This window comes from Roseovarius litoreus, assembly GCF_900142765.1.
In the GTDB taxonomy this organism is placed as follows: Bacteria; Pseudomonadota; Alphaproteobacteria; order Rhodobacterales; family Rhodobacteraceae; genus Roseovarius; species Roseovarius litoreus.
Window position 1 is genome coordinate 1 of the sequence record NZ_FRCB01000005.1, and the last position, 55,541, is coordinate 55,541.

Below are 55,541 nucleotides of genomic sequence, written 5' to 3' on the forward strand. Positions count from 1 at the left end.
CCGGTGCATACCAAGAAGCTGAGCGACATGCTGCTCGAGGGCTATGGCATCTATGTCCAGCCGATCAACTTCCCCACCGTGCCGCGCGGCACCGAACGTCTGCGCTTCACCCCCTCACCGGTCCACGGCCCGCGCGAAATGGATGCGCTCGTGGGCGCCATGGACGCCCTCTGGAGCCACTGCGCGCTGAATCGTGCCGAAATGGCGGGCTAAAGCCTGCGCAGGTGCAATACCCCTTGTAATGTGCTAGTAACGATTGAAGAAAAGCGGGGCATCCGAATCGGGACATTCGGCTGCAACCCATACGGTACGAGGGGCAGGGCACATGATAGGTCGCCGGTTTTCACGCAGGACCGCACAGGAAGAGGCTGAGCCCAGAGGGTTCGACGATTTCGATATCCGACTCGGCGACCTGATGCGCGGCGAGCGCGCGACCCTTGGAAAATCACTGCTCGATGTGGAACGCGAATTGCGGATCAAGGCGGCCTATGTGGCCGCAATCGAGAATGCCGATCCCGATGCCTTCGACACGCCCGGTTTCATCCCGGGCTATGTCCGGTCCTATGCACGCTATCTTGGCATGGACCCGGACCGCGCTTTTGACGCCTTCTGCAAGGAAAGCAAATTCTCCATCGCGCATGGCATGTCCGCCGAAGCCTCGTCGATCCGCAAGCAGAAATCGAGCTTCAAGACCGCAGCCCCGAACCGCAGGTCGGACCCCCTGATGTCGCCGGGCACGCCCTTCGCGCCCGCCTCCGAGGGAATTCTGGCGCGCGTGGAACCCGGTGCGATCGGGTCGGTCATGGTGCTGGTCGCGCTCATCAGTGCGATCGGATATGGCGGTTGGGCCGTGCTGAACGAGGTGCAGCGCGTGCAATTCGCTCCGGTCGAGAACACGCCCGACGTGCTGGCCGATCTTGACCCGCTCGAGGGTGCGATCACCCCGGCCCCCGATGGCGACAGCGATCCGGTCCGGACCGCTGGTGGTTTCCTGCCGCCCGAGAGCGACAGCATCGACCGGCTCTACCGGCCCGAGGCGCTGGATGTGCCTGTCATGGTGGCGCGCGACGCCCCGATCTCGACGCTGGATCCGGCGCAGGTGGGCACGCTGCGCCCCGAATTGCCGCAAACCGACCGCTCGAGCAGCTTTGCTGTCGCGGGCAATCAGCCAGGCGCGGTTCCTGGCACGCCGCAAGTGGTGGAAGATCCTCTGCCCGGCGTGCGCGTCGTGGCGGTGCGCCCGGCATGGGTGCGGGTGCGCGCGGGCGATGGCAGCGTGATCTTCGAAGGCGTGATGAACGCCGGCGACACCTATGACGTGCCCACCACCGAAGAGCCGCCGACGATCCGCGTGGGCGAATCCGGCGCGGTCTATTTCACGGTGAACGGCCAGCACTACGGCCCGGCCGGCGAGAGTGGCTCCGTCACCTCGGGGCTTGCGCTCGATGCTCAGGCGCTCACGGCGGCCTATGAGGTGGCGGACCTGACCCAGGACGAGGATCTTCTGCGCTACGTGGCCGAACTGCAGCCGGCGGTGGCCCCGCAGCAGTGATCGCAGCCAGTGATTGCAGCGGGGCGCTTTGGCGCTTATCCTGCGGCTGTCACCAATCCACCCGCTCCGACGCGAACACCCCGGGGAACATGCGATGTCGCTGAACCATATCCGCCCTTGGCGCAATATCTACCGCCGCAAAAGCCGCCAGATCATGGTCGGCAGCGTCCCGGTGGGGGGCGATGCGCCGATCAGCGTGCAGACCATGACCAACACGGCCACCACCGATGTCGCGGCAACCGTGGCGCAGGTGCAGGCCGCCGCCGATGCAGGGGCCGATATCGTGCGCATCTCGGTGCCCGACGAGGCGAGCGCCAAGGCTCTGAAAGAGATCGTCGCCGAAAGCCCGGTGCCGATCGTGGCCGACATCCATTTCCACTACAAGCGCGGGATCGAGGCCGCCGAGGCGGGGGCGGCCTGTCTGCGGATCAACCCCGGCAATATCGGTTCCGAGGACCGGGTGCGCGAGGTCATCGCCGCCGCGCGCGATCACGGCTGTTCGATGCGGATCGGCGTCAACGCGGGCAGTCTTGAAAAGCACCTTTTGGAAAAATACGGCGAGCCGTGCCCCGAGGCGATGGTTGAATCTGGTCTCGAGCATATCCGCATCCTGCAGGACAATGACTTTCACGAGTTCAAGATCAGCGTGAAGGCCAGCGACGTGTTCCTTGCCGCGGCCGCCTATCAGGGCATCGCCGACGCCACCGACGCGCCCATTCACCTCGGGATAACCGAGGCGGGTGGGCTGACCAGCGGCACGATCAAATCGGCGATCGGGCTTGGCAATCTCTTGTGGATGGGCATCGGCGACACGATCCGCGTGAGCCTCAGCGCCGATCCGGTGGAAGAGGTCAAGGTCGGCTATGAGATCCTCAAATCGCTCGGTCTGCGGCACCGGGGCGTCAATATCATCTCCTGCCCAAGCTGTGCGCGGCAGGGCTTTGACGTGATCCGCACGGTCGAGGCGCTGGAGGCGCGGCTGGAGCATATCAAGACCCCGATGAGCCTGTCGATCATCGGCTGCGTCGTGAACGGCCCCGGTGAGGCGCTGATGACCGATGTGGGCTTTACCGGGGGCGGTGCCGGCAGCGGCATGGTCTATCTTGCGGGCAAGGCCAGCCACAAGATGTCTAATGACCAGATGATCGAGCATATCGTCGAACAGGTCGAAAAGCGCGCCGCCGAGATCGAGGCCGAAACAGCCGAAGAGGCCGATCGCCCGGCCGCGGAATAAAGCGTTCCGCCTTTACCCTGAGGGATCAGCCAAAGGCGGAACCTGTCCCACGATTGAACGAAGCACCGTGTTGCGCGACACTCCGTAGGTCAGGTTTTTCGCGACACGCTTCAGGCTCGGATCGGGCTGCGCGAGGGTGGCGCGGCCCTCTTGCTGTCACAGCGGCAGGTACTCGATCAGGTCCCCGGCCTTGCGCGGGGCATCGTCCACGGGGCGGATCATCAGCGCATTGGCTCCAGCCAGCACCGAAAGAAGCGAGCTGTCCTGCCGGGTGTCCGGCGCGATCACTCCGTCGTCGAGCCGCGCGCGCATGTAATGCTCGCGCGGGCCGCCCTGGGGCAGGTCATGGGCAAGACGCGCCGTCAGGAGCGGCGCGCGCTCGGCCCCAAGGCCCAGCATGGCGCGGATCATCGGCGCCACGAACACCTTGCCGCAGACCATCGCCGAGACCGGGTTGCCCGGCAGGCCGATCATGGCAGCCTCACCCATCCGGCCCGCCATCAGGGGCTTGCCCGGGCGCATCCGCACCTTGTAGAACGCGCGCTCCATCCCAAGCTCGGCGGCGACATCGCCCACCAGATCATGATCGCCCACCGACGCGCCGCCGATGGTGATGACCAGATCGGACCCGGTGGCAAGATCGAACGCCGCGATCAGCGAGGCGCGGGTGTCGCGGGCAATGGGCAGGATGCGCGCCTCGGCGCCGATCCCGTCCAGCATCGCCTTGAGCCCGAACGTGTTCGACGCGATGATCTGGTCGGGGCCGGGCTTGTCACCGGGCATCACCAGCTCGTCCCCGGTCGAAATCAGCGCCACACGCGGCTTGCGCCGCACGGTCACGGCGGGAATGTTCATCGACGCCAGCAAGGCGATATCGGCAGGGCCGAGGATGCGAGGGGCCTCCATCCGATCCCCGACACGGAAATCGCCACCAGCGGGGCGCACATAGGCGTTGTCGTCAAGCGCATCGGCCAGGGTGATGCTGTCGCCGTCGCGGATCACATCCTCCTGGATCACCACGCGATCCGTGCCGGCGGGCACCGGCGCGCCGGTGAAGATGCGCACCGCCTGATCCTTGCCGACCTCCCCGCCAAAGCCATGGCCTGCGGCGGCCTCTCCTATGACGGTGAAACGGGCACCGGGGCGCACGGCATCCGACGCCACCGCATAGCCATCCATGGCCGAGGCCGCAAAGGGCGGCTGATCGCGCCGCGCTACCGCATCGGCGGACATGACGCGGCCCGATGCCTGCTGCAGCGGCACCTCTTCGGTGTCCAGTGGCGCCACAAGCGAGAACAGATGCGCCAGCGCCTCGTCGACGGAGATCATCGCGCCTCGAAGCGGCCCGATTTGCCGCCATCCTTCAGAATAACCCGGATGCCGCCGATCTCCATCGCCTTGTCCACCGCCTTGACCATGTCATAGACGGTCAGCGCCGCGGTCGAGACGCCGGTCAGCGCCTCCATCTCGACGCCGGTCTGACCCGTGGTCTTGACCGTGGCCTCGATTCGCACACCGGGCAGATCGGGATCGAGCGTCAACTCGACCGCCACCTTGGTGATCGGCAGCGGGTGGCAGAGCGGGATCAACTCGGGCGTCTTCTTGGCGCCCATGATGCCCGCCAGCCGTGCGACCGACAGGACATCGCCCTTCTTTGCGCGACCTTCTGAAACGATATCAAAGGTTTGCGCGGCCATCTTCACGTAACCTGCGGCTACGGCAATCCGCGAGGTGACCGCCTTGTCCGAGACATCGACCATATGCGCATCGCCCTTGCCGTCGAAATGCGTGAGGCCCGTCATGCTACATCCCCCCCGGCGTCAGCGGATTGGCAAGGATCGCGCGGGTCGCGGCCTCGACATCGTCCTCGCGCATCAGCGATTCACCGATCAAAAAGGCGCGCGCGCCGTATTTCGCCATCTCGGCAAGGTCCGATGGCGTGGAAAGCCCGCTTTCACAGACGATCATCCGGCCTTCGGGCACAAACTTGGCCAGGCTGCGCGTGGTGTCGAGCGTGGTCTCGAAGGTGTTGAGGTTGCGGTTGTTGATGCCGATCATCGTGGATTTCAGATATGCCGCGCGGTCCAGTTCGGCCCGGTCATGCACCTCGATCAGGGCGTCCATGCCCCAGTCTTTTGCCGCGGCCTCAAGCTCGGCGGCCTGGGCGTCACTGACCGACGCCATGATGATCAGGATGCAGTCCGCACCCCAGGCGCGGGCCTCGACGACCTGATAGGGGTCATACATGAAATCCTTGCGCAGCACCGGCAGATCGCAGGCAGCGCGCGCCTGCCGAAGATACTCGGGCGCGCCCTGAAAGCTGGGCGTATCGGTCAGCACCGACAGACAGGCCGCGCCACCGGCCGCATAGGCCCGCGCCAGCTCGGGCGGGTCGAACTCGGGGCGGATCAACCCCTTGGACGGGCTGGCCTTCTTGATTTCGGCAATCAGCCCATAGCCCTGTTTCGAGGCCTGCAGCAGCGCAGTGGCGAAGGGGCGCACGGCGCTGGCCTCTTTCGCGGCGGCCTCGATCTCTTCAAGCGGTCGCGCGGCCTTGGCCTCGGCGATTTCGTCGAGCTTGTAGGCCTTGATCTTTTCGAGAATGGTTGGGGTCGTCATGTCGCCTCCGATGTCACTTTGGCGAGGGCCTCGATCTTGCCGCGCGCGGCCCCGCAATCGATGCTTTCGGCGGCCTGTGCAACCCCTTCATGGGGATCGCCTGCATGGCCCGCCACCACGAGGGCAGCCGCCGCATTGAGCAGCACCGCATCGCGATACGCGCCATGCTGGCCGTCCAGCAGCGCGCGGAAGGCTGCCGCGTTATGCTCGGGCGTACCGCCGAGAATGTCCTCGAACGGATGCACCGGCAGGCCGAACGCTTCGGGATGCAGTTCGGTGTCGGTCACAGCGCCGGTCTCGTCGAGTTGGGCGACCCATGTGACGCCGGAAATCGACATCTCGTCGGTGCCGTCAGCCCCATGCACGAGCCAGGCGCGTTCCGATCCAAGCTGTCCGAGCGTCTCGGCCATGGGCCGGATCAGATCGCGCGAGAACGCGCCGGTCAATTGCCGCTTCACCCCCGCCGGGTTGGTCAGCGGTCCCAGGATGTTGAAGATGGTCCTTGTTCCCAATTCGGCCCGCACAGGGCCGACATGGGCCATCGCGGGGTGATGCATCGGCGCCATCATGAAGGCGATCCCCACCTCGCGCAGCGCGCGCTCCACCGTCTCGACGCCGACCATCACGTTGATGCCCATCTGCGTCAGCGCATCGGCCGCCCCGGATTTGGAACTCAGGTTGCGGTTGCCGTGCTTGGCCACCGGCACCCCTGCGCCCGCCACCACGAAGGCGGTCGCGGTCGAGATGTTGAGCGTGCCCTTGCCATCGCCCCCGGTGCCGACGATGTCCATCGCGCCTGCAGGGGCGGTGACCTTGTTGCACTTGGCGCGCATCACGGCGGCGGCTGCGGCGTATTCGTCCACCGTCTCGCCCCGCGTGCGCAGCGCCATCAGAAACCCGCCCATCTGCGCCGGGGTGGCCTCGCCCTCGAACAGGCAGGTGAACGCCTCTTCGGCCTCGGCGCGGGTCAGGGCGCGCTCGGCGGCAGTACCGATCAGCGGCTTGAGACGGTCGCTCATGCCGGCACCTTCATCAGATCGAGGAAATTCTTCAGAAGCGCATGACCATGCTGCGAGGCAATCGATTCGGGGTGGAACTGTACGCCATGGATCGGCAAGTCGCGGTGCTGCAGGCCCATGATCGTGCCATCCTCCAGCTCGGCGGTGATCTGCAGCACATCGGGGCAGCTGTCGCGCTCGACCACCAGCGAATGATAGCGCGTCGCCTCGAAGGGCGAGGGCAGGCCGGCAAACACGCCCTGACCGTGATGATGCATCTGGCCCATCTTGCCATGCACGATCTCGGAATGGCGCACCACCTTGCCGCCAAAGGCCTGTCCGATGGTCTGATGGCCAAGGCACACCCCCAGAAGCGGCGTGCGCGTCTCGGCGGCGGCTTGCGTCAGCGCAAGGCAGATGCCCGCCTGATCGGGATCGCACGGGCCGGGCGAGAGCAGGATGCCCGCCGGGTTCATGCCCATCGCCTCCTGCACGTCCAGCGCATCATTGCGCCGCACGACGACATCGGCACCAAGTTCGCCGACATAATGCACAAGGTTGTAGGTGAAACTGTCGTAGTTATCGATCAAGAGCAGCATTTTGCCTGTCCTCGCGGCATTGGGGTCTGGAGGCGCGGGTCGCGGTCGGGCTATACATGTTCAGGGTTGCGCGGCACCGTCAAGGGGCGCATAGGTGAGAAAAACCTGTAACAGGGGGCATTCAGTGGCACGCGGGGCGTTTTCGGGCTTTCTTGTGGGGACGGTTCTATCGGGTCTGGCTGTGGGCACCGTATCGGTTCTCAGTTTTCCGCCGGCATCCGCACCGCCCGATGCGGCGGCGCTGGACATGCCTGCAGGGTCCGAATTCAACCAGTCGCGAGAAGACCGGCAGGCCGAATTGCCGACGGTCGAAGAGCCGCCGGCGCCCGATGCCGCCCCCAAGGCCCCGCCGCCCGAACCGGATGATCTGGCCTCGCTCGAAGGGGCGGACACACGCCCCGCCGCTCAGCCCAACGCCGTAACCGCAGACAAGAGCCTTGCGCCGCCCGCCACCGGAGACTCTGCCTCGGGGGTCGCGGTGGAAAGCGAAAGCCCGGTGCTGCCCAGTCCGCAATCCATGGCGCCCGAAGCCCCTCCGAGCGAGGGGGCGCTGTCGATCTCGACCGAGCCTGCGCAACCCGCGCCGCCCGAGATCGAAGACAATAGCGGCGTGTTCCCCGGCGTCGGCACATCCCCTGCGGAGGCGCCAGCAGATGCCGCGCCCGAGCCTGAGACCGCCGCGCCTGAGACCGCCGCGCCCGAGCCAGCCGCGCCCGAGCCAGCCGAACCGGAAACACCCGCGCCCGAACCTGCTGTGCCCGAGACCGCGCAGACGGAACAGCCCGCGCCACGGACCATCGGCACTGGCGAACCTTCGGGCACGATCGACAATCTGGCGCAGGGCGTGACGACCGATCGTCTGCCCTCGCTGCGGGAAACCCCGGAAGAGCCCGCGCCGGATGCCGAGCAGGAGGCCGGGCAGGGTGCCGACAGCGCCCAGACCCCCGAGACAGCCGACGACACGTCCCGTCCCGCGATCGAGCGTTTCGCGGTGGAGTTCGCCAATCCCGACAACAAGCCGATCATGTCCATCGTTCTGATCGACGATGGCAGCAGCCCGATCGGCCCGGATGCGGTTCTGGATTTCCCCTACCCGATCAGCATGGCGGTCGATGCGTCCTGGCCCGGCGCGCTGCAGCGCTCAGGCGCCTATCGCGCGGCCGGATTCGAGGTTCTGGCCATCGCCGATCTGCCCGATGGCGCCAGTGCCACCGATACGGAGGTGGCGATGGAGGCGTTTCTCAAGGCTGTGCCCGAAGCGGTGGCCGTGATGGAAGCGCCCGGTGACGCGTTGCAGGCCAATCGTGACGCCAGCGAACAGATGGCGGCGATCCTGTTGGAAACCGGGCATGGTCTGGTGATGTTCCCCGATGGGCTCGACACCGCGCAAAAGCTGGCGGCGAAAGCCGGCGTGCCCTCGGCCACGGTGTTTCGGGATTTCGACAGCGCCGGGCAGGATGACGCGGCGATCCGGCGTTTTCTCGATCAGGCGGCCTTCCGCGCCGGTCAGGAAGAGGTGGGGGTGATCATGGTGGGCCGCTTGCGCCCCGACACGATCAGCGCCTTGCTTTTGTGGGGCTTGCAGGACCGTGCCAGCCGGGTGGCGCTTGCGCCGGTATCGGCTCTATTGACGGGGCAATGATCCTTTGAGGCCAAAAACAAAACTGTCACTGGACGGGCCGGGATTAGTCTGGTTCCCTAAAGCGGCACGATCCGTGCGCCGGTGAATGAGTTTTGGAAAGGTCTTGGTCATGAAAATCTGTATCACAGCCGCATTTGGGCTTCTCTTGTCCGCAGGAGTTGCTTCGGCTGAAATGTCCGCGCAGCTGATGGGCGGATGGACTGGCGGCAAGATCCCCGCAGGACAGCATTGCCAGCTTCAGGGCGGCAAGGGGGGCACACCGCCGATGCGCGTCTCGGGCGTGCCGGCAGGGGCCACATGGATCGTCGCGCAATTCAACGACAAGAGTTATCAGCCACTGTCGCGCAATGGCGGGCATGGGACCATCGCCTTTCCGGTGCGCGGTGCCGTGACCGATCTGCCGGCGGTGCCCGGCATGACCAAGACCCTGCCGGGCGGCGCGCAGGTGATGGCGGCTGCGAAATCGACCGGAGCCTACGCCAGCCCCGGCTATTTGCCGCCCTGTTCGGGGGGGCGCAACAATCGCTATTCGGTGGACCTCAAGGCGGTGGACAAAGCGGGCAAGGTTCTCGCCGAGATCAAGGATTTCACCATCGGACGGTATTGATCCTCGGCGCCGATACCGCACCGACGGAATACCGACGCGATACCGACGTGTTACCGACCCCGGTTTTTGATCGGTTTGCCGGGGGTCTCGGGCGGCGCGTCGCGCCATGCGCCGGGCGCCAGCCCGTCAAGTGACCAAGCCCCGATCCGCCAGCGCACCAGCCTGAGCGTGGGGTGCCCCACATGCGCCGTCATGCGCCGCACCTGCCGGTTGCGGCCCTCGGATATGGTGATGCTGAGCCAGCAATCGGGCACCGATTTGCGAAAGCGGACGGGGGGATCGCGCTCCCACAGATCGGGGGGCGCGATACGGCTGACACGGGCCGGGCGCGTCGGCCCGTCCTTGAGGGTGACGCCCTGGCACAGCGCCTCGATGGCGGCGTCGTCCGGGATGCGCTCGACCTGCACAAGATAGGTTTTTTCCGTTTTGAAACGTGGGCTTGCGATGCGTTCTTGAAGCTTCCCGTCATCGGTCAGAAGCAACAGCCCCTCGCTGTCGCGATCCAGCCGTCCGGCGGGGTAGACCCCCGGCAGATCGATGTGATCCGACAGCGTCGCCCGCTTGCTGTCGGCCATGCCCTTGTCGGTGAATTGCGACAGGACACCGTAGGGTTTGTTGAACAGGATCAGCCGTGCCATGACGCCCTCATGCCCGAGCGCGCCATGGCTGGCAAGCGATCAGTTGGTGGCAGCACCTTGCGGCATCAGGTCGGCGCGGATCTTGTAGGTCCAGTCTCCGCCGGCATTTTTCCAGCCATTGACGCTGCGCGCCCCGCTCTCGGCCTTGTCGCCCTCGAACCCGTCGACCACCGTATAAAGCGGCGCGGTCACCCCGGCCTCGACCAGCGCATCGACAGCCGCCGCGCTGCGCGATCCCGACCGGCACATGATGAGCACCGCCGCCGGGTCCTTGTCTGCAAGAAAGGCCTTCATTTGCGGGACGAAATCGGGGTTGTCCATCATTCCGAAGATTTGCTTTTTCGCATTGTAGGGATGGTCCGGGTTCACCAGCTTGAAGGGCAGAAGGATATCCGTAGGCGTCGCATAGCCCACGAACATCGCCTCTTCGGGGCTGCGGACATCCACCAGCAGAACATCGTCGCGGGCGGCGACAGCGGCGATGGAATCGGCGGCTGTGACATAAAGCCCGGTCTTGTTGATCTTCTTTTCAGGCAGTTCTGCCACGGCAACGGAACTGGCGATGGCGGCAGCCGGGCTGTCGGCCCAAACGGGCAGGGCCGGGGTGGACAGCGCCACCGCCACTGCAAGGGCGGGAATGGTGAGGAAACGGGAAAAAACGGTCATTTGGCCTCCGATAAGATACATTCCTGGATGGGAATGTGAGGCCTGTCTAAAGGTGATCCGGCAGTGTAGCTTTGATCTGTGTCAAGCGCTGTTCAAAGATTGCCATCGCCGCTGAAGCGCGCGGCATCCGCCGCCGCCCGCCGGATGGCCCCGGATTTATGCACCGTTTCCATATATTCCGCCTCGGGGTCGCTGTCATAGACGACACCGCCACCGGCCTGAATATAAAGCTTTTCATCCTTGACCACCGCGGTGCGCAGCGCGATGCAGACATCCATATCACCTCCCGCACTGAAATAGCCCACGCCGCCGCCATAGACGCCGCGCTTTTCCGGCTCCAGCTCGTCGATGATCTGCATGGCGCGGACCTTGGGCGCGCCCGATACCGTACCTGCAGGCAACCCGGCCAGCAACGCCGACAGGGCATCCTGATCCTCGGCCAGCTCGCCCACCACGTTCGAGACGATATGCATCACGTGGCTGTAGCGTTCCATGATGAATTCTTCGGTCGGATGCACGGTGCCGATCCGTGCGACCCGGCCCACATCGTTGCGGCCCAGATCGAGCAGCATCAGGTGTTCGGCAAGTTCCTTGGGATCGGACAGAAGATCCGCCTCGTTGGCGCGGTCCTCTTCGGGGGTGGCCCCGCGGGGGCGGGTGCCTGCGATCGGGCGGACGGTGACCTCGCCATCCATCACCCGTACGAGGATTTCCGGGCTGGCGCCCACCACCTGAAAGCCGCCGAAGTTGAAATAGAACATGAAGGGCGACGGGTTGGTGCGCCGCAGCGAGCGGTAGAGCGAGAAGGGGGGCTGGCGGAATTCCTGTGTCCAGCGCTGGCTGGGGACCACCTGAAAGATATCGCCTGCGCGGATGTAGTCCTTGGCCTTCTCCACCGCCTGCTTGTAGCCCTCATGGGTGAAGTTCGACTCGGGCGCGCTTTCTTCGGCGGCCGCTTTACCCAGATCGCGGGCTTGCTGGGGCAGGGCGCGATCCAGATCGCGCACCGCATCCATCACCCGTTCGGCCGCCTGTGCATAAGCCGCGCGCGCCGATTGCCCGTCTGCCGCCCATGCGGGCGCCACGACGATCACATCGCCCTTGACGCCATCGAGCACCGCCACCACCGAGGGACGGATCATCACGGCGTCGGGCAGGCCCAGTGGATCGGGGTTCACATCCGGCAAATGCTCGACCAGCCGGATCATGTCATAGCCAAGATAACCGAAGAGCCCCGCGCTGGCCGCTGGCAGGTCCTCGGGCAGGTCGATCCGGCTTTCGGCGATCAGCGCCCGAAGATTTGTCAGAGGATCGCCCTGCTGATCCTGGAAACTGTCGGTGTCGTAGCGTGCCTGTCGGTTGATGCGGCTGGTGGTGCCATGGCATTGCCAGATCAGATCGGGTTTCATGCCGATGATCGAATAGCGCCCGCGCACCTCGCCGCCGGTCACCGATTCCAGCATGAAGGCATCGCGCGCGGCCCCCGTCAGCTTGAGCATCAACGACACGGGCGTGTCAAGATCGGCCGCAAGACGGGCATAGACCACCTGATTGCGCCCGGCTTCGAACCCCGTGGCGAATTCCTCGAAACTTGGTGTCAGCTCCACGAACCGCGCCCCTTACTGGAAAGTGCCATGTACGGCGTTGATCGCCTGCTGATCGATTTCGATCTCGGCGCGGGTCCGGATGTCGGTTGCGAGCAGCTGGTAGAAATCCTGCGCCATGCTGGAGGCGGACTGGTCGCGAAGCGCGGTCCGAAGCCGGGCCAGTTCTTCGTTGTCGGAGGAAGGCGGGCGGACGGCGTCGAGCCGCAGGATGAACACGCGCGTATTGCCTTCGATCAGGGCGACGCCGCCTTGTTCCATGCCGAAGACGGTTTCGATGAATTCACGCGGGGTATCTGGTTGAAAGCCTTGCCGCGTCAGGTTTTGCGCATCCAGAGTGTCGAGCCCCAGATCGGTAAAATCGCTGCCATTGCGGAGGCTGGCGACCAGCGGTTCGGCTTTTTCGGTCAGCGCCGCAACGGTGGCCTGCTGGCGCCAACCGGCAAGAACCGCATCGCGCACCTCGTCGAGCGGCTGGATTTCGGGTTCGACCACGCGGTCGAGGCGCATGGCGAAGATGCCGCCATCGCCAAGCTGTTCGACATCGGGAAAATCATCCTCGGTGATCGCCTGCGCGGCCTGCCGGAAGGCGTCATATGCGCCGATCCCTTCGGTCACGCCGGAATGCCAGTCGATCTGGCCCTGTTCCATGTCGGTCTCGGCGGCCAGATCCTCGATCGTGGCGCCACCGGCCAGCAGATCCGCGATGCGGTCGATGCGGCTGTCGATGACGCGGCGGGCGCGGTCGGCGGCAAGCGTGTCGCGCAGAAGCGGCTCGGCCTCTTCGAAGGTGGTTTCCTGCGCGGAAAGAATGGCGTTGACCCGGAAGAGTGCAGGCCCGAGATCGGTTTCGACCGGGCCGACCACGTCACCGGCCTGGGCTGCGAAGACAACCTCTGCGGCGGTGCCCAGATCCTCGCGGGCGACATCGCCCAGATCCACATCGACTAGATCCAGACCGCGTTGCGCCACGAGGGTTTCGAAGTCAGTGCTGCCATCGTTGATTCCGGCAATCGCGGTTTGGGCCGCGCCCATGTCCGCAAAGGCCAGACGCTCGACAAGTCGGCGCTCGGGCTGGTTGAATTCGTCTATGCGCTCTTCATAGGCGTCGCGCAGGGATTGTTCATCCACCTCGACCGTGTCGATGATCATCTCGGGCGTGAGCCACGCATAGGTGATCCGCTTGGTTTCCGGTGTCGTGAAGCTGGGCAGGTTACCTTGATGATAGCTGCGCAGGTCTTCCTCGGTCGGGGTGGGCAATCCGGTGTCGAGATCGGCGCGCTCGAGCACGGCCCAGGTGACATCGCGCTCCTCGCCCAGATAGGTCAGCAGGGTCTCGAGATAGGCGTCGGGCACGGTGACACCGGCCATAACGGCGCTTTGCACGAGGGCGCGGGCGGTTTCCGCGCGCATGTCGTCTTCGAACTCGCCTTCGGTCAGCCCGATCCGGTCCAGCGTGAAGGCATAAGCCTCGCGGTCGAAATTGCCGTCGATCCCCTGGAATGCCGGGATGCCGAGGATCTGTTGGCGCAGATTGTCGTCACCGATCGAGACGCCCAGCCGGGTCGCCTCGTGATCGAAGGAGGCGGTGGTGACAAGCTGTGCCAGCACCTGATCGGGGATGCCCATCTCGCGGGCCTGCTGGAACGAAATGGCCCCGCCACGTTCGGCTTCGCGGGCGCGGATTTCGTTCTGCAGGGCGCGGGCATAGTCATTCGTGCGGATTTCTGCGGTGCCGACGCGGGCGACAGTGCCGAATGCGCCGCCCAGATTGGTCGCGCCAAAGCCCGCCAGACCGATGATGAGCAGACCCATCAGGATCCAGACAAACGTTCTCGATATGCCCTTGGCTGCCATGCGGCCCCCTCGTGAAATGGCTTGATACTCGTGGTTTGGACCTGTCTACGCGCTGTCCGTGGCAGGGGCAAGAGGCCAGCCCAGTGACGCCAGGCGGTCGAACAGAACCCCGATACGGGGCCGATCCACATTGGCGAAGGCCACGCGCATCTGCCGCGCGCCTGCGGTGGACCCTTCGGGCTGGAACATCGTGCCGGGCAGGAGCAGAATGCCCGCCTCGCGCACGAGTTTCGGGGCCAGCTCATGTGAGGGCAGCGCGAAAGGGTGCTCCAGATAGGCGAAATACGCGCCACACCCCATCAAGCGCCACCCGGCCTCGCGCAGCTTGGGCATGTTGTCATGGATCGCGGCGCGGCGGTCCAGGATCTCGGCCCGTTCCCCCGCCAGCCATTGCGACAGGTTGCGCATCCCCCAAAGCGCCGCGATCTGGCCCAACTGGTTGGGGCAGATGGTGGCTGCATCGAGGAATTTCTCGACCTCGGCCAGTCGTGCAGCGCCGGTGACCATCGCGCCGACCCGGTGTCCGGTCAGCCGGTAGGCCTTGGAAAAGGAATAGAGATGGATCAGCGTGTCGCCCCAGTCGGGATCGGCAAACAGATCATGCGGCGCACCGGGGCGCGCATCGAAATCGCGGTAGGTTTCGTCGATGATGAGCGCGATGCCGCGCGATCGGGCCAGATTGAAGAAGGCGCGCACCAGATCGGCGGGATATTCCACGCCGCCGGGATTGTTCGGTGTGACCAGCACGATGGCGCGGGTGCGATCGGTGATCAGATGCGCGGCCTCGTCGGGATCGGGCAGCAGTTCGGCATCGGTGGCCAGCGGGACCGTCCGCACGCCGCTGATATCCAGCCACATCTTGTGATTGAAGTACCATGGCGTCGGCAGGATCACTTCGTCGCCATCGGTGCAGAGCGTCGCGATGCTGGCGCAGAACGCCTCATTGCACCCCGAGGTGATTGCGACCTGTCGCGAGCTGACATCGCCGCCATAGGTGGCGGACCACTGCGCGGCCAGTTCGGCGCGCAACTCGGGATTGCCCAGAACCGGCCCGTAAAGATGCGCCTGAGGGTCTGACATCGCGGCTTCGGCAATCACCTGGCGCAAGGCTTCGGGGGGCACATCCACGGGTGCGGCCTGACTGACATTGATCAGCGGACGATCCTCGGGGAATGTGACGCCGTCCAGCCAACGGCGCGCTTCCATCACCGGAGGGGCAAAGGTGGTAGCGGTACGGGGCAGGCGCATCATCCGGGTCTCCGATAGGGGGTCAGGCGCCGCGATAGGGCTCAACGTATTGAAGGGCCATGTCCCAGGGGAAGAAGATCCAGGTGTCCTGGCTGACTTCGGTCACGAAGGTATCGACCATGTCGCGCCCCATGGGTTTGGCATAGACGGTCGCCACATGGGCCTTGGGCATCCGCTCGCGCACCACCTTGAGGGTGCGCCCGGTATCGACCAGATCATCGACGATCAGCACGCCCTCACCGTCGCCGACAAGATCCATGTCGGGCGATTTGATGACTTGGGCTTCGGACTGGGTCTGATGGTTGTAGGATTTCACGCTGATCGTATCGACGGTGCGAATGTCCAGCTCACGGGCGACGATCATCGCCGGGGCCATGCCGCCGCGGGTGATGGCGATCACGGCGCGCCATTCCCCGCCCGCCGGTGCGACATCCTGCAGCCGCCACGCCAGTGCGCGGGCATCACGGTGCAATTGATCCCAGCTGACGTGGAAGCCTTTTTCATGGGGCAGGCGGTCTGTCATGGGGTGGTCCTTGGTGTCTTGCGGCAGGGGGCGCCGTGATCCGCAGGCTGGCAAGGTCACGGCAGGCCCATGCGTGCCGGTGTCAGGTCTTGTCGATATCTGGCGCGTCCACGGCCTTCATGCCGACGACATGGTAGCCCGCGTCGACATGCAGGACTTCGCCGGTGGTGCCGCTGCCCAGATCGCTGAGCAGGTAGAGCGCGGATTTGCCCACATCCTCGATGGTCACGTTGCGCCGCAGTGGCGAGTTCAGCTCGTTCCATTTCAGGATATAGCGGAAATCGCCGATGCCGCTGGCGGCAAGCGTCTTGATCGGGCCAGCGCTGATCGCGTTGACGCGGATGCCGTCCTTGCCCAGATCCTCGGCCAGATACATCACGCTGGCCTCGAGTGCGGCCTTGGCGACGCCCATCACGTTGTAATGCGGCATCACCTGCTCGGCGCCGTAATAGGTGAGCGTCAGCATCGAGCCGCCTTCGTTCATCATCTTTTCGGCGCGCTGCGCGATGGCGGTGAAGGAATAGACCGAAATGTCCATCGTGTTCAGGAAATTGGCCCGGCTGGTATCGACATAGCGCCCGCGCAATTCGGTCTTGTCGGAAAAGCCGATGGCATGCACGACGAAATCCAGCTTGCCCCATTGGGCTTCGAGATCCGAGAAGAGCGCATCGACCGTGTCCATGTCGCCGACATCGCAGGGCAGAACGATGGATGAGCCAAGCTGTTCGGCCAAGGGGCCCACGCGCTTCTTGAGCGCCTCACCCTGATAGGAGAAGGCAAGCTCGGCGCCGGCATCGGCGCAGGCCTTGGCGATTCCCCAGGCGATGGACTTGTCGTTCGCAAGACCCATGATGAGACCGCGCTTGCCCGCCATCAGTTGATTTGACATTTCTTGCCCCCGGCCCAGCTTTCGTTCTGCTGTTCCCTTTAGGCGATCACCGATGGGGCATCAAGCGAAACGCGCCCGCGTCGCGTGCGCTCCACGACCACGCAACGCTTGCCTGAGGGTGGCCGACCCGCTAGGCGCTGCCATGAGACACGCAAATGGAAAAACAGGACATGACCGACAGAACAGGCATTTTCGCCGGGGATGATCCCTTCGTCATCGCACAGCGTTGGCTGGAAGAGGCCGAACAGAGCGAGATCAACGACCCCAATGCCGTGGCGCTGGCCACGGTGGACGCGACCGGGCTTCCCAATGTGCGCATGGTGCTGCTCAAGGAGATCAGCCCCGACAGCTTCTGGTTCTACACCAACTACAACAGCGCCAAGGGGCGCGAGCTTGAGCAATCCGGCAAGGCCGCCATGGTGCTGCACTGGAAATCCCTGCGCCGGCAGTTGCGCATTCGCGGCACCGTGACCCGCGAGGATGGGCCGGAGGCGGATGCCTATTACGCGTCGCGATCGCTCAAGAGCCGGTTGGGGGCCTGGGCCTCGCGGCAGTCCGAGCCTTTGGAATCGCGCACGGCACTGATGGCGAAGGTCGCCAAAATCACCGCGCAGAAGGGACCGAATCCCGAGCGGCCGCCGTTTTGGGGCGGTTTTCGTCTGTCACCGGTAGAAATAGAATTCTGGGCAGATGGTGCATTTCGACTGCATGACAGGTTCGTCTGGCGACGCGAACACCCTGAAAATGAATGGGAAATTCACCGTCTTAACCCTTGACATTCACGTTACGCAAAATGCAAGGCGCTGATAAAAATGGATTTTCTGCTTGAATCTCAGTGCTGATGTATCGCAAGACTCTAGACAGTCTTGGGGGATTAAGACTGTTTGGGTAGGAAAGAAGTGACCAAAGAAAATGAATTCACTCGTAGGATAAAAGGACGTGTTAAGTGGTTTGACCCTGTAAAGGGATTTGGTTTTGTTGTCGCCGATGAAGGCGGTCCTGATATTCTGTTACATGCCAATGTGTTGCGTAATTTCGGCCAGAGTTCTGTCGCCGACCGCGCAGGCGTTGAAATCGACGTACAAGATACGGAAAGAGGAATTCAGGCGGTTGAGGTTTATTCAATCGAGCCGCCTGATGACACGGAAGGCACCGGTCTGGCCGATCTCGATGAGATCGATCCCGAGGTGATCCGCTCGGCCCCATTGGAGCCGGCGAGAGTGAAATGGTTCGATAAGGGTAAGGGCTTCGGTTTTGCCAATACGTTCGGCCGTGACGAGGATGTCTTCGTGCATGTCGAGGTTCTGCGTCGCTCGGGTCTGGCAGATTTGCAACCGGGTGAAGCGCTTGCCATGCGTGTGATCGAAGGCAAACGTGGCCGTATGGCCACCGAGGTGTGTGGATGGGAAATGGCCGTAAGGGAACCGCGCTAGGCGCTTTGGTTCTGATTGTCTGCCTGGGCCTGCCGGCCTGGGCGTCCGAGTGTCGGCAAGACCAGGTCAATCTCAGGGGGTCCTGGGGCGAGGCGCGTTTCTCCGTCGAAGTGGCGGATGACGATGCCGAACGTGCACAGGGCCTCATGAATCGCGAAAGCATGCCTCGCAGTGCGGGCATGCTTTTCGTGTATCCTGCGCCCAAACGGGTGGGGTTCTGGATGAAAAACACCCTGATCCCGTTGGATATCATCTTCATGGATAATACCGGCACGGTGCAACATGTGCATCACCAGGCACAGCCGGGGGATCTTCGCCCGAAATTCGGCGGCGATAACATCCAGTATGTGCTCGAGATCAATGGGGGCCTTTCGAGGCAGATGGGGATCGCGCGCGGTACCCAGTTGCGGCATCCCGCAATCGCCCAAGATCGCGCGGCATGGTCCTGTTAGGCCTTTTCAATCCCGATCCGGCAGAGTAGACACGCCCACGGTCCGGGGCGTAGCGCAGTCTGGTAGCGCACCTGTTTTGGGTACAGGGGGTCGTGAGTTCGAATCTCGCCGCCCCGACCACTTCTCCACATTGATGATTGCCGCCGTGATGGCCCGCCGATTCTGTGCGGGCCGTGGCATTTTTGCCCCGTGATGCGCTTCCTATGGTGGGGTGCCTAGGGAATGACCACTATATGTAGTGGAGGGGCGGGCGCGGTGTTTTTGCTCGCCCGACGCGCTGAAGAGCGTTCGTTTGTCGCGTGGGTGGTTGGGGCAACACCTCAAATCCGGGCCATAACCCCCTAAAAACACGCTGCTTTCGACGATGCAGGGGCACCACCGCGCCTGCGTCGCAAAGCGGCATCGCGGCGCGGGTGAATCACATTGCGCGGCCCGGACCGAATTGCTGCTTGCAGGTCAATGAAATTTTTAGGTCCAAACTGGTAAAAATTACGTTGACCGCGCCCCTCTGCATACGTCACTTTGTATGGGCCGACGCTGAAGCCACAAGATATAGTGTGCGGCGGTCGGTCAGGGACAGAACCCCATCAGATACCCGACGTGATCGGGACCACAGACCTGTACGGTGTTGCGCCGTGCCGGAGCGGGGGACGTTTCTGCCGAATGACACGGCCCGACGGGGCTGCGGGATCGGACGACCTTGACGTGAAACGCTGAATTATGGGGCAGCAAGAACATGAAGATAGAAAGAAAGTTCACCAAAGCAGGGCAGGACGCTTACGCAGAGCTGGATTTCGTTACCACCAGCTCGGAAATCCGCAATCCGGATGGCACGACCGTTTTCAAACTGGACAACGTCGAGGTGCCTTCGCGCTGGAGCCAGGTGGCCAGCGACGTCATCGCACAGAAATATTTCCGCAAGGCCGGCGTTCCTGTCAAAGTGAAGCGCGTCAAGGAAAAGGGCGTTCCCAAGTTCCTGTGGCGTTCGGTTCCGGCGGATGACAACACCGGCTTCGAAGGCGAAACCAGCGCCAAGCAAGTGTTCGACCGTTTGGCCGGCGCTTGGGCCTATTGGGGCTGGAAAGGTGGGTATTTCACCACCGAGGAAGATGCGCGCTCCTATTTCGACGAGATGCGTTACATGCTGGCCCGCCAGATGGCGGCGCCCAACAGCCCGCAATGGTTCAACACCGGCCTGCATTGGGCCTATGGCATCGACGGCCCCAGCCAGGGCCATTACTACGTGGATTACCAGACGGGCGAACTGACCAAATCGAGCAGCGCCTATGAGCACCCGCAGCCTCATGCGTGTTTCATCCAGTCGGTCGCCGATGATCTGGTGGGCGATGGCGGCATCATGGATCTGTGGGTGCGCGAGGCGCGCCTGTTCAAATACGGCTCGGGCACTGGGACCAACTTCTCGAGCCTGCGGGCCGAGGGCGAAAAACTTTCGGGCGGTGGCAAGTCGTCGGGTCTAATGGGCTTTCTGAAGATCGGCGACCGTGCGGCGGGCGCGATCAAGTCGGGCGGCACCACGCGCCGGGCGGCCAAGATGGTGATCTGCGACGCGGACCACCCAGACATCGAAGAGTTCATCAACTGGAAGGTGCGCGAAGAGCAGAAAGTGGCATCGATCGTCGCTGGCTCCAAGATGCACGAGCAGAAGCTGAACGAGATCTTCGCGGCGATTCGCGAATGGGACGGCAGCAGCGAAGACGCTGTGGACCCCAAGAAGAACCCAAGCCTGAAGGCTGCGATCCGCAGCGCCAAGCAGGTGCAGATCCCGGAAACCTATGTCAAGCGCGTGCTGGATTACGCCAAGCAGGGCTATGTCAGCATCGAATTCCCGACCTATGACACCGATTGGGACAGCGAGGCCTATGCGAGCGTATCGGGCCAGAACTCGAACAACTCGATCCGGGTGACCGATGCGTTCCTCGAAGCGGTGCGCAAGGACGAGGACTGGGCGCTGATCAACCGCACAGATGGCGGCGTCGCCAAGACCATCAAGGCGCGCGATCTGTGGGAGCAGGTGGGCCATGCGGCATGGGCCTGTGCCGACCCGGGCATCCAGTATCACGACACCGTCAATGCGTGGCATACCTGCCCCGAGGATGGCGCGATCCGTGGCTCGAACCCGTGTTCCGAATACATGTTCCTTGACGACACGGCCTGCAACCTTGCGTCGATGAACCTGCTGCAGTTCTTCCACAACGGCGCGTTCGATGCGGAAAGCTATGTTCACGCCACCCGCCTGTGGACCGTGACGCTGGAAATCTCGGTGATGATGGCGCAATTCCCGTCCAAGGAAATCGCGCAACTGAGCTATGAGTTCCGGACACTCGGCCTTGGCTATGCCAATATCGGCGGCCTGTTGATGAATATGGGCCTTGGTTATGACAGCGACGAAGGCCGCGCGATGTGCGGTGCGCTGACCGCGATCATGACGGGCGTGTCCTATGCCACCTCGGCCGAGATGGCGGGCGAGCTTGGCGCCTTTGCGGGCTATGAGCGCAACCGCGAACATATGCTCCGGGTCATCCGCAACCACCGCAACGCGGCCTATGGCAATTCGGACGGGTACGAGGCGCTGGCGATCAAACCGCTGCCTCTCGACCAGAAGAACTGCCCGGATGCGCGGCTGGTGGATCTGGCGATGGCCAGCTGGGACGAGGCGCTGCGCCTGGGTGAAAAGCACGGCTATCGCAACGCGCAAGCCACCGTCATCGCACCCACCGGGACGATCGGTCTGGTCATGGATTGCGACACCACCGGGATCGAGCCGGACTTCGCGCTGGTCAAGTTCAAGAAGCTGGCCGGGGGTGGTTATTTCAAGATCATCAACCGCTCGGTGCCTGCCGCGCTTGAAAAGCTGGGCTATGGGTCGGCGCAGATCGAAGAGATCGTGAGCTACGCCGTTGGTCATGGCACGATCGGCAATGCGCCGGGTATCAACCATACCTCACTGGTGGGGCATGGGTTCGGCCCGAACGAGCTTCAGAAGATCGACGCAGCGCTCGGCAGCGCCTTCGATATCCGCTTCGTGTTCAACCAGTGGACGCTTGGCGCGGAATTCTGCACCAATGTTCTGGGCATTCCGGCGGAGAAGCTCAACGATCCGACCTTCGACATGCTGGCGCATCTGGGCTATTCGAAAGCCGATATCGACGCGGCCAACGATCACGTCTGCGGGACGATGACCCTGGAAGGTGCCCCGCATCTGAAAGAAGAGCATCTGAGCGTCTTCGACTGCGCCAATCCCTGCGGCAAGAAGGGCAAGCGTTATCTGAGCGTGGACAGCCACATCTACATGATGGCTGCGGCACAGAGCTTCATCTCGGGGGCGATCTCGAAGACGATCAACATGCCCAACGACGCCACGATCGAGGATTGCCAGAAGGCCTATGAGTTGAGCTGGTCGCTCGGGGTGAAAGCCAATGCGCTTTACCGTGACGGCTCGAAACTCAGCCAGCCGCTCGCCGCAAGCCTTGTCGAGGATGACGAGGACGCCGCCGAGATCCTGGAAAACGGCTCGGCACAGGAAAAGGCCGCCGTTCTGGCCGAGAAGATCGTCGAGAAGGTCATCGTCAAGGAGATCATCAAATCGCATCGCCAGAAGATGCCCGAACGCCGCAAGGGCTATACCCAGAAGGCGATCGTGGGCGGGCACAAGGTGTATCTGCGCACCGGCGAATACGAGGATGGCAACCTTGGCGAAATCTTCATCGACATGCACAAGGAAGGGGCCGGCTTCCGCGCGATGATGAACAACTTCGCCATCGCGGTGTCGGTTGGCCTGCAATATGGTGTGCCGCTGGAAGAGTTCGTCGATGCCTTCACCTTCACCAAGTTCGAGCCGGCAGGCATGGTGCAGGGCAATGACAGCATCAAGAATGCGACGTCCATCCTCGACTACATCTTCCGGGAACTGGCGGTCAGCTATCTGGACCGTACGGACCTGGCGCATGTGAAGCCGCAGGGCGCGTCCTTCGACGATCTGGGACGCGGCGAGGAAGAGGGCGTGTCCAATGTCAGCGAGATGAGCGATGCCGCCGCCTCGCGGTCGCTGGAGGTGCTCAAGCAGATCAGCTCGACAGGCTATCTGCGAAAGCGTCTGCCTCAGGAGTTGGTGGTGCTGAACGGCGGACAGGCCGGCGCCACGGCCTATCAGACATCGGGCGATCCGGTGCAGACCTTGCAGACCCTGGTTCCCGAAACCGCCACGGCGCGGGCCGCGATGGCGGCCACCACGACCACCATGACCGCGACCTATGCGACAGGGTCGGTGTCGATGGATGCGGCGTCCAAGGCACGGATGCAGGGCTATGAGGGCGAAGCCTGCGGGGAATGCGGCAACTACACGCTGGTGCGCAACGGCACCTGCATGAAGTGCAACACCTGCGGCTCCACCTCGGGCTGTAGCTAAGGAGATCGCGCCCTCGACGGGGGGCGCGTGGACAGCACGGGGCCGGATGGTTTCGTGAGGTCACAGAAACAGGGTGGGGGCGAACCGGCTTCGACTCATCGTGTTCCGGGGCGAGTGCGCTCGCCCCCGACGCGGATCAGGCCGCAGGCAGAAACCGGGCGGTACAAAGAGTGAGCCTGATCTCGTGAACCTCAGGGGCGCCATGATGGCGCCCCTTTTTTCTTGCGCGCAACGGCCCGCAGACGCTTTTCTGCGCGCGATCCCTGTGACAGACAGGATCGCGCACCATGCAAAGGACCATCACCATGACGCTTGCCGCTTTCTCGTTCCTGTCGCCGGGGGAAATCCTGTTTGGGCGGGGCATGGCGCAACAGGCAGTGTCGCGGATCGCGCAACGGGCCGATCGCGTCTTGCTTGTACATGGGGCCGCTGCCGGCCGTGTCGCGTGGTTGCGCGATGATCTGGCCGCAGCTGGCGTTCAGGTCGAGGGGTTTGCCGTTCCCCAAGAGCCCGATGTCGCGCTGATCGAGGCGGGGGTGGCGGCAGCGCGCACATGCGGCGCGCGCGTGATCGTCGCCTGCGGCGGTGGATCGGTGATCGATGCGGGCAAGGCAATCGCTGCGTTGGTGCCTGCGACACGCCCCATGCTGGAGCATCTCGAGGTGGTCGGGCAGGGTCTTCCGCTGGATCATGCGCCTATGCCGTTCATCGCAATCCCCACGACCGCCGGAACCGGGGCCGAGGTGACGAAGAACGCGGTGATTGCCGTGCCCGAGGCGCGGCGCAAGGTGTCGCTGCGTGATCCGCGCATGATCGCGGATGTGGCGATTGTCGATCCGGCTCTGACAGATGGCACGCCATGGGCCGTAACCCTTGCCAGTGGGCTGGACGCCGTAACGCAGGTGATCGAGCCCTATGTCAGCCCCAAGGCCAATGCCCTGACCGATGCGCTCTGCCGGGATGCCATTCCACGTGGTCTGAAGGCGCTCTGCCGTCTGCGGGAGGGGGAGTCCTCGGAGGCGCGTGACGCGATGGCATTGGTCAGTCTTTACGGCGGCTTGGCGCTGGCGAACGCGGCGCTTGGGGCGGTGCATGGGCTGGCCGGTCCGATCGGTGGGATGTCCGGGGCGCCGCATGGTGCGGTCTGCGGGCGATTGCTGCCCTTCGTTCTGGCGTGCAACGCCGAACGCGCGACGGGTGACGCAAGCGGGCGTCTGGCGCGGGTGTCGGAATGGATCGCCGATGCCTTGGGCGGCACCGCCGATCAGGCCCCCGATAGGCTTGTCGACTGGGCCGAGGCTGCGGGTCTTCCCGGCCTTGCGGCAATGGGCGTTCGGACAGCGGATCACGAGGATCTGGCGCAGGCGGCGGTTGGGTCCTCGTCGATGAAGGGCAATCCGGTGCCTTTGGAGTTGGCGGATCTGGTGGCGCTGATGAGGGATGCGGCCTGAAGCTTTCCGCCTTTGATCTGAGCACAAGCGAAACGCGTTCAGGGGGCCGCGCGCTGCAGCATCCCGAACAGATCACGCGGATCATCGGGGTCGGCCAGAAGATCCAGCTCCATGTAAAGATCGGTCCCCTTGATCGCGTCGCGCAGATAGCGCAGGGCGCTGAAATCCTCGATGGCGAAGCCGACGCTGTCGAAAAGCGTGATCTGCCCGGTGCTGGTGCGCCCCGGTTTGCGGCCCGCGATGACCTCCCAGATCTGCGTGACAGGGTGATCGGAGGGCAATTGCTGGATTTCGCCCTCGATCCGGGTCTGGTCAGGATATTCCACGAAGATGTCGCTGCGTAGAAGGACGGCGGGGGCCAGTTCCGTCTTGCCGGGACAGTCGCCGCCGATCGCGTTGATATGGACACCGGCGCCGACCATGTTGTCGGTCAGGATCGTCGCATATTGCTTGTCGGCGGTGCAGGTGGTGATGATCTGCGCGCCTTCTATCGCGGCCTCGGCGCTGTTGCATACATGAACATCCAGCCCCAAGCCTCTGAGATTATTGGCTGCTTTGCGTGTCGCGGCGGGGTCGATATCCCACAGGCGCACTGATCTGAGGCCGCAGATCGCCTTCATGGCAAGGCTTTGGAATTCCGACTGCGCCCCGTTGCCGATCATCGCCATCGTGTCCGCGCCTTTCGGCGCAAGGTGCCGCGCCACCATCGCCGAGGTGGCGGCCGTGCGCAGCGCGGTCAGGATCGTCATCTCGCTCAAAAGCACCGGGTAGCCATTGCCGACATCCGCCAGAAGACCGAAGGCGGTGACGGTCTGAAGCCCCTGACGGGTGTTGCCGGGGTGGCCGTTGACATATTTGAACCCGTAGACCTCGCCGTCGGATGTGGGCATCAGTTCGATCACGCCTTTGGCGGAATGGCTGGCGACACGGGGGGTCTTGTCGAAAAGCTCCCATCGGCGGAAATCCTGTTCGATATAGTCGGCCAGACCGCGCAGCATCGGCTCGATGCCGATGTGATGAACAAGCTTCATCATCGTTTCGACCGAGACGAAAGGCACCAAGGCTTTTGCTGAAGGTGCAGAGTGTTTCATGGTTTTATCCCTTTTATCCAAAGGCTTGTGTCTGGCGGTCAAAGACACGGCGACCAAGGGCCGAGGCCACGAGATCGACCATCACCTGTGCCGTGCGGCCGCGCTCGTCGAGAAACGGATTGAGCTCAACAAGGTCCAGAGAGCTCATCAACCCGCTGTCGCAGATCATCTCCATGACGAGATGCGCTTCGCGGATGGTGGCGCCGCCGGGGACGGTCGTGCCGACGGCGGGGGCGAAACCGGGGTCCAGAAAATCCACGTCGAACGAGACATGCAGCGCGCCATTTGCCTGGGCGACCGTGTCGAGGAAGGCGGCGAGGGGGCGGGCGATGCCGGTCTCATCGATGTCGCGCATATCGTGGCGGCGGATGCCGGAGGCCTGCAGCATGTCGCGTTCGGCCGCATCCACGGAGCGCAGGCCGAGGATGCAGATATGGTCCTCGGGGATCGGGTTCGGGACCGGTGGAAAACCGGAAAATCCAAATTTCCCAGTGGCATAGGCGAGGGGGGTGCCATGCAGGTTTCCGGAGGTCGAGCTTGACGGCGTGTGAAAATCGCTATGGGCGTCGAGCCAGAGCACGAATTGGGGTTTGCCCTGTGCGGCGGCGTGGCTGGCCATGCCGGTGACGGACCCCAAAGACAGGCTGTGGTCGCCGCCCAGAAAGATCGGCAGATCACCCACGGCAATGGATTGTGCCGTGTTTGCAATGGCTTGCGTCCAGCCGACCGTCTGGGCCGGGGCATGGATATGGGCCGGCATGTCGCAGCGGTCAGCGACAGGCAGGGGGGAGAGGTTGCCGAGGTCGGTGACGTGGTGACCAAGGCCGGTCAGGGCATCGTGCAACCCGGCGACGCGGAGGGCGTCGGGGCCCATGAGGCAGCCCTCGCGGCGTTTGCCGCTATCGACCGGGGCGCCGATCAGAACGCAGTTTCGAGGCATGGTGCGAAAAATCCCGTATAAAGACTTGGGAAATATTTCGCCGATATGGGTTGATTTACAGCGGTCAAATTGCACATTTAGATGGTATAATCTCCGAAATGACAGCCGGAACGGACGATATGGACGAAACGGATCGCAAGTTGATTTCGGCGCTGCGGCACGACGCGAGGGCATCCTTATCGGATCTGGCGATGATGCTGGGGGTGTCGCGGACCACGGTGCGGGGGCGGATCGAGCGGTTGAAAGCCTCGGGGGAGATCCTTGGTTTTTCAGTCGTCCTGAAGGCGGATACCGCCAGAGATCCGGTGCGAGGGCTGATGATGATCGGAATCGAAGGTCGCGGCACGGATAGAATAATACGTCAGATCAATGGGTTGAGCGCGGTTCGGGCGGTGCATACCACGAATGGGCGGTGGGATCTGATCGTGGAGATCGGGACCGGGACGCTGGAAGAGTTCGACGCGATTTTGGGGCAAATCCGGAGATTCGACGGGATTGCCAGCTCGGAAACCAGCCTTTTGCTCAACACTCGCAAATCCGGCAACTGACCGGTGGGCGATGTGTAGGATTTGTACGAAACCTACACGCGATTGGGACGAACCGGGATCCGTTTGGCGCAATTTGTGTCCATGTTGTACACAACGCGGCCCGCCAGACCCAAATCAGGCCCGGCGGAAGGCCATGATCCAGAAGGCGACGAGCACCAGCGAGGCGAGCATGTTCCAGCTGGCCATCGAGAGGCCGAACATCTGCCAGGGCACCTCGTCGCAGCGCACGAGGGGGGCGGCCATGATCTGCGCGAAGAGGTCATCGGCACTCATCCCCGAGGCGCCACCGGCAGAGCAGGAGGCCGGGCCTTCCCACCAGTCCCGCTCGACCCCGGTGTGATAGAAACCGATGGCGGCGGTGGTGAGGGCGGCGAGCGCGCCAAGCAGCGTCAGCGCCGCAATCGGCACCAGCAGGGCCACCGCGCCGATGCCGATGGCGGCCCAATGCGGATACCGTTGCCAGTAGCACAGTTTGCAGGGGGGCATGTCGCCGAGATACTGAAAGCCGAGGGCGCCCAGCATCAGCGCTGCCGACCCGCCCGCCGCGAGCAGGATCCATATGCGGCGCGACGGCATCACAGGTGCCGCACCAGATAGAAGCCGCCGAAGAGCAGCGCGACGAAAAGGATGGCCATCAGGCCCAGACGGCGCTCGATGAAATCGCGGATCGGCGCGCCGTATTTCCACAGCAGGGCGGCGACGAGAAAGAACCGAAAGCCCCGCGCGAGAATCGAGGTGGCGATGAAGGTGACCAGCGGCATCCCGGTCCAGCCCGACATGATGGTGATGACCTTGTAGGGAAACGGCGTGATCCCGGCGGTCAGCACCGCCCAGAAGCCGAAATCGTTGAAGCGGGTGTTGAACTCGGTCATGGCGTCGCCCTTGCCGAGCGATTCGAGGATCGGCTGGCCCACCTGTTCATAGGCCAGCGCGCCGATCGCATAGCCCAGGATCCCGCCGAGCACGGAACTGACAAGGGCGACCAGAGCGATCAGCCATGCCCGCGAGGGCCGCGCCAGGATCATCGGGATCATCAGCACATCCGGCGGGATCGGGAAGACCGAGCTTTCCACGAAAGACACCGCCGCCAGCACCCAAAGTGCGCGGGGGTGGTCGGACATGCGGATCGTCCAGTCATAAAGCCGTCTGAGCATGATGGGGCATCCTGTTGCCGGGGTGAGGGCGTCTGAGCATGCAAGGGCCGGGCGGTCAAGCACGAGTTGTGCAAATTTCCGTCAGTGGCTCTGGACGAGGGCGCAAGGCTTGGATAGACGATAAGCTGTGCCCAAGTGGCGGAACGGTAGACGCAGGGGATTCAAAATCCCCCGCCGCAAGGCGTGTGGGTTCGAATCCCACCTTGGGCACCATCCGAAATCCGCAGAAATATGAGTGGTCGTGCTGAACCCGAATAGGCGGGAAGGCCGCGCGCTGCCGATCCGGGTCATCCTTGCCAAGGTTTCAGAGCGACTCGGCTCGTCGGGGCACAGGTGACGGGCCTCACGCCCGGGCGATGTGTCTGCGGTCGCGGCTGTGTCACCCTGCAGGGGGTGCCGCGCGTTTCTCAGAGCTTTGGGCCTCCATCCGCTGTCGATAGGCGAGAATGCGATCCTTGAGCCCGGGCCGTCCGGCGGTTCGGACCACTGCCGCGAGGTCGAGATCATCGGTGTCGGGGTTTGTGAGCCGGAGCATGTCGCGGGTGGCGCGGTCAGGCAGGCTGCGGGCGCGGGCGGCGAGGCGGTCGATCAGCGCGGGCCAGTCGGCGGGCTCGGCGATCTCCGTGGCCAGACCGAGCGAGACGGCTTCCGGGGCGGCGACGGTGCGGGTGTCGATCAGCATGTCGCGCGCGCCGTCCATACCGATCAGCTGCGCCAGCCGCCTTGTGCCGAGCGCCAGCTCGAAATTCCAGCCGGGCATCCGGAACCTGGTGTCCTGGGTCGCGACGCGCTTCCAGCAGGCGGCGAAGAGGTCCGCGCCTGCGCCGACCACCTGGCCCTGGGCCAGGGCGACGATGGGGAAGGGCGCCTTGTGCACCTTCTGCAACAGCATCTCGATCCGCACGAAGCGCCACAGAAGATCCCCGTCGCTCATGTCTTCGAGACCGGAGAGATCGAAGCCCGCGCAGAAATGCCTGCCATTGCCCCGGAGGATGGCGAGGCGCACGCCTTGCGCGGTGTCGAGCGTGTCGATCATCCGCTCGACCATATCGGGCGCCAGCGCGTTTGCCTTGGCCGGAGTGTCGAGCGTGAGGGTGAGTACATCCTCGTGCTGATCGACCAGAAGGTTGGGGGCGGGAGCGGTCATCGGCTGTCCTATGCCTCGCCGCTGGCTGTCAGTTGGGCCAGTATTTCGTCGGTATGCTCGCCAAGGGCCGGGGGCCTGCGGGTGACCGACTGCGCCGTGTCGTTGATGCGCAAGACCGGGCCGAAGGTCTGGGTGGTCACGCCGTTGGGCAGCGCGATCTGCTGCACCCAGCCCATATGCGCCACTTGCGGGTCCTGCAGAACCTCGGGATAGGTGTTGATCGGGCTGCAGGGCACGCCCGCTTCGTGGAAGGCGGCGATCCAATGCGCGATGGGTTTCGTGCGGAAGATCGCCTCGAGCAGATCGCGCAGCGTGTCCTGGTTCTGTGCCCGGGTTGTGGGGTCGATGAACCTTGGGTCTTTTTCGAGGTCTTCGCGGCCCACGACGCGGCAGACCGAGGCCCAGAGACCGTTATTGCCCGCCGCCATGCCGAAATGGCCATCCTCGGCTTCGAACGCCTGATAGGGGGCGTTGCGCGGATGGGCCGATCCCAGCTTGCGGGGGGCTTTGCCGGTGCCGAAGAATTCGCTGGTCTGGAGGGCCGAGACCCCAAGCGTCGCCCCCAGCATGGAGACGTCGATATGCTGGCCCTTGCCGGTGCTTGCGCGGGCATTGAGGGCTGCGGCGATCCCATAGGCCCCGTAAAGCCCGGAGACGAAATCGCACAGGGGCACGCCGCATTTGACCGGCGCGCCGCCCGGTTCGCCGGTGACGCTCATCACGCCGCTCATGGCCTGCATGGTGAGATCGAAGCCGCCTTCGCCGGAGCGGGGGCCGGTCTGACCGAAGGCGGAGATCGAGCAATAGATGAGGCCGGGATTCAGCGCGGACATGGTGGCGTAGTCGAGTCCGTTTCGTTGCATCACGCCGGGGCGGAAATTCTCGAGCACGACATCCGCACCAAGGATCAACCGGCGTGCATGGGCGATGTCGCCGGGATCCTTCAGGTTCAGGCAGATCGACCGTTTGCCGCGATTGACCGAGGCGAAATTTTCGCTGTAGCCGTCGGTGAGCGGGGGCCATGTGCGCATCGCATCGCCGTTCGGACGCTCGACCTTGATCACATCGGCGCCCATGTCAGCCAGCAGCATCCCGCAAAAGGGGCCGGCCGCGATTTCGCAAAACTCGATGACTTTGATGCCATTCAGTGAGGACATGGTCTGGTTCAATCCTTGATATTCGAGGGATCTGTCGGGGGTCGGCGCGTCTTATGTTTTTTGGCCGTCGCCAAGCCTGATGCCGACATCGAGGAACTCGTCCATGAAAAGGCTCATCAGCTCCATGCGCGATGCGACGCCCGTCTTGCGGAAGATGTTCGATGTCTGCGCCTTGACGGTGCCTTCGGCGGTGGACCGTGCGGCAGCGATATCGGCGATGCTCAAGCCTTTCAGCATATACATCGCGACATCACGCTCGGCCGAGGTGAGGTTCCATTCTTCGAATTTGCCGCGCACGAAACTGTCCATTTCGCCGCGCAGGAAACTCAGCGACTCGGATTGTTCTCTGTTGCGCGCTTCAAGCCAGCGCAGCTGCTGGACAAGAATGCGGATCGCCAGAACCAGCGCCACGGCGGAGAACACTTCGAAACACAGGTGGATCGCGTCGAGAAAGCCCGGCGCGCTGTTCGCAATCACACGTTCATAAATATCGCTGGCCACGTCGAACACGAAAAAGACGACGCTGCCGATCAGGAACAGTGTCACGTATTTCAGGGTGCTGGCCTGCATGGCGCCTATGTGCTGAATGGGACATATCCTTGCGGGTTACGGTGCCCATAAGAGAACAAGTGCGATCCAAAGGCAATGCCAACCTGAGGGCGGCGACGCCGCGCAAAGGCCCCCTTGATCGGGAGCCTGAGAGGTGGTGCCGGGGGGCCGCATCCAGACGCGGATGCGGCGTTGGGGTTATTGCACCCGCGACCAGTGACCGCCGTTGCGGCAGATCATCCCGCCCAGAACACAGCCGTTGACGGAAATGCGGTTTCCCGACAGCTCCAATCTGGACATGTATTCCTTGTCGCGGTCCGGCGCATAGATCCGGCCCTCGTATTCCCCCGACTTTGAGGGTTTCAGATTCCAGACGATCTTGCGCCCCAGCGTGTCGGGCTGGATCGCCTCGCCCTGTTGATTTTCGGCGCGCTCAAGCACGCCGCAATAGGTATTGCCGCAGGAGGCGACGCGGATATAGCCGACATCGCCGTGATCGTCCGGTGCCGTGCGCCACAGACCTTCGATCGGGTCGGACAGCGCGGGGCCGGCTGCGAAGAGGGCCACAAGGAACAGGCTTGCGATAGGTTTCATGTCTTTTTCTCCGTCAGATGGTCGGGACTGGATCGGTCGGGCCGCATCAGAGATTGCCCATGCCGATGAAGAGTTGCCGGTTGGTGTCCACGATGGCGCGGCGGCCATGCATGATCCGGGTGTTGTCGAGAACCGCGATATCGCCGTCCTGCCAGTTGATCTCGTGCGTAGAGGCCTCGGCCAGGTCGCGAAGCTCTTCGATCTCGTCCTGGCTGACGACATCGTCGTCGCCGAAGCGATAGCGCGGCGGGGCGTAGTTATGTGAGGGACCAAGCACCGCGTTGGCGAACCCCTCGCCGCCCGACAGGGCGGAGGCGCGCACCGGGGCTACGGTCAGGCGATAGTTTATGCCGCCATCCTCGAGCATGTCGAAATCCTGGTTCGGGATCGCGGCGCGAAACTCTTCGACATGGCGCGCGGTGACCTCTTCTGGGCTGGAAATGGCGGGGTGTTCGTTGGCCAGATAGCGCTTCCACAATTGCTCGGGAAGGTAGCGTTCAACGACCATGTCACGCCGCCAGCGGGATTTTTGCGCGTCGGTCATCGCCTCGTACACGGCGCGACCGTCGCAAATCGTGGTCTGCGATCCCTCGAAGGCGGCGACGGGGCTGTAGAAGGCGACGATATCCGGGCAGACCGGCGTATTGCCGTTTTCCGTATGAAGCCCGATCGGGCCGGTTCCGGCGTCGACCTTCTGGGTGTTTTCGTCGCCGTAGTCGCGCGCCGGGTCGAAGGTGATTTTCCGGCAAAGGGCTGTGGTCAGGGAGCTGAACGCGGTCATGTCGGGCCGAAAGCCACGCAGCAGCGTCCAGCCATCCTCGGAAAGCTTGGTGCGAATTTGCGCCACCACGGCAGGGTCGGTGACGGGCTGCGCTTCGGCGGTGGGGCGAATGATGTTGTAGCTCATGGATCAAGCCTCTTTCTGTTTTGTATAGCTGTTGAGGGCGGCCTGCGCCTTGGCGGTGCCTGCCTTGTGGGTCAACGCCATGTCGATGATCGAAGGGGCAAGGGCCTGCAGCAGCGCAAAGACGCGTTCGCCCGGCCCCGGATAGATCATATTGCGCCCTGCCATGATCCCGTTCCACGCGCGGCGGGCCACGCGGTCAGGATCGTCGAGGGCCATTCCGAAGGGTTCGACCAGATGGGCGAAGCTGCCTTGGGCTGGGGTGCGTGTCGCGCGCGGGGCGACATAGGTGACCGAGATGCCGAATTCCGCCAATTCGCGGCGCAGGGCATCGGACAAACCGCGCATGGCGAATTTCGTGGCCGAATAGGCCGAGAAATAGGGAAAGGCGATCAGCCCGAACATGGAGCCGATATTGACGATCCGCCCTTGTGCCGAGCACAGCGCCGGAACGAGGTCACGGGTCAGTTGCACGGCGGCGGTGAGGTTGGTGCCGACGGTGTCGGCGATCTGGGCGTCGTCAAGATCGGTGAGCCGCCCGACCGCCAGCCGCCCGGCATTGTTCACCAGAACATCCAGCCGGGAGCCGGTGGCGGCAACGATCTCTGCGCGCCCTTCGGGGGTCGTGATGTCGGCGGCGACAAGGCGCACCGGGGCATTGCCCAGAAGGGCCGCCGTCTCTTCGAGCTGGGCCTGTCTGCGACCGACCAGCACAAGATCATGGCCCGAGCGCGCGGCCTCGATGGCGAGCGCACGACCGATGCCGGAACCGGCCCCGGTGATCAGGGCTTTGGGAGGGGAGGTGGTCATGCGACGCACTCCTTCATGTCATGGGAAATTGGAAAACAGGGGAGCATCCGGGACAGCTGCGCCAGTTGGCTGCGGTCGATGCCACCGCCGGGTTTCAGAAGCCCCGCTTGCGAGGCGGGGGCAAAGCGCACCCGGCTAGGGCGCGCATAAAGCGGCAGGTCGGACAGAAGGGCTTCGATCTGTGCAGGCGCGACCGGGGCGGCGAGAACCGCGATGATCTCGAGCTGGTCATCCGGCGCAAGATACAGCCCCGCCGCGGGGATGCGCGGGTCGGCGCACAGAGCGGCCTCGACCCATTCGGGGTTTATGTTGCGGCCCTGCGGCGTGACGATCAGCCAGTCCTTGCGGCCTTCGACGATCAGCCGGCCCTCTTCGAACCGGCCCAAATCCCCGGTGCGCCACTCGCCGGTGACGGGGGGATGGCCGATATATCCCTCCATGACGGTCGGGCCGGACACGACGATTTCACCATCGTCGATGCGGACCTCGACCCCGTCCAGAACCCGGCCCACCGTGCCTGCGCGCGCGTCAAGCGGCCCGTTCAGGGCCACGACCGAGCAACATTCCGACAGGCCGTACCCTTCATGGACGGGCAAGCCGAGGGCCTCGGCCTCGGCCAGAAGGGCCGGGGAGGTTCGAGCGCCGCCCACAGCGATCAGGCGCAGGCTGGCCGGGGCCTGTGTCGCGGTTGTCCTGAGCTCCGAGACGAGGCGCGACAGGAGTGCGGGAACAAGGATGCTTGTTGTGGGGCGTGCCGAGGCCATGGCCGCCACGATGGGCGCCATCGGCCCGCCGAACAGCGCAGCGAGCGCCTCGGGGCAGAAATGAACCTCGGCCCCGGCCAGAAGAGGAAGATAGAGACCCGCCACCTGCTCGAGCAACTGCGCCACGGGCAGAAGGGAGAGGTGAATATCCTCGCGGACGGGGGCAATCGCCTTTTCAAGCCCGGCGAGTGCAGCGGCCATTTGGCTTTCGCCGATCAGCACACCCTTGGGGGTGCCGGATGACCCCGAGGTGAAGATGATCCGGCGCGCGCCGGCGACGGGCGGATCAAGCGGCGTCGTCAGCGGGGGGCAGGCTTCGGGCGGGCAGAGAACCAGCGGTGTGACGGGCGCTTGAGAGGTGCCGATGATCGTCTCGACACCGGCCGATTCGATAAGATGCGCCTGTTGGGACGCTGAAAAGAACGGCGGGACATGAACCGATACATGGCCGCTATAGGTCAGGGCGAGATCGGCCAAGGCGGCGTCCAGCGGGTCGCTTGTGCTGATGCCGAAGACCCGCGCAGGTCCGGCCAGTGTCTTTGCATTCTGCACAAGAAAGGCCGCAAGGCTGCGATACGCGATGCATCTTGTGCCGGAGCGCAGCGCGGTTTTCTCGGGGCTTTGGGCGGCATGCTGCGAAAGGGCGTTGAACACACGGTCGGTCATCAGGCTGTCTCGGCTGCGGGTAGGGGGGCGTCCGTCGCTTGCGCCGGGTCGCGAAAGGCACAGACCCAAGGATCATGGTCATAGTAATCGCCCCATTGCGCGGGGTCCTGCACCCGGCTGGCCTGGGCGGGGGCGAGCATGAGAGGCGTGATCCGCGCGCGCGTGATCAGGCGTCGGACCTCGGTCGTTGCGGTGAAGATGCCCCAGCCGATGCCACGCTCGCGTCCCCATTGGAACACGGAGCGCAAGGTGGGATAGGCCGCGAAGGGCGAGGTGCACGCCAGGCCACCGACCTCGAGGATCGCTTCGGGGGGGACGTTCAGGCCGGTCCGACCGGCGAGCAACTGGCTGACGGGGGCGTCGAGATATTGCTGCGAAAAGAACCCTTCGGAGTGGCAGGATATGCTTGTGGCGCAGGCCACGTCCCCCGCACGGGTCGTTGTGATTACAAGACGCGAGGGCCGCGTCCGGTTGTCGGCGGAAAAGGCCTGTTTGTAGCTGCGGATGATATGCAGCACGGCGGCGTCAAACAGGGGTTGGGTTGCCGGGTCGCCATCTTCGGCAATTGTGGTTTGCATGTCATATCTCCGCAAACGGGAGGCTGCTCGTGCCTCGTTTGTTGGACATGTTCCCCGTCAGGCTGTGAAAATCCATTGGACTGAAGTCGGAATGACGACATGAACCCCGATATATGACTAAGGTTTATGCCCGTATCATCGGTCTTTGGCCGGGCCGTTCGGGGGCAGTCGCCGGGCTTGGTGCGTGCGCAGGCTTTTCAGTGCTACGGCCCCGGAGGCGGCACGCACGAGCGGTGGAGGCCTTGCGCCGCGGGGTGCGAATGCCCGGTAAAGCCCGGCGCCTTCAGGCCGGTCGCTTAGCGCAACCAGCCCTTTTTCCAGATGTACCAAAGAAGGCCCGCGGCCGAGGCGCACATCAGCAGAAGTGCGAAGGGATAGCCCAGATACCAGTCAAGCTCGGGCATGTTCCAGGGCGATATCCCGCGGTTGAAATTCATGCCGTAGACGCTGGCGATGAAGCTCAGGGGAATGAAGATCGTCGCCACGATGGTCAGAACTTTCATGACCTCGTTCAGCTTCATGCTGACGCTTGAAATATGCATGTCCACCAAACCCGAGGCCATCTCGCGATAGGTTTCGACAATGTCCATCAATTGCACGCTGTGATCGTAGCAGTCGCGCAGAAACGGTCTGGTCTCATGGGAGATGAGAGGATGCTCGTTGCGGATCAGGCTGTTGAAGACGTCCCGGTGCGGCCAGATCGCGCGGCGCAGAAGCAAAAGCGCGCGCTTCATGTCGTGCAGATCGGCGATGTTTTCGGGGGCGGGGTCGTCGATGACACGGGTTTCGAGCGCCTCGAGCCGATCGCCCATTTTCTCCAGAGCGGGGAAATAGCTGTCGATGATCGCATCCAGCAAGGCATAGGCCGTGTAATCGCTGCCCATGCTGCGGATGCGCCCGGTGCCCCTGCGGAGCCGGTCGCGGACGTTTTCGAAACAGTCTCCGGGGCGTTCCTGGAACGTGATGACGTAGCCCGCCCCGATGAAGAACGCGACCTGTTCCGCATGGATCGGGTCATCGACGCCCGGCATCAACGCGACCACGAACAGGTGATCGTCGTATTCCTCGACTTTGGGGCGTTGATGGGTGTTGACCGCGTCTTCCAGCGCCAGACTGTGCAGGCCGAATGTGTCCCCGATCTGCGAAATCAGGTCCGGGTCGCCGAATTGAACGATATCGACCCAGATCGTCGTGAATTTTCGCTTCATCTCGAGGATGGCGTTCAGATCGGTGACCTGCCGCTCCTCCAGCGCGTCTGGCCCGAAGGCCATGACACGGATTTTGGACTTTCCGGCGGAATGGGCGATCTGGAGCTGGCCCGGGACAGAGCCGGGCGGGGATCGCCGCTTTGCATTGATCGGCGGTCTTCGCTTGGTCATGTGGCAGCCTAATGTCATGCATCCATGCCGCGCAACGGTAAAGCGTTTCGCGAAAAACCTGAAACAGGGATTCTCGCGACATGCAGTGCTTTGTTCCATCGTTGCACGCGGTCCACCTTTGGCTGATGCCTCAGGTCAAAGGCGGACCGCTTCAGGGAAGAAGAGATACGGTGGCGCTGGATTTGTAGACGCGCATCCTTGGTGATGACCCTGTCGGCGGATCGATTTCGAAGGAATATCGAGACCTGCCTAAGGGAGTGGTGCCAACCACGTAGCCGACGCCGCTCTCAACAGCGGGGATCGAAGGGGGCGTTCAACAAAGACGTTGAACCGCGAGATTTCGGGTGACTCTTGAGACCCATTGGGTATCATTTGAGGGTATATTTTTAGCATTATGGTGTCGAAATGATTAGAACGCTGTTTGTAACAGCTGCCTTTGTATTTTTTGGCAGTGCCGTAATTTCACAGGACAATCCGCCGCCCGCAGCCGTGGTTGCCGTCGAGGTGACGACGCGAAACCTGGCGGAAGTCTCTGATTTCAATGGACGTCTGGACGCCAATCGAAGAGTGGCCCTTGTGGCGCGTGTTTCCGGTGTGATCGAGAATATCGGTTTCGTCCCCGGTGCAATTGTCGAGCAGGACCAACCGCTTTTCGTCATCGAAAGCGACCTCTACGACGCGGCGATGCGTGAAGCGGAGGGCGCTCTGCGCGCGGCGCAGGCGCAACGTGATCTGGCGCGACTAGAACGAGATCGGCAGTCCGAGCTTGTGCTGCGCGAAGCGGGGGCGCAGGCACGTCTGGATCAGGCCGAAGCGGCGCTTGCGACAGTGGAGGCCGATGTGTTGCGCCTTGAGGCCGCATTGGACCGGGCGCGCACCAACTTGTCCTATACCGTGATCAAGGCGCCTTTCTCGGGGCGCATCGGCAATAGCGCGGTGGATGAAGGTGCGCTTGTGGGGCCGGAGTCGGGCGCGCTGGCGACCCTTGTGCAGCTCGACCCGATCCATGCCGAATTTCCGGTGCCGACGGCACTCCTGCGCACCTTTCTGGAACGGGTGGAACGCGGAGAGGTCTCCAGAGAGGCCGCCGTTCGCCTGACGCTGGCCAATGGCACTGTCTATGACGCGCAGGGTGACATCGATTTTGTAGACAGCCGTGTCAACTCGGGCACGGACAGCGTGATGCTGCGCGCACGCTTTGCCAACCCCGAAGGACGTTTGCTGGACGGGGAACTGGTGCGCGTGACGCTCACGACCGACACGCCGGAGGGTGAATTGGCGATCCCCGCAGAGGCGGTGCAGCGCGATATTCAAGGAGCGTTTGTGCTCGTGGTGGGCGAGGGCGAGGTGGCCGAGCAGCGCCGCATCACGGTTTTGCGCAATGCCCAGGGCTTTGCCGTGATCGGTGCGGGGCTGAGCGAGGGCGAGCGCGTGATCACCGAGGGTGTCAACAAGGTACGTGTCGGCGCGGTCGTCGATGCCGCCGCACCCGAGGGCTGATCCATGCTGGCCGATACGTTCATCAAGCGCCCCCGTTTCGCCGGGGTCATTTCCATCGTGCTGTTTCTGGCGGGCCTTATCGCGTTGACGCGGATGCCGGTCGAGCAGTTTCCCGATATTGTGCCGCCACAGGTCGCGGTCACCGCCGCCTATCCCGGAGCAGGGGCCGAAGTGGTGGAGCAGACCGTCGCCCAGGTGATCGAGGACCAGATCGTGGGCGTGGACGACATGATCTACATGTCCTCGACGTCGGGCGCCGACGGCACCTATATCCTGAATATCAGCTTCGAGGTGGGAACCGATCCCGATATCGCAACCGTCAACGTTCAGAACCGAGTCTCGTTGGCCGAGCCGCTATTGCCGTCGGAGGTGCGCCAGACCGGTGTCCGGGTGGCCAAGAAATCCTCCTCGCTGCTGATGGGTATCGCGCTATATGCCGAAACCGATGCGCTTGAGGGCAATGACCTCACCAATTATGCCCGGCTCTACCTCATGGACCGGATCAAGCGGGTCGAGGGCGTTGGCGATGCCTCGATGTTCGGTGCCAACGAGTTTGCCATGCGCATCAATCTCGACGTTGACCGGTTGGCGGCGCTGAACCTCACGCCCTCGGATGTCACCGCCGCGCTGCGCAGCCAGAACCTGCAGGCCGCCATTGGGCGCGTGGGTGGCCAGCCAGTGACCGAGGATCCGGGTCTGCAGCTCAACATTTCCACCAAGGGGCGGCTGTCGAGCCCCGAGGAATTCGGCGCGATCATCCTGCGCGCGGGGGCCGATGGCAGCGTGGTGCGCATTCGTGATGTGGCCGAGGTGGACCTTGGAGAGAAGAATTCAGACGTGGTGACGAGCTTTGACGGCCGACCTGCGACGTTGATCGGGATCTATCTTGCTCCGGGCGGCAACGCGATTGCCGCCGCTGATGGCGCCAAGGCGATGATGGAGGCGGTGGCGGCGGATTTCCCACCCGGCATGGCCTATGAGATCGTCTCGGACAGTTCCACCTTCGTCAAGGAAAGCATCACCGAGGTCGAGCACACCCTGATCGAGGCGTTCATCCTGGTGGTGCTGGTGGTCTTCATCTTCCTTGGCTCGCTGCGCGCCACGATCGTGCCGCTCATCGCGGTTCCTGTGGCGCTGGTCGGGACCTTTGCGGTGATGCTGGCGATGGGGTTCTCGCTCAACACCGTGTCGCTGCTGGCATTGGTGCTGGCTATCGGGATCGTGGTCGATGATGCCATCGTCGTGGTCGAGGCGGTCGAGGCGAAAATGGAGCAGAACCCCGAGATGACACCGGCCGAGGCCGCCTCGGCGGCGATGTCGGAGATCACTGGTGCGATCCTCGCCATCACCATGGTGCTGCTGTCGGTCTTTGTGCCGGTGGCATTCATTCCGGGCATATCGGGCCAGCTCTTCCAGCAATTTGCGGTCGCCGTCTCGGTCTCGATGGTGATCTCAGCGATCAATGCGCTGACCCTTTCGCCCGCGCTCTGCGCGATCATCCTCAAGCCCCATCATGGGCCGAAGAAGGGGATCATGGGCGCGATTTCACGTGGCATCGACAAGGGGCGCGACGGCTATACCCGGATCGCCGGCGCCATCGCCCGGCGCGCGGTGCTTGGACTGGCGCTGCTGATCGGGGCCTTTGCGCTTACCGGGGGGCTGTTCAAGGCGGTGCCCTCCGGTTTCCTGCCCTCTGAAGATCAGGGATCCTTCATCGTCGAGGCACGCCTGCCCGAGGCGGCTTCCGTCAATCGCACGCTTGCCGCGCAGCGCAAGGTCGAGGAGGTCCTGATGGGCCTGCCAGGGGTGGAGTCGGTTACCTCCGTGACCGGCTTCTCGCTGCTCGACGGCATCACCAAATCCAACGCCGCCTTCGCGCTGGTCTCGATGCAGGACTTCGCCGAGCGCACCACCGAGGAAACCAGCGTCTTCAATGCGATCAACGAGGCCATGCGGCAGGGTGCGGCGATCCGCTCGGCGCAGATCATCGCCTTCAACCTGCCGCCCATCGCCGGGCTTGGCAGCGGATCGGGCTTCGAGATGCAGCTGCTCGACACGCAAGGGCGCACGCCGCAGGAACTGGCCGAGACCGCGCGGGGGCTGTCCTTCGCGGCCAACGGAAACCCGTCGCTTTCGGGGGTCTACAGCACGTTCTCGGCCAACAGCCCGCAGCTTTTCCTCGAGATCGACCGCGAGCGGCTTTATGCTCTGGGAATTCCCGTGTCGGATGTATTTGCCGCTCTGCAACCGACGCTCGGATCGGCGTATATCAACGATTTCAACCTCTTCGGGCGTTCCTGGCAAGTTCGGATGAGCGCCTCGTCAGAGTATCGCGACGCTGTGGACGACATTGCCCGCATCCATGTGCGCAGTGCGTCCGGAGAAATGGTGCCGGTGGGCGCCTTCGCGCGGATCGAATACGTCACCGGGCCGATGTCGCTCTCACGCTACAACAACCAGCGGGCGGCCAAGATCAGCGGCATGCCGGCGCCGGGGGTCTCGTCCGGGGAGGCGCTGGTGGCGATGGAGGAGGTGGCTGAAGCCAGCCTGCCTCCGGGCTATGAGTACGAATGGACCGGCACCGCGCTGCAGGAGAAGCAGGCGGCCGGTCAGACAACGGTTATCCTCGCGCTGGCGCTGCTCTTTGCCTATCTCTTCCTCGTGGCGCTGTACGAAAGCTGGACCATCCCGGTGCCGGTCATGCTGTCGGTCGTGTTCGGGGTGGCCGGGGCGATCGCGGCGCTGTTGCTGACCGGTCTGCCCTTCAACATCTACGCACAGATCGGGCTGGTGGTGCTGCTCGCGCTCGCCGCCAAGAACGCCATCCTGATTGTGGAATTCGCCAAGGCGCGGCGTGAAGAGGGCGAAGAGATCGTGCAGGCCGCCATATCCGGCGCGCATGCACGTTTCCGCGCAGTGATGATGACCTCCTTTGCCTTTATCGCGGGTCTCATCCCGCTGGTCACCGCAGAAGGTGCCTCGATGCTATCGCGCCGGGCCGTGGGTACGGGCGTGGCGGGCGGAATGCTGGCGGCGGCGCTGGTCGGCATTTTCGTCATCCCGGCGCTATACGTGGCATTCCAGTCGCTTCGGGAACGTGTGAAAGGGCGCAAGAAAACGGAAGCGGAGACCTGAACGGTGGGGCTGCATGCGGTCCTTTCAGCCTATCGCCAGGCCCTGTCCCGCGCGCTGCTGTTTACGGCGCTGCATCTGAGTGTTCGGCTGGTGGTGTCGGTTGTCGTGGTGCCCCTTGCGGGGGTGATGCTGGGCCTTGCGCTGCGCTGGTCGGGTGATCCGGCGCTCACCGATCAGGACATCGCGGGCTTCGTGTTGTCCCCGCTCGGTGCGCTTGGCGCCGTGGCGGTAGCGGGGGTGCTGATTGTCGCAACGGTTCTCGACCTCGCCTTGATGACGGCCGTTCTGCGCCAGCCGGTCAGGGGGGCGTGGCCTGCGCTCGTTGCGGCTTGGCAGGCGGTCCTGTCATGGCTGGTGGCGGTGTTCGGCCTTGCGTGGCGCCTCGTCCTGCGGGTGGCTGTGCTGGTTGTGCCGTTTCTCGCGGCGGGCGCGGCGGTGGCGGCGCTGGTGTTGAGAACTCACGACATCAACTATTACCTGACCTATCGGCCGCCGGAATTCTTGCTGGTCGCGGGCGTGATCGGCCTTCTGGGGCTGGTTGTGGCAGTGCTGCTGATCTGGCGGTTGTCGGGTTGGGCGCTGGTGCTGCATTTGCGGCTGATTGACGGGGTGCCGGCGCGCGACTGTTTTGCACGGAGCGAGGCGTATCTGCGCAAGCGGCGCGGGGCGGTGATCCAGCGCATTCTTGCCTGGCTTGCGCTGCGCCTGGCGCTTGCCGCAGGGGGTGCTGCGGTGTTCGGCGCGCTTGGGGCAGGAGCACAGGCGCTTGCGCTGCCGAGCCTTGAGAGGGTGGTCGTGGCGACGCTGCTGTCGCTCGCGCTGTGGTCCTTGGCGAACGCGATCCTCGCAGCTGTATCCAACGCGGCGCTGGCTTTGCTTTTGAATGACCTGCATCTCAGCGTGGTCCCAAACAGGCCTGCTCGGAAGCCGGATGTTGCGCCGCTGCGCGGTTCTCTGGTGCTGACCGGGCTTGCCGTTGCGTCGGTTGTGACCGGGTTGGGCGCGGTTGCGGTTCTTGATGATCTTGCGGGGCGTCTTGCGGCGCCGCATACGGTCGAGATCATCGCGCATCGCGGTGCGGCGGCGGTGCGACCCGAGAACACGCTGGCCGCGGTGGAAAAGGCGCTGCAGGACCGCGCCGACTGGGTCGAGATCGACGTGCAGGAAATTGCCGACGGAACCGTGATCGTGACCCATGACAGCGATTTCATGAAACAGGCGGGCGTGCCGCTCAAGGTATGGGAGGCGATGCCGGAGGACCTTGCGCGGATCGATATCGGAAGCTGGTTCGACCCTGCATATTCAGACGCGCGGGTGCCCACGTTGCGCATGGTGCTGAATATGGCGAAGGGACGGGGGCAGGTCCTGATCGAGTTGAAGTATTACGGCCATGACGATCGGCTGGAGGAACGCGTGGCGGACCTGGTCGAAGAGACGGGCATGTCAGATGACGTCATGATCATGTCACTCAAGCGCGAGGGCGTGGCGAGGATGCGCGCCCTGCGCCCCGATTGGCCGGTGGGCATCCTTGCGGCAAGGGCAATCGGTGATCTGAGCGCACTGGATGCCGAATTCCTCGCAGTCAATACCGGGCAGGTCTCGGGGCAGCTTTTGCGTCGCGCACATGCGGCGCAGAAGCGGGTCTATGTCTGGACGGTGGACGATCCGCGCGCCATGTCGCGGATGATATCGATGGGCGTTGACGGGCTGATCACAAACAACCCCGCTCTGGCGCGCCGGGTGATGGATGAGCGCGCTGCGCTGTCGCTTCCCGCGCGACTGCTGGTTTGGCTGAGTGACCGGTTCCGTCTGGATAGTTTCGATCTGTCCGCGGAGCCTTCGGAGGCATAGCTGTTGATCCTTTTGGGAGAATTATCATGACGAATTCCTTTCTTTTGCTGGGTATCGGCGCGTTATCGCTGTTGGGTGGCATTCTTGCTCTATTCAACCCACTGGCAGCGACGCTGACGGCTGAATTGTTGACCGGGTATCTCTTCATGGCCATCGGTGCGCTCATGCTGCTGTCGATCTTTGCAGATGACAGCTGGGGCTCGCGATTGTTGTCGCTGGTGCTGGGGGCTGCGGTTTTGGCGATCGGCATCAATCTGGTGAGCAACCCCCTGCAGGGTGTGCTTCAGCTGACCGTTGCGGTGGCCTGCCTGATGCTGTTCGTTGGCGCGCTGCGGATCTTCCTCGCCTTCCGTATGCCGACCGCCGGGCTCCGGACCATGCTACTTCTGGCGGGGATCGTCTCGCTTGTGCTTGGTGTGATGATCCTGACGAGTTTCCCGTTTTCGGCGGCAGTGGTTCTCGGTATCCTGCTGGCTGTCGAACTGATCTCGAACGGAATTTCCCTTGTCACTCTGGGTCTTGCGGCCCGTGATCGGGCGAGCTGAGGAGGCGGCGATGAGAAACTGGCTATGGTGGCTATTGGCGGGGCTGGTCGCCTTGGTGGGCGGCGTGCTGGGCCTGATCAATCCGAATGCAGCACAGATCGCGTCCACGACCATCGTCGGCTGGGCATTGGTGTTGATGGCGCTTTTGCAGGGACGTGCGGCATGGATGTCCACGGCCTTTCGCGAGCGCGCCGGAGCGGTGCTGTTTGCTGCGGCGGGGCTGTTTCTGGGTTTGTCGCTCTTGATGGGTCCGTTCGGCGACGGCATGCTCTTGCGCTGGCTTCTTGGCGGATTGCTCTTGATCGGTGGTCTGGCAAAGCTCTGGATCGGACGACGCTACCGGACTGATCCGATGTTCTGGGCCGTCCTTGCGGCGGGCGGGCTGTCGGTTTTGCTGGCCGGGATGGTTCTGTTCGGCGTGACCTTGCAACTGGGCGTTATCCTGTCACTGGAGCTTTTGGGTAGCGGTGCCGCGCTTATCGTGATGGCCTTGCGGCTGGAAAAACGTTGATCGATGCTGTGACGCGCGGGGTCACAATCGGGATCTTGAGCCACGACCAAGGCGCGAAGCCAGGGCATGGCTGGGCATCCGCATGTCTGCCAGAAACGGGGCGTCCGTGAGTGCGAGTATGCCTGCCTCGCCATTCTCGACCCGACTTCCGTCGGCGAAGGCATATAATTCAGTCCAGCCTGCGATTCCACGCAAGCGTTTCGGCGCAATGGGCCTTGCTCGATACCTGATGGCGCGATTTATCGGATGCCTGACCTTGCCTGCCTTGGGACGGTTATTTGTACCCATAGACTGGACCATGGCACTGGCATGCAAGGGAATTGTTTGAATTCAAGGGGATGGATGGTAGGCCCGGAGGGACTCGAACCCCCAACCAAAGCGTTATGAGCGCTCTGCTCTAACCAATTGAGCTACAGGCCCGACCTGAGGCTTTCGTAAGCACGCAGTCCGGGGGCGTCAAGGCTTTCAGATTGCACCGGGCAGGGGGATCGTCTAACGGAGTGGCGAATTCATCTGGAGGGCCCGAGATGACCGAGCGCAGGAATGGGATCACATATGCCGATGCCGGTGTGGATATCGACGCGGGCAACGCGCTTGTCGACCGGATCAAGCCTGCGGCCAAGCGCACCAACCGCGCCGGTGTGATGTCTGGCCTTGGCGGGTTCGGCGGGCTGTTCGATCTGAAGGCCGCGGGCTATAGCGACCCGATCCTTGTGGCTGCGACCGATGGGGTGGGCACCAAGCTGCGCATTGCGATCGATACCGGCAATGTGGATGGCGTGGGGATCGACCTTGTGGCGATGTGTGTCAACGATCTGGTGTGTCAGGGTGCCGAGCCGCTGTTCTTCCTGGATTATTTCGCCACCGGCAAGCTGGAGACGGACAAGGCCGCGCGCATTGTCGAAGGGATCGCCGAGGGCTGTGTGCGTTCGGGCTGTGCGCTGATCGGGGGAGAGACCGCCGAGATGCCGGGTATGTACCCGGAGGGAGATTTCGATCTGGCGGGATTTGCCGTGGGCGCGATGGAGCGCGGCGCGGACCTTCCGGCGGGCGTGGGGACGGGCGATGTTCTGCTTGGGCTGGCCAGTGATGGCATCCATTCGAACGGCTATTCGCTCGTGCGTAAGCTGATCGAGTTGTCGGGGCTGGGGTGGCAGGATGCCTGCCCCTGGGCCGAGGGCACGATGGGAGAGGTTCTGCTGACGCCGACGCGGCTTTATGTGCGCCAAGCGCTGGCGGCGGTGCGGGCCGGGGGCGTGCATGCGCTGGCGCATATCACCGGCGGCGGGCTGACCGAGAATGTGCCGCGTTTTCTGCCCGAGGGTCTGGGCGTCGAGATGGATCTGGACGCATGGGCGCTGCCGCCGGTCTTTGACTGGCTGCGCGCGCAAGGCGGGATGGAGCAGGCCGAGATCCTCAAGACCTTCAATTGCGGGATCGGGATGGTGCTTGCGGTCGAGGCGGACCGGGCCGAGGCGCTGAGCGCGCTGCTGCGCGAAGAGGGCGAGACGGTCTATCGGCTGGGTCGCGTTACCGCGACCGAAGGGGTGGCCTATACGGGGCGCCTTGGGTGACCAAACGCGTCGCGATCCTGATTTCCGGGGGCGGCTCCAACATGGTGTCGCTGGTTGACAGCATGACCGGCGATCATCCCGCGCGACCGGTGCTGGTGCTGGCCAATAGCGCAGATGCCGGGGGGCTGGAGAAGGCCCGCGCGCGCGGCGTGCCGACCGCAATTGTCGATCATCGGCCCTTCAAGGGCGACCGGGTGGCGTTCGAGGCGGCGTTGCAGGAAGAGCTTGAGCGCCATGCGCCCGATATCATCTGCCTTGCGGGCTTCATGCGGGTGTTGACCGAAGGCTTCGTGCGCCGCTGGCAGGGCCGGATGCTGAATATTCACCCCTCGCTTTTGCCCAAGTATCGCGGTCTGAACACACATGCCCGCGCGCTCGAGGCGGGCGATACGCAAGCAGGCTGCACGGTGCATGAGGTGACGGCGGAACTGGACGATGGTCCGGTGCTGGGGCAGGCGCGGGTCGAGGTGCTGCCGGGCGACACGCCCGAGACGCTGGCGGCCCGGGTTCTGCAGATGGAGCACGCGCTTTATCCGGCTGTGTTGCGCCGGTTCGCGGGTGGCGATCGCCGACCCGTCATGATGCCCTGACAGATGCAAGGGCATTTCATTTCCCCCCGGCTTTGTCCTATACCTGACAAACGGCCCGGAGCAGGAGCAGATAAGATTTCATGAAAACGCTGACGACAACCGAGCAACTCGAACAATTCTGCACCCGCGCCCGCCAGTTCGACTATGTCACCGTGGATACCGAGTTTCTGCGCGAGCGCACCTATTATTCCAAGCTGTGCCTTGTGCAGCTTGCCGTGCCCGGCACGGGCGCGGAGGATGCGGTGCTGGTGGACCCCTTGGCGGGGGATCTGTCGATGGCGCCGCTTTACGATCTGTTCCGCGACGAGTCCGTGGTGAAGGTGTTTCACGCCGCGCGGCAGGATCTGGAGATTTTCTTCGTGGATGCAGGTGTCATTCCTGCGCCTCTGTTCGATACGCAAGTGGCCGCGATGGTCTGCGGATTCGGCGAGCAGGTGGGCTATGAGACGCTGGTGCGCAAGATCGCCAAGGAACAGTTGGACAAGACCTCGCGCTTCACCGACTGGTCGCGCCGCCCGCTGACCGATGCGCAAAAGAAATACGCGTTGGCGGATGTGACCCATCTGCGCGACATCTATGAGTTTCTGGCACGCAAGCTGGCCCAGTCGGACCGGCAGAAATGGGTGACCGAGGAATTGCAGGTGCTGACCGCGCCGGAAACCTATCGGGTGAACCCAGACGAGGCATGGAAGCGGGTCAAGACGCGCAACGCCTCGGGACGGTTTCTGGCCATCGTGCGGGAGTTGGCGCGCTTCCGGGAGGAATACGCGCAGGCCCGCGACGTGCCACGCAGCCGGGTCTACAAGGATGATGCGCTGGTCGAGCTGGCCTCGACCAAGCCTGCGACGCATGAGGATCTGTCACGGTCGCGGCTGCTGTTGCGGGAGGCCCGCAAGGGCGACATCGCGGATGGAATCCTCAAGGCGGTGCAGGCCGGGCTGAATTGCCCGCCCGAAGAGATGCCAAAGGTCGACAATTCGATGGCCAAGATGCAGGTCAACCCTGCCTTGGCGGATCTGCTGCGGGTGCTGCTGAAGGCCAAGAGCGAAAGCTTTGGCGTGGCCTCGAAGCTGATCGCAAGCGCGTCCGACCTCGACATGATCGCGGCGGGCGAGCGCGATGTTCCGGCTCTGAGCGGGTGGCGGGCCGATGTGTTCGGTCTGGATGCGATACGGCTGTGCGACGGCAAGATCGCCCTTACGGCCAAGGGCAATGATATCCGCACCGTCGAGCTGTGAAGGTGGGGGCGCTTAGCGCCCGGTGGTCATCACGTTGCGCGCACCGATCACCCGAATGGTGGTGATCTTTTCCAGATCCGTGGCCGACAGCGCGCGCCCGGTCGTGACCGTCCGTGACCGTTCAGGGCCTTGCGGCGTGTCGTCGGGCTGGAGCGCTGCGAGGGTCAGTTCCAGAACGCCGTTCACAGGCTCGCCTTCGGTCTCGGAAGTCAGGCGCACGTCATAGGCGCCCTGACGCAGGGTCACGCCTTCGACGCGGATGATGGCGCCGATGCTGGTGCGTTCGATGGTGAGCGCGGTGATCTGATCGACGGGGGTGCCTTGATACACCTCTTCGACAGCGCGGCGGCGGAAGATACTACCGGTCTGTTCGGGGATCAGCGGATTGGTCTGGGCCGGGCTTTCGGACACAGGCTCGGACCGGCTGTTGCCGAACCAGTTGGAGGGGTTGACGCGCGAGTCGCGCCAGCCGCCACATGCCGACAGGGTCATCGAAACGATCACAAGACCTGCAAGAGATTTCCGCATCACAACCGCCCTTCTGCCTTTCTTCCCGGTTATCCTATCCGGGCTGCGTTGAAAAGGTGCAAGCTGGGTCTGGACCTTGCGGGCCTGTCTGCCTAGGTCTTGGGCGACAGGATTGGAGCAGGTCATGGCAGCTGAAGCTTTTGAGGATATCGTCGCGGATTTCGAGTTTCTCGACGATTGGGAGGACAGATACCGCTATGTGATCGACCGGGGCCGGTCGATGGAGGCGCTGGACGATGCGCTGAAGGTGCCGGCCACCAAGGTGGATGGCTGCGCAAGCCAGGTCTGGCTGCATCCGAAGATCGAGGACGGGCGGTTCAGTTTCGAAGGTGACAGCGATGCGATGATCGTGCGCGGCCTGATCGCGGTGCTCAAGGCGCTCTATAACGATATGCCGGTGGTGGAGGTGACCAAGGTCGACGCCCCTGCGGAATTGGCCCGGCTGGGGTTGAACGACCATTTGTCGGCGCAAAGATCCAACGGTTTGCGGGCGATGATCGAGCGTATTCGCAGCGTCGCCGCCGAGGCGGCGTGATCGGCGAGGGTCAGGCGCCTGTCGCCTGACGCCGCAATGCCGTGGCCAGATCGCCATATCCCGTGAACCGGTACTCAAACTCGAGCCCCAGCCGATCCGCGCAGGCGCGCGCCTTGGCGAGAAGGGCAGGGTCTTCGGTCTGGGCCTGATAGACCAGCTTGGTGTAATTGCCGAACAGCATGTCGCGCAGCTCGGGGTGGCGGTCCAGCCCCATGGGTTTCCACACGAAGGCGTCGAACTGCTTGACGAGAAAATCGGTGAGGTAGAAGGCGGTGATCTCGTCCTCGGCATGGGCGGCGAAGGCGTCATTTCCCTCGAAGAAGGCATAGCAATGCGGGCCGGGAATCATCTCGACCCCCAGAGCGTCGCACCGCGCCTGCAAGAGACCGCCCGTGCCGCAATCGGCATAGACCACGAAAATCCGGTCATAGCGGTCGCGGTTGCGGCTGACGGCCTCGTCCACGGCGGAAACGATGCGGTCGGGATAAAGATGCAGCTTGGCGGGCAGGCATTGCAGGTCGAGGTGCTCCCAGCCGTTGATCCGGATCAGGGCAAGGATCTCACGCGCCAGAGCGCCGCAGGCGATCAGCAGGATACGGCCCGCGCCGCGCCGCAGGTCGGCGCCGGTTTCGGTCAGGGTCGTGTCATCGGGCAGATCGGTCATCGCATCCCCCCTGAACGGCGAGCGGCCCGCACGGGGGGCGGGCCGGTGCCATCGGTGCTTCGGCGCGCCAGCACGCTCAGGCGGTGGCGGCCTGATTGTGCTTGCGCTTGACGTATTCCTTGGCGGTTTCCACGGCCACGGCGGCATCCCGGCAATAGGCGTCCGCGCCGATGGCCTTGCCGAATTCCTCGTTCAGCGGAGCGCCGCCCACGAGCACGATATAATCGTCGCGCTTGCCCTGTTCGACCAGCGTGTCGATCACCACCTTCATATAGGGCATGGTGGTGGTCAGCAGCGCCGACATGCCGAGGATGTCCGGCTTGTGCTCATCCAGCGCCGCGAGATAGTTTTCCACCGGGTTGTTGATCCCGAGATCGACCACTTCGAAACCCGCGCCTTCCATCATCATCGACACGAGGTTCTTGCCGATGTCGTGGATGTCGCCCTTGACGGTGCCGATCACCATCGAGCCCATGCGCGGCGCACCGGTTTCGGCCAGCAGCGGCTTGAGGATGAACATCCCGCCTTTCATGGCGTTGGCGGCCAGCAGCACTTCGGGCACGAAGAGGATGCCGTCCCGGAAATCCTTGCCGACGATGGTCATGCCGCCCACCAGAGCCTCGGTCAGGACGCGGTAAGGCGCCCAGCCACGCTCCAGAAGGATATTGACGCCTTCCTCGATCTCTTCCTTGAGGCCGTCATAAAGATCGTCCCACATCTGTTCGACGAGTTCCTCGTCGCTGAGATCCGCCAGGATGATTTCGTCTTGGTCTTCCGACATGGCCGGTTTCCTTGCTCTGGTGGCGCTTGCGCGCGCGATTGGCTATTGTCTGGGCGCAGCTATCGTCAATTTGTCGCATATGGACTTTCCGAATTGCGACACTGGCCGCCCTTGTACCGACCTATAGCCCGGAATTGGAGGCTTTGGTCTTGAAAACTTGTCATGAACTATATGCTGTTGTTGCAAATGTTCCCCATATGTTCCATTTTTGGGCGATGGAACGAGAGACGAGCATCAATCCGGGCCGAAGGGTGGTCGGACGAGGCGCCACGGACAATGCCGCGGGGCGTCATGAACGGCATGTGCGGGTCTTTGACAGCGACGGATGGGAGCCACGGGCGCAGGACGAGGATACTCCGGTGCTGCGCACCGACATACGCGCAGAGCTGCCGCGGCGGATCATCACCTACAACCGCTCGCCCGATCTGCCGTTCGATCGCTCGATCAACCCCTATCGCGGTTGCGAGCATGGCTGTGTCTATTGCTTTGCCCGGCCCAGCCATGCCTGGCTGGGCCTGTCGCCGGGGCTGGATTTCGAGACGCGGCTTGTGGCGCGGCCCGAGGCGCCGCGCGTTCTGGTGCAGGAATTGCGCAGCCGGTCCTACAAGGTGGCGCCGATTGCCATCGGCACGAATACCGATCCCTATCAGCCGATCGAGAAGGAGCAGCGTATCACGCGCGCCTGTCTGGAGGTTCTGGCGGATTGCGGTCATCCGGTGGCGATCGTGACGCGCGGCACGCTGATCGAGCGCGATATCGACATTTTGTCGGTCATGGCGGCGCGGGGACTTGTGCGGGTGGGCGTGTCGGTGACCACGCTGGATGCGGGTCTTGCACGCCGGATGGAACCGCGCGCGCCGTCGCCCAAACGGCGTCTGGCGACGATCTCCCGGCTGAGTGCGGCGGGCATTCCGGTGCGGATCATGGCCGCCCCGATGGTGCCGGGGCTGAGCGATCACGAGCTTGAGGCGATCTTGCAAGCGGGCGGGCAGGCGGGGGCACAAGCGGCAACCTGGATCATGCTGCGTCTGCCGCTGGAGGTGGCGCCGATGTTCCGGCACTGGCTCGAGGCGCAATACCCCGACCGCGCGGCGCGCGTCATGGGGTTGGTGCGCGAGATGCATGGGGGCCGCGACTATGACCCGGCATGGGGGCGTCGGATGCGTGGCACGGGGCCTTATGCGCAGATGGTTGCGCAGCGGTTTCGCGTGGCGGCTAGGCGCCTTGGACTGGACCGGCCACAGCCCGAGTTGCGATGCGACCTCTTCCGGCCGCCGGAGCGGCCGGGGGATCAACTGACGCTGTTCTGAGCCGGGTCAGCCGCGACGGCGGCCACGGCGTTCGCGCTTGGGCCCGTCATCGTCATCGCCGGTGCCGTCAGCCGCCGAAGAGAAAGGACCGAGTGCTTCGGTGATCTGCTCGAGGGTGGGGCGTTCGCCGCGCGGGCGGGTCGAAAGGGCCTCGTGCATCTTTTCGAGATGCTCGGCGGTGGTGCCACAGCACCCACCGATGATGGTGGCGCCGCTGTCGCGCGCCAGAACCGCGTAATCGGCCATCAGTTCGGGTGTGCCGTCGTAATGGATGTGCCCGTCGTGATATTTCGGGATCCCTGCATTACCTTTGGCGATGATCGGCCGGTCGGTGCCTTGGGCTGCAAAGCCAAGAACGGTGCGCAGAAGGTCGGACGCGCCAACGCCGCAATTGGCGCCATAGCCGAGCGGCGGATTGGCCAGACCTTCGACGAGGTTGACCATGTCGGCCGAGGTAAGGCCCATCATGGTGCGCCCGGCGGTGTCGAAACTCATCGTGCCGCACCAGGGCATGCCGGCCAGCTTGAACGCCTCGGCGGCGGCCTTGTATTCTTCGGGGGCGGAAATGGTTTCAAGCCACAGCACGTCTGCGCCGCCTTCCTTGAGCCCTTCGGCCTGTTCATGGAAGATCTCGACCGCCAGCTCATGGGTCAAGGCGCCCATGGGGGCCATGATCTCGCCTGTGGGGCCGACCGAGCCTGCGACGATCACGGTGCGGTCGCGCTTGTCGGCGACCTCGCGGCCGATTTCGGCGGAGATGCGCGACAGTTCGCGGGCGCGTTTCTCGGCGCCGTGCAGCTTGAGACGCGCGGCGTTGCCGCCGAAGGAATTGGTGAGGAAGATGTCGCTGCCCGCATCCACCGCCATCGTGTAAAGCCGCGTGATCCGGTCGGGATGTTCGTCATTCCACATCTCGGGCGCGTCGCCGGATTCGAGCCCCATGTTGAACAGATTGGTTCCCGTCGCACCGTCGGCCAGAAGCCAGTCACGGGTTTTCAGCAATTTGGACAGGGCATTGGTCATCGATGGGGCTCCTTGATAAAGCGTTTCGCGAAAAACCTGACTCACAGGTTTTCGTGAACTGCACTGCTCCGTTCAATCGTTGTCGGCGCTCCGTCTTTGGCTGATGCCTCAGGTAAAAGGCGGAACGCTTCAGGTTGCGCGTGGATGTCTCATGTTTGGCAGATATGCGCAAATTCATTTTGCTCAACTCGGACCTGAGCGGCAGTCCGATTGGCCGGGCGATTGAAGGGAATGGCGCGCAAAGAAAAACGGGCGCGCCCTGTGTGGAGGGCGGCCCGTCGGGAACTTTTAAGGAATGAGACGCGCTCAGACCTCTTTCATCAGCTGGTCTTTGGCGATGAGCATCAGTTGATCCATCTTGCCGCGGATCGTGTCGGCATCGGCCAGATCACCCAGATCACCGGCGACCTTGCGCACGACATCCTCGTGGCCGGCCTCTTCGAAATCGGACAGGACGACCTCTTTGGCATAGGCGTCGGCATCCGCGCCGGTCTTGCCCAGAAGCTCGGCGGCCCACAGGCCCAGAAGCTTGTTGCGCCGCGCCTCGGCGCGGAATTTCATTTCCTCGTCATGGGCGAATTTGTTCTCGAATGCGTTTTCGCGATCGTCGAAAGTGCTCATTGGCGGGTTTCCTCAGCAGGCGTTGGCGTTTGCCAAGGTATGCAACTCAATCCGCGCAAGGGCAAGGGCCGAACGCGTTCTTGCGACAATCCGAGGCATAGACTAAGACAGCGCTGAGATCAGTGGGGAGTCGGCCCCGGTCCAGAGATGGAGGCTGCATGGCGCGGCGCAAGAAAATCTACGAAGGCAAGGCCAAAACGCTCTATGAGGGTCCCGAGCCGGGAACCATCGTCCAGTATTTCAAGGATGACGCGACCGCCTTCAACGCCGAGAAACGGGCCGTGATCGAGGGCAAGGGTGTGCTGAACAACCTGCTGTCGGAATATTTCATGCTCGGATTGTCCAATATCGGCATCCCCAATCATTTCCTGAAGCGGCTGAACATGCGCGAACAGCTGGTGCGCGCCTGCGAGATCGTGCCGCTCGAGATCATCGTACGCAACTATGCCGCGGGCACCATGGCCAAGCGTCTTGGCATGGACGAAGGCACGCAACTGCCGCGTCCGATCGTGGAATATTGCCTCAAGGATGACAAGCTGGGCGATCCTCTGGTCACCGAGGAACATATCGCTGCCTTCGGCTGGGCCAGCCAGCAGGACATGGACGACATCCTGAGCCTCGCGCTGCGCGTGAATGATTTCCTGTCGGGTGTCATGTATGGCGTGGGCATTCGTCTGGTGGACTTCAAGATCGAGATCGGCCGCGTCTACGAGGGCGATTTCCAGCGGCTTATCGTGGCTGACGAGATCAGCCCCGACAGCTGCCGGCTTTGGGATATCGAGACCGGTCAGAAGCTGGACAAGGATGTGTTCCGCCGCGATCTGGGCAGTCTGACGGATGCCTATACCGAAGTGGCCAACCGGCTTGGCGTGATGCCGAAAGGGGCTACGCCGATGAACCGACCGACGCTGATCAACTGATCGCGCGGCCAAACTGGCGGCGGCGCGGGGCGCTGCCCGAAGATACGGGAAGACGACGATGAAGGCACGAGTGCATGTAATGCTGAAGAACGGTGTTCTGGATCCACAGGGCGAGGCCGTGCGGCACGCGCTTGGCCAGCTTGGGTTCGACGGTGTGGAGGCGGTCCGGCAAGGCAAGGTGATCGAACTGGATCTGGCCGAGACCGATGCCGAGGCGGCCCGCGCCAGCGTCACCGAGATGTGCGAGAAGCTGCTCGCGAATACCGTGATCGAAAGCTACAGCGTGGAGATCGCCTGATGCACGCGGCTGTCATCGTCTTTCCGGGATCGAATTGCGACCGGGACATGGCCGTCGCCTTCGAGAAGGCCGGGGCCAAGGTGTCGATGGTCTGGCACAAGGACACCGCGCTGCCGAAAGATGTGGACATCATCGGCGTTCCGGGTGGCTTTTCGTTCGGCGATTACCTGCGGTGCGGGGCGATCGCGGCCAATTCGCCGATTTGCCAGTCGGTCGTGGCCCATGCCGAAAAGGGCGGCTATGTGCTGGGCATCTGCAACGGGTTTCAGGTGTTGACGGAAACGGGTCTGCTGCCGGGTGTGCTGCTGCGCAACGTGAACCTCAAATACATCTGCAAGCCGGTGCGCCTTCGGGTCGAGACCGCCGACAGCGCCTTTACGGCAGGCTATCAGCCCGGGCAGGAGATTACGGTGCCGATCGCGCATCATGACGGCAATTATTTCGCCGATGCCGAGACGCTGAAGCGTCTTCATGGCGAGGCGCGCGTGGCCTTCACCTATTGCGACAATCCGAACGGGTCGGTCGACGATATCGCGGGCGTGCTGTCTCAGAACCGCCGGGTGCTCGGCATGATGCCGCATCCCGAACGCATGGCCGAACCGTTGCAGGGCGGAACCGATGGCGCGGCGATGTTCCGCACGCTTGTGGACCAGCTTGCCGAGGCATGACCGCTTGAGCGAAGTCGCGCTGCGTCATAGACTGCGGCAATGAGCAAAAAACGACCGTCGGCCCGTCTCAAGGTGTCAAATACCACCACCTGGCGTCTGCGCCTGGTGTTCATTGTGTTGGTCGCGCTGGCGGTGGCGGTGGTGTTCGTGACCAATCGCCTGCTGACCGACAGGTTCACCGAATCCACGCGCAACCGCGCGGAATTGCGGCTGGTGCTCTATTCGGGCAACCTGCTGAGCGAGCTGCGCCAGAACGCCATCGTCCCGCAATTGCTGGCACGCGACCCGTCGCTGATCCTTGCGCTGGAGTCGGGCGATTTCAGCCAGTCGAGCCAGCGGCTTATTTCCTTTCTCGACGAGATCGGCGCGGCGTCGCTGACACTGCTGGACCGGGACGGCCGGGCGGTGGCGGTGACGGATCGGAACCTGTTGGGCAAGAACCATCGGCAAGCGCCTTATTACGTGGACGCCTTGCGCTCGAGAGATACGGTTTTCAAGGTACTTGAGGACGAAACGGGCGCGTATCGGTT

At 63.5% G+C, this 55,541-nt stretch carries 55 protein-coding genes and 3 tRNA genes (1 of these 58 running past the window's edge); 27 read left to right on the plus strand and 31 right to left on the minus strand.

The window, feature by feature from the left end; translation table 11 throughout:
- From F3H35_RS10690 to ispG, 3 genes are all read left to right on the plus strand, one after another.
- Nucleotides 1–213, plus strand: a 213-nt coding sequence (locus F3H35_RS10690; RefSeq protein ID WP_149779595.1) for an aminotransferase class I/II-fold pyridoxal phosphate-dependent enzyme, incomplete at its 5' end; no start/stop codon positions are given.
- Nucleotides 214–325: 112 nt separating this feature from the next.
- Nucleotides 326–1,552, plus strand: a complete 1,227-nt coding sequence (locus F3H35_RS10695) for a helix-turn-helix domain-containing protein (RefSeq protein WP_149779596.1) — start codon at nt 326–328, stop codon at nt 1,550–1,552.
- A gap of 94 nt (nt 1,553–1,646) precedes the next feature.
- Complete coding sequence (ispG, locus tag F3H35_RS10700) at nt 1,647–2,786, plus strand: flavodoxin-dependent (E)-4-hydroxy-3-methylbut-2-enyl-diphosphate synthase (protein WP_149779597.1); 1,140 nt, start codon at nt 1,647–1,649, stop codon at nt 2,784–2,786.
- Nucleotides 2,787–2,942: 156 nt separating this feature from the next.
- Here the strand turns inward: ispG and F3H35_RS10705 are convergent, their stop codons facing one another.
- Genes F3H35_RS10705 through F3H35_RS10725 form a run of 5 tightly spaced genes read right to left on the minus strand, consistent with a single transcriptional unit; the run spans nt 2,943 to nt 7,002 of the window.
- Nucleotides 2,943–4,115 carry a molybdopterin molybdotransferase MoeA gene (locus F3H35_RS10705; protein WP_149779598.1) on the minus strand — a complete coding sequence of 391 codons (1,173 nt, stop codon included), beginning with the start codon at nt 4,113–4,115 and terminating at the stop codon, nt 2,943–2,945.
- On the minus strand, nt 4,112–4,588 hold the full coding sequence (moaC, locus tag F3H35_RS10710; RefSeq protein ID WP_149779599.1) for a cyclic pyranopterin monophosphate synthase MoaC: 477 nt from the start codon (nt 4,586–4,588) through the stop codon (nt 4,112–4,114). The genes F3H35_RS10705 and moaC overlap by 4 nt, the downstream gene beginning before the upstream one ends.
- Nucleotide 4,589: 1 nt before the next feature.
- Entirely contained in the window at nt 4,590–5,405 is an 816-nt protein-coding gene (trpC, locus tag F3H35_RS10715) for an indole-3-glycerol phosphate synthase TrpC (RefSeq protein ID WP_149779600.1), read from the minus strand.
- On the minus strand, nt 5,402–6,424 hold the full coding sequence (gene trpD / locus F3H35_RS10720; protein ID WP_149779601.1) for an anthranilate phosphoribosyltransferase: 1,023 nt from the start codon (nt 6,422–6,424) through the stop codon (nt 5,402–5,404). The genes trpC and trpD overlap by 4 nt, the downstream gene beginning before the upstream one ends.
- A complete protein-coding gene (locus F3H35_RS10725; RefSeq protein WP_007813401.1) occupies nt 6,421–7,002 on the minus strand; it encodes an anthranilate synthase component II in 582 nt (193 codons plus the stop codon). The genes trpD and F3H35_RS10725 overlap by 4 nt, the downstream gene beginning before the upstream one ends.
- Before the next feature lie 124 nt (nt 7,003–7,126).
- Between F3H35_RS10725 and F3H35_RS10730 the strand changes: the two genes are divergently transcribed.
- Together F3H35_RS10730 and F3H35_RS10735 are read left to right on the plus strand one after the other, a co-directional pair.
- The gene (locus F3H35_RS10730) at nt 7,127–8,644 is read left to right on the plus strand and encodes a divergent polysaccharide deacetylase family protein (RefSeq protein WP_149779602.1); all 1,518 of its coding nucleotides are present in this window, start codon (nt 7,127–7,129) and stop codon (nt 8,642–8,644) included.
- 172 nt (nt 8,645–8,816) lie between these two features.
- Complete coding sequence (locus F3H35_RS10735) at nt 8,817–9,251, plus strand: hypothetical protein (RefSeq protein WP_149779603.1); 435 nt, start codon at nt 8,817–8,819, stop codon at nt 9,249–9,251.
- Between the two features lie 50 nt (nt 9,252–9,301).
- On the opposite strand, the gene F3H35_RS10740 is transcribed toward F3H35_RS10735, so the two are convergent.
- The 7 genes from F3H35_RS10740 to fabI all read right to left on the minus strand — a co-directional run bounded on the left by F3H35_RS10740 (nt 9,302) and on the right by fabI (nt 16,676).
- Nucleotides 9,302–9,889: a pseudouridine synthase gene (locus F3H35_RS10740; protein ID WP_149779604.1), complete on the minus strand. Its 588-nt coding sequence runs from the start codon at nt 9,887–9,889 to the stop codon at nt 9,302–9,304.
- 39 nt (nt 9,890–9,928) lie between these two features.
- The gene (locus F3H35_RS10745) at nt 9,929–10,555 is read right to left on the minus strand and encodes a rhodanese-like domain-containing protein (protein ID WP_149779605.1); all 627 of its coding nucleotides are present in this window, start codon (nt 10,553–10,555) and stop codon (nt 9,929–9,931) included.
- A 92-nt stretch (nt 10,556–10,647) separates the two neighbouring features.
- Nucleotides 10,648–12,162 carry an anthranilate synthase component I gene (gene trpE / locus F3H35_RS10750; RefSeq protein WP_149779606.1) on the minus strand — a complete coding sequence of 505 codons (1,515 nt, stop codon included), beginning with the start codon at nt 12,160–12,162 and terminating at the stop codon, nt 10,648–10,650.
- A gap of 12 nt (nt 12,163–12,174) precedes the next feature.
- Nucleotides 12,175–14,016 (minus strand): peptidyl-prolyl cis-trans isomerase, encoded by a 1,842-nt coding sequence (locus F3H35_RS10755; protein WP_149779607.1) that lies wholly within the window; start codon nt 14,014–14,016, stop codon nt 12,175–12,177.
- 45 nt (nt 14,017–14,061) lie between these two features.
- Nucleotides 14,062–15,264, minus strand: coding sequence for an aminotransferase (locus tag F3H35_RS10760; RefSeq protein WP_188129958.1), 1,203 nt, complete (start codon nt 15,262–15,264; stop codon nt 14,062–14,064).
- A gap of 22 nt (nt 15,265–15,286) precedes the next feature.
- Nucleotides 15,287–15,787 carry a xanthine phosphoribosyltransferase gene (gene gpt / locus F3H35_RS10765; RefSeq protein ID WP_007813387.1) on the minus strand — a complete coding sequence of 167 codons (501 nt, stop codon included), beginning with the start codon at nt 15,785–15,787 and terminating at the stop codon, nt 15,287–15,289.
- Between the two features lie 82 nt (nt 15,788–15,869).
- On the minus strand, nt 15,870–16,676 hold the full coding sequence (gene fabI / locus F3H35_RS10770) for an enoyl-ACP reductase FabI (RefSeq protein ID WP_149779609.1): 807 nt from the start codon (nt 16,674–16,676) through the stop codon (nt 15,870–15,872).
- A gap of 170 nt (nt 16,677–16,846) precedes the next feature.
- Here fabI and pdxH point away from each other — a divergent pair, with 170 nt between their 5' ends.
- From pdxH to F3H35_RS10800, 6 genes are all read left to right on the plus strand, one after another.
- Complete coding sequence (pdxH, locus tag F3H35_RS10775; RefSeq protein WP_149779610.1) at nt 16,847–17,452, plus strand: pyridoxamine 5'-phosphate oxidase; 606 nt, start codon at nt 16,847–16,849, stop codon at nt 17,450–17,452.
- A gap of 123 nt (nt 17,453–17,575) precedes the next feature.
- Entirely contained in the window at nt 17,576–18,109 is a 534-nt protein-coding gene (locus F3H35_RS10780; RefSeq protein ID WP_149779611.1) for a cold-shock protein, read from the plus strand.
- The gene (locus F3H35_RS10785; RefSeq protein WP_394852312.1) at nt 18,079–18,561 is read left to right on the plus strand and encodes a DUF192 domain-containing protein; all 483 of its coding nucleotides are present in this window, start codon (nt 18,079–18,081) and stop codon (nt 18,559–18,561) included. Before F3H35_RS10780 ends, F3H35_RS10785 begins: the two co-directional genes overlap by 31 nt.
- A gap of 43 nt (nt 18,562–18,604) precedes the next feature.
- Nucleotides 18,605–18,681 (plus strand) — tRNA-Pro (locus tag F3H35_RS10790).
- Nucleotides 18,682–19,297: 616 nt separating this feature from the next.
- On the plus strand, nt 19,298–22,987 hold the full coding sequence (locus tag F3H35_RS10795; protein ID WP_149779613.1) for a vitamin B12-dependent ribonucleotide reductase: 3,690 nt from the start codon (nt 19,298–19,300) through the stop codon (nt 22,985–22,987).
- A gap of 287 nt (nt 22,988–23,274) precedes the next feature.
- On the plus strand, nt 23,275–24,438 hold the full coding sequence (locus F3H35_RS10800) for an iron-containing alcohol dehydrogenase (protein WP_149779614.1): 1,164 nt from the start codon (nt 23,275–23,277) through the stop codon (nt 24,436–24,438).
- A 38-nt stretch (nt 24,439–24,476) separates the two neighbouring features.
- Here F3H35_RS10800 and F3H35_RS10805 read toward each other — a convergent pair whose 3' ends face one another.
- Both F3H35_RS10805 and rocF read right to left on the minus strand, forming a co-directional pair.
- Nucleotides 24,477–25,529: an ornithine cyclodeaminase gene (locus F3H35_RS10805; protein ID WP_149779615.1), complete on the minus strand. Its 1,053-nt coding sequence runs from the start codon at nt 25,527–25,529 to the stop codon at nt 24,477–24,479.
- A gap of 13 nt (nt 25,530–25,542) precedes the next feature.
- Nucleotides 25,543–26,469 carry an arginase gene (rocF, locus tag F3H35_RS10810; RefSeq protein WP_149779616.1) on the minus strand — a complete coding sequence of 309 codons (927 nt, stop codon included), beginning with the start codon at nt 26,467–26,469 and terminating at the stop codon, nt 25,543–25,545.
- 119 nt (nt 26,470–26,588) lie between these two features.
- Between rocF and F3H35_RS10815 the strand changes: the two genes are divergently transcribed.
- Complete coding sequence (locus F3H35_RS10815; RefSeq protein ID WP_149779842.1) at nt 26,589–27,017, plus strand: Lrp/AsnC family transcriptional regulator; 429 nt, start codon at nt 26,589–26,591, stop codon at nt 27,015–27,017.
- A gap of 114 nt (nt 27,018–27,131) precedes the next feature.
- Here the strand turns inward: F3H35_RS10815 and F3H35_RS10820 are convergent, their stop codons facing one another.
- Nucleotides 27,132–27,593, minus strand: coding sequence for a disulfide bond formation protein B (locus F3H35_RS10820; RefSeq protein WP_149779617.1), 462 nt, complete (start codon nt 27,591–27,593; stop codon nt 27,132–27,134).
- Nucleotides 27,593–28,171: a YqaA family protein gene (locus F3H35_RS10825; protein WP_149779618.1), complete on the minus strand. Its 579-nt coding sequence runs from the start codon at nt 28,169–28,171 to the stop codon at nt 27,593–27,595. Before F3H35_RS10825 ends, F3H35_RS10820 begins: the two co-directional genes overlap by 1 nt.
- A 129-nt stretch (nt 28,172–28,300) precedes the next feature.
- On the opposite strand from F3H35_RS10825, the gene F3H35_RS10830 reads away from it, so the two are divergent.
- A tRNA-Leu gene (locus F3H35_RS10830) sits at nt 28,301–28,384 on the plus strand.
- Between the two features lie 166 nt (nt 28,385–28,550).
- Here F3H35_RS10830 and F3H35_RS10835 read toward each other — a convergent pair.
- From F3H35_RS10835 to corA, 9 genes are all read right to left on the minus strand, one after another.
- On the minus strand, nt 28,551–29,318 hold the full coding sequence (locus F3H35_RS10835; RefSeq protein ID WP_149779619.1) for an enoyl-CoA hydratase/isomerase family protein: 768 nt from the start codon (nt 29,316–29,318) through the stop codon (nt 28,551–28,553).
- Between the two features lie 8 nt (nt 29,319–29,326).
- Nucleotides 29,327–30,475 (minus strand): CaiB/BaiF CoA transferase family protein, encoded by a 1,149-nt coding sequence (locus tag F3H35_RS10840; protein ID WP_149779620.1) that lies wholly within the window; start codon nt 30,473–30,475, stop codon nt 29,327–29,329.
- A 51-nt stretch (nt 30,476–30,526) separates the two neighbouring features.
- Nucleotides 30,527–31,045: a helix-turn-helix transcriptional regulator gene (locus F3H35_RS10845; protein WP_149779621.1), complete on the minus strand. Its 519-nt coding sequence runs from the start codon at nt 31,043–31,045 to the stop codon at nt 30,527–30,529.
- A gap of 177 nt (nt 31,046–31,222) precedes the next feature.
- Nucleotides 31,223–31,618, minus strand: coding sequence for a DUF2147 domain-containing protein (locus F3H35_RS10850; RefSeq protein WP_188129949.1), 396 nt, complete (start codon nt 31,616–31,618; stop codon nt 31,223–31,225).
- A 46-nt stretch (nt 31,619–31,664) separates the two neighbouring features.
- A complete protein-coding gene (locus F3H35_RS10855) occupies nt 31,665–32,525 on the minus strand; it encodes a TauD/TfdA family dioxygenase (RefSeq protein WP_149779623.1) in 861 nt (286 codons plus the stop codon).
- Between the two features lie 3 nt (nt 32,526–32,528).
- Nucleotides 32,529–33,332 (minus strand): SDR family NAD(P)-dependent oxidoreductase, encoded by an 804-nt coding sequence (locus F3H35_RS10860; RefSeq protein WP_149779624.1) that lies wholly within the window; start codon nt 33,330–33,332, stop codon nt 32,529–32,531.
- Nucleotides 33,329–34,762 carry an AMP-binding protein gene (locus F3H35_RS10865; RefSeq protein WP_149779625.1) on the minus strand — a complete coding sequence of 478 codons (1,434 nt, stop codon included), beginning with the start codon at nt 34,760–34,762 and terminating at the stop codon, nt 33,329–33,331. Before F3H35_RS10865 ends, F3H35_RS10860 begins: the two co-directional genes overlap by 4 nt.
- Nucleotides 34,762–35,340: a thermostable hemolysin gene (locus tag F3H35_RS10870; RefSeq protein WP_149779626.1), complete on the minus strand. Its 579-nt coding sequence runs from the start codon at nt 35,338–35,340 to the stop codon at nt 34,762–34,764. Before F3H35_RS10870 ends, F3H35_RS10865 begins: the two co-directional genes overlap by 1 nt.
- A gap of 296 nt (nt 35,341–35,636) precedes the next feature.
- Nucleotides 35,637–36,719, minus strand: a complete 1,083-nt coding sequence (gene corA, locus F3H35_RS10875) for a magnesium/cobalt transporter CorA (protein ID WP_188129950.1) — start codon at nt 36,717–36,719, stop codon at nt 35,637–35,639.
- A 489-nt stretch (nt 36,720–37,208) separates the two neighbouring features.
- Here corA and F3H35_RS10880 point away from each other — a divergent pair, with 489 nt between their 5' ends.
- From F3H35_RS10880 to F3H35_RS10900, 5 genes are read left to right on the plus strand one after another with little or no spacing between them, the layout of a single operon-like run.
- A complete protein-coding gene (locus tag F3H35_RS10880; protein ID WP_188129951.1) occupies nt 37,209–38,219 on the plus strand; it encodes an efflux RND transporter periplasmic adaptor subunit in 1,011 nt (336 codons plus the stop codon).
- 3 nt (nt 38,220–38,222) lie between these two features.
- Nucleotides 38,223–41,354, plus strand: coding sequence for an efflux RND transporter permease subunit (locus F3H35_RS10885; RefSeq protein WP_149779629.1), 3,132 nt, complete (start codon nt 38,223–38,225; stop codon nt 41,352–41,354).
- A 3-nt stretch (nt 41,355–41,357) separates the two neighbouring features.
- Nucleotides 41,358–43,205, plus strand: coding sequence for a glycerophosphodiester phosphodiesterase family protein (locus tag F3H35_RS10890; RefSeq protein ID WP_149779630.1), 1,848 nt, complete (start codon nt 41,358–41,360; stop codon nt 43,203–43,205).
- Between the two features lie 26 nt (nt 43,206–43,231).
- Nucleotides 43,232–43,750 (plus strand): HdeD family acid-resistance protein, encoded by a 519-nt coding sequence (locus F3H35_RS10895; protein WP_149779631.1) that lies wholly within the window; start codon nt 43,232–43,234, stop codon nt 43,748–43,750.
- A gap of 10 nt (nt 43,751–43,760) precedes the next feature.
- Nucleotides 43,761–44,261: a DUF308 domain-containing protein gene (locus F3H35_RS10900; protein WP_149779632.1), complete on the plus strand. Its 501-nt coding sequence runs from the start codon at nt 43,761–43,763 to the stop codon at nt 44,259–44,261.
- A 343-nt stretch (nt 44,262–44,604) separates the two neighbouring features.
- On the opposite strand, the gene F3H35_RS10905 is transcribed toward F3H35_RS10900, so the two are convergent.
- Nucleotides 44,605–44,681: transfer RNA gene (locus tag F3H35_RS10905), tRNA-Ile, on the minus strand.
- A gap of 107 nt (nt 44,682–44,788) precedes the next feature.
- On the opposite strand from F3H35_RS10905, the gene purM reads away from it, so the two are divergent.
- From purM to rnd, 3 genes are all read left to right on the plus strand, one after another.
- Nucleotides 44,789–45,835, plus strand: a complete 1,047-nt coding sequence (gene purM / locus F3H35_RS10910; RefSeq protein ID WP_149779633.1) for a phosphoribosylformylglycinamidine cyclo-ligase — start codon at nt 44,789–44,791, stop codon at nt 45,833–45,835.
- Entirely contained in the window at nt 45,832–46,425 is a 594-nt protein-coding gene (gene purN / locus F3H35_RS10915) for a phosphoribosylglycinamide formyltransferase (RefSeq protein WP_149779634.1), read from the plus strand. The genes purM and purN overlap by 4 nt, the downstream gene beginning before the upstream one ends.
- Before the next feature lie 80 nt (nt 46,426–46,505).
- Nucleotides 46,506–47,663 carry a ribonuclease D gene (rnd, locus tag F3H35_RS10920; RefSeq protein ID WP_149779635.1) on the plus strand — a complete coding sequence of 386 codons (1,158 nt, stop codon included), beginning with the start codon at nt 46,506–46,508 and terminating at the stop codon, nt 47,661–47,663.
- 12 nt (nt 47,664–47,675) lie between these two features.
- Here the strand turns inward: rnd and F3H35_RS10925 are convergent, their stop codons facing one another.
- Nucleotides 47,676–48,191, minus strand: a complete 516-nt coding sequence (locus tag F3H35_RS10925) for a hypothetical protein (protein WP_149779636.1) — start codon at nt 48,189–48,191, stop codon at nt 47,676–47,678.
- A gap of 124 nt (nt 48,192–48,315) precedes the next feature.
- On the opposite strand from F3H35_RS10925, the gene F3H35_RS10930 reads away from it, so the two are divergent.
- Nucleotides 48,316–48,726 carry a SufE family protein gene (locus F3H35_RS10930; protein ID WP_149779637.1) on the plus strand — a complete coding sequence of 137 codons (411 nt, stop codon included), beginning with the start codon at nt 48,316–48,318 and terminating at the stop codon, nt 48,724–48,726.
- Between the two features lie 10 nt (nt 48,727–48,736).
- On the opposite strand, the gene F3H35_RS10935 is transcribed toward F3H35_RS10930, so the two are convergent.
- Entirely contained in the window at nt 48,737–49,390 is a 654-nt protein-coding gene (locus F3H35_RS10935) for a DUF1638 domain-containing protein (RefSeq protein ID WP_149779638.1), read from the minus strand.
- A gap of 76 nt (nt 49,391–49,466) precedes the next feature.
- Entirely contained in the window at nt 49,467–50,171 is a 705-nt protein-coding gene (locus F3H35_RS10940; protein ID WP_007815634.1) for a corrinoid protein, read from the minus strand.
- A gap of 215 nt (nt 50,172–50,386) precedes the next feature.
- On the opposite strand from F3H35_RS10940, the gene F3H35_RS10945 reads away from it, so the two are divergent.
- Complete coding sequence (locus F3H35_RS10945) at nt 50,387–51,481, plus strand: PA0069 family radical SAM protein (RefSeq protein WP_223228384.1); 1,095 nt, start codon at nt 50,387–50,389, stop codon at nt 51,479–51,481.
- A gap of 6 nt (nt 51,482–51,487) precedes the next feature.
- Here the strand turns inward: F3H35_RS10945 and bmt are convergent, their stop codons facing one another.
- Entirely contained in the window at nt 51,488–52,504 is a 1,017-nt protein-coding gene (gene bmt / locus F3H35_RS10950; RefSeq protein ID WP_149779640.1) for a betaine--homocysteine S-methyltransferase, read from the minus strand.
- A 306-nt stretch (nt 52,505–52,810) separates the two neighbouring features.
- Nucleotides 52,811–53,125: a DUF1476 domain-containing protein gene (locus F3H35_RS10955; RefSeq protein ID WP_007815631.1), complete on the minus strand. Its 315-nt coding sequence runs from the start codon at nt 53,123–53,125 to the stop codon at nt 52,811–52,813.
- 158 nt (nt 53,126–53,283) lie between these two features.
- On the opposite strand from F3H35_RS10955, the gene purC reads away from it, so the two are divergent.
- The 4 genes in view from purC to F3H35_RS10975 are tightly spaced (at most 58 nt apart) and all read left to right on the plus strand, a layout consistent with a single transcriptional unit that may run on beyond the window.
- The gene (gene purC, locus F3H35_RS10960) at nt 53,284–54,045 is read left to right on the plus strand and encodes a phosphoribosylaminoimidazolesuccinocarboxamide synthase (protein WP_007815630.1); all 762 of its coding nucleotides are present in this window, start codon (nt 53,284–53,286) and stop codon (nt 54,043–54,045) included.
- Between the two features lie 58 nt (nt 54,046–54,103).
- Nucleotides 54,104–54,343, plus strand: a complete 240-nt coding sequence (purS, locus tag F3H35_RS10965; RefSeq protein ID WP_007815629.1) for a phosphoribosylformylglycinamidine synthase subunit PurS — start codon at nt 54,104–54,106, stop codon at nt 54,341–54,343.
- Complete coding sequence (gene purQ, locus F3H35_RS10970) at nt 54,343–55,011, plus strand: phosphoribosylformylglycinamidine synthase subunit PurQ (protein WP_149779641.1); 669 nt, start codon at nt 54,343–54,345, stop codon at nt 55,009–55,011. The genes purS and purQ overlap by 1 nt, the downstream gene beginning before the upstream one ends.
- A 39-nt stretch (nt 55,012–55,050) precedes the next feature.
- Nucleotides 55,051–55,541: the 5' end (the start) of a sensor histidine kinase gene (locus tag F3H35_RS10975; protein ID WP_007815627.1), read on the plus strand. The gene runs 1,270 nt beyond the window's last position; only the first 491 of its 1,761 coding nucleotides appear in the window; it begins with the start codon at nt 55,051–55,053; its stop codon lies off the right edge, out of view.

What these genes read in the sequence shown, in the direction of transcription:
- F3H35_RS10885 (WP_149779629.1), top strand. Translation starts at nt 38,223, where the DNA reads ATGCTGGCCGATACGTTCATCAAGCGCCCCCGTTTCGCCGGGGTCATT.
- F3H35_RS10900 (WP_149779632.1), top strand. Translation starts at nt 43,761, where the DNA reads ATGAGAAACTGGCTATGGTGGCTATTGGCGGGGCTGGTCGCCTTGGTG.
- F3H35_RS10845 (WP_149779621.1), bottom strand. Translation starts at nt 31,045, where the DNA reads ATGCAGGCCAGCACCCTGAAATACGTGACACTGTTCCTGATCGGCAGC.
- F3H35_RS10795 (WP_149779613.1), top strand. Translation starts at nt 19,298, where the DNA reads ATGAAGATAGAAAGAAAGTTCACCAAAGCAGGGCAGGACGCTTACGCA.
- fabI (WP_149779609.1), bottom strand. Translation starts at nt 16,676, where the DNA reads ATGTCAAATCAACTGATGGCGGGCAAGCGCGGTCTCATCATGGGTCTT.
- F3H35_RS10820 (WP_149779617.1), bottom strand. Translation starts at nt 27,593, where the DNA reads ATGCCGTCGCGCCGCATATGGATCCTGCTCGCGGCGGGCGGGTCGGCA.
- F3H35_RS10805 (WP_149779615.1), bottom strand. Translation starts at nt 25,529, where the DNA reads ATGAAACACTCTGCACCTTCAGCAAAAGCCTTGGTGCCTTTCGTCTCG.
- F3H35_RS10955 (WP_007815631.1), bottom strand. Translation starts at nt 53,125, where the DNA reads ATGAGCACTTTCGACGATCGCGAAAACGCATTCGAGAACAAATTCGCC.
- F3H35_RS10840 (WP_149779620.1), bottom strand. Translation starts at nt 30,475, where the DNA reads ATGTCCTCACTGAATGGCATCAAAGTCATCGAGTTTTGCGAAATCGCG.
- F3H35_RS10870 (WP_149779626.1), bottom strand. Translation starts at nt 35,340, where the DNA reads ATGCAAACCACAATTGCCGAAGATGGCGACCCGGCAACCCAACCCCTG.
- F3H35_RS10930 (WP_149779637.1), top strand. Translation starts at nt 48,316, where the DNA reads ATGGCAGCTGAAGCTTTTGAGGATATCGTCGCGGATTTCGAGTTTCTC.
- trpC (WP_149779600.1), bottom strand. Translation starts at nt 5,405, where the DNA reads ATGACGACCCCAACCATTCTCGAAAAGATCAAGGCCTACAAGCTCGAC.
- F3H35_RS10860 (WP_149779624.1), bottom strand. Translation starts at nt 33,332, where the DNA reads ATGACCACCTCCCCTCCCAAAGCCCTGATCACCGGGGCCGGTTCCGGC.
- F3H35_RS10760 (WP_188129958.1), bottom strand. Translation starts at nt 15,264, where the DNA reads ATGCGCCTGCCCCGTACCGCTACCACCTTTGCCCCTCCGGTGATGGAA.
- F3H35_RS10925 (WP_149779636.1), bottom strand. Translation starts at nt 48,191, where the DNA reads ATGCGGAAATCTCTTGCAGGTCTTGTGATCGTTTCGATGACCCTGTCG.
- pdxH (WP_149779610.1), top strand. Translation starts at nt 16,847, where the DNA reads ATGACCGACAGAACAGGCATTTTCGCCGGGGATGATCCCTTCGTCATC.
- F3H35_RS10865 (WP_149779625.1), bottom strand. Translation starts at nt 34,762, where the DNA reads ATGACCGACCGTGTGTTCAACGCCCTTTCGCAGCATGCCGCCCAAAGC.
- F3H35_RS10740 (WP_149779604.1), bottom strand. Translation starts at nt 9,889, where the DNA reads ATGGCACGGCTGATCCTGTTCAACAAACCCTACGGTGTCCTGTCGCAA.
- F3H35_RS10745 (WP_149779605.1), bottom strand. Translation starts at nt 10,555, where the DNA reads ATGACCGTTTTTTCCCGTTTCCTCACCATTCCCGCCCTTGCAGTGGCG.
- F3H35_RS10815 (WP_149779842.1), top strand. Translation starts at nt 26,589, where the DNA reads ATGGACGAAACGGATCGCAAGTTGATTTCGGCGCTGCGGCACGACGCG.
- F3H35_RS10755 (WP_149779607.1), bottom strand. Translation starts at nt 14,016, where the DNA reads ATGGCAGCCAAGGGCATATCGAGAACGTTTGTCTGGATCCTGATGGGT.
- F3H35_RS10850 (WP_188129949.1), bottom strand. Translation starts at nt 31,618, where the DNA reads ATGAAACCTATCGCAAGCCTGTTCCTTGTGGCCCTCTTCGCAGCCGGC.
- F3H35_RS10940 (WP_007815634.1), bottom strand. Translation starts at nt 50,171, where the DNA reads ATGTCGGAAGACCAAGACGAAATCATCCTGGCGGATCTCAGCGACGAG.
- F3H35_RS10945 (WP_223228384.1), top strand. Translation starts at nt 50,387, where the DNA reads ATGGAACGAGAGACGAGCATCAATCCGGGCCGAAGGGTGGTCGGACGA.
- purQ (WP_149779641.1), top strand. Translation starts at nt 54,343, where the DNA reads ATGCACGCGGCTGTCATCGTCTTTCCGGGATCGAATTGCGACCGGGAC.
- F3H35_RS10705 (WP_149779598.1), bottom strand. Translation starts at nt 4,115, where the DNA reads ATGATCTCCGTCGACGAGGCGCTGGCGCATCTGTTCTCGCTTGTGGCG.
- F3H35_RS10785 (WP_394852312.1), top strand. Translation starts at nt 18,079, where the DNA reads ATGGGAAATGGCCGTAAGGGAACCGCGCTAGGCGCTTTGGTTCTGATT.
- F3H35_RS10735 (WP_149779603.1), top strand. Translation starts at nt 8,817, where the DNA reads ATGTCCGCGCAGCTGATGGGCGGATGGACTGGCGGCAAGATCCCCGCA.
- F3H35_RS10935 (WP_149779638.1), bottom strand. Translation starts at nt 49,390, where the DNA reads ATGACCGATCTGCCCGATGACACGACCCTGACCGAAACCGGCGCCGAC.
- gpt (WP_007813387.1), bottom strand. Translation starts at nt 15,787, where the DNA reads ATGACAGACCGCCTGCCCCATGAAAAAGGCTTCCACGTCAGCTGGGAT.
- moaC (WP_149779599.1), bottom strand. Translation starts at nt 4,588, where the DNA reads ATGACGGGCCTCACGCATTTCGACGGCAAGGGCGATGCGCATATGGTC.
- rnd (WP_149779635.1), top strand. Translation starts at nt 46,506, where the DNA reads ATGAAAACGCTGACGACAACCGAGCAACTCGAACAATTCTGCACCCGC.
- F3H35_RS10855 (WP_149779623.1), bottom strand. Translation starts at nt 32,525, where the DNA reads ATGAGCTACAACATCATTCGCCCCACCGCCGAAGCGCAGCCCGTCACC.
- bmt (WP_149779640.1), bottom strand. Translation starts at nt 52,504, where the DNA reads ATGACCAATGCCCTGTCCAAATTGCTGAAAACCCGTGACTGGCTTCTG.
- F3H35_RS10895 (WP_149779631.1), top strand. Translation starts at nt 43,232, where the DNA reads ATGACGAATTCCTTTCTTTTGCTGGGTATCGGCGCGTTATCGCTGTTG.
- F3H35_RS10825 (WP_149779618.1), bottom strand. Translation starts at nt 28,171, where the DNA reads ATGCTCAGACGGCTTTATGACTGGACGATCCGCATGTCCGACCACCCC.
- rocF (WP_149779616.1), bottom strand. Translation starts at nt 26,469, where the DNA reads ATGCCTCGAAACTGCGTTCTGATCGGCGCCCCGGTCGATAGCGGCAAA.
- F3H35_RS10835 (WP_149779619.1), bottom strand. Translation starts at nt 29,318, where the DNA reads ATGACCGCTCCCGCCCCCAACCTTCTGGTCGATCAGCACGAGGATGTA.
- purC (WP_007815630.1), top strand. Translation starts at nt 53,284, where the DNA reads ATGGCGCGGCGCAAGAAAATCTACGAAGGCAAGGCCAAAACGCTCTAT.
- corA (WP_188129950.1), bottom strand. Translation starts at nt 36,719, where the DNA reads ATGACCAAGCGAAGACCGCCGATCAATGCAAAGCGGCGATCCCCGCCC.
- F3H35_RS10725 (WP_007813401.1), bottom strand. Translation starts at nt 7,002, where the DNA reads ATGCTGCTCTTGATCGATAACTACGACAGTTTCACCTACAACCTTGTG.
- F3H35_RS10695 (WP_149779596.1), top strand. Translation starts at nt 326, where the DNA reads ATGATAGGTCGCCGGTTTTCACGCAGGACCGCACAGGAAGAGGCTGAG.
- F3H35_RS10800 (WP_149779614.1), top strand. Translation starts at nt 23,275, where the DNA reads ATGCAAAGGACCATCACCATGACGCTTGCCGCTTTCTCGTTCCTGTCG.
- trpD (WP_149779601.1), bottom strand. Translation starts at nt 6,424, where the DNA reads ATGAGCGACCGTCTCAAGCCGCTGATCGGTACTGCCGCCGAGCGCGCC.
- purS (WP_007815629.1), top strand. Translation starts at nt 54,104, where the DNA reads ATGAAGGCACGAGTGCATGTAATGCTGAAGAACGGTGTTCTGGATCCA.
- ispG (WP_149779597.1), top strand. Translation starts at nt 1,647, where the DNA reads ATGTCGCTGAACCATATCCGCCCTTGGCGCAATATCTACCGCCGCAAA.
- purM (WP_149779633.1), top strand. Translation starts at nt 44,789, where the DNA reads ATGACCGAGCGCAGGAATGGGATCACATATGCCGATGCCGGTGTGGAT.